Source organism: Roseibium sp. MMSF_3412 (assembly GCF_030733265.1).
GTDB lineage: Bacteria > Pseudomonadota > Alphaproteobacteria > Rhizobiales > Stappiaceae > Roseibium.
The window spans coordinates 1-57,171 of sequence record NZ_JASHJI010000003.1 but is presented as its reverse complement, the minus strand read 5'-3'; the positions used below and the strand labels follow the sequence as shown (position 1 = coordinate 57,171).

The 57,171-nt window shown below is 59.7% G+C and carries 51 protein-coding genes (1 of these 51 only partly in view); 22 read left to right on the top strand and 29 right to left on the bottom strand.

What is annotated here, in order from left to right:
* From RBB49_RS06470 to RBB49_RS06445, 6 genes are all read right to left on the bottom strand, one after another.
* On the bottom strand, positions 1–570 hold the start of the coding sequence (locus tag RBB49_RS06470) for a hypothetical protein (RefSeq protein ID WP_306141897.1). Its footprint begins 636 nt before the window's first position; only the first 570 of its 1,206 coding nucleotides appear in the window; it begins with the start codon at positions 568–570; its stop codon lies off the left edge, out of view.
* A gap of 375 nt (positions 571–945) precedes the next feature.
* Positions 946–1,578: a hypothetical protein gene (locus RBB49_RS06465; protein ID WP_306141896.1), complete on the bottom strand. Its 633-nt coding sequence runs from the start codon at positions 1,576–1,578 to the stop codon at positions 946–948.
* Between the two features lie 346 nt (positions 1,579–1,924).
* The gene (locus RBB49_RS06460) at positions 1,925–2,143 is read right to left on the bottom strand and encodes a tautomerase family protein (protein WP_306141895.1); all 219 of its coding nucleotides are present in this window, start codon (positions 2,141–2,143) and stop codon (positions 1,925–1,927) included.
* A gap of 79 nt (positions 2,144–2,222) precedes the next feature.
* Complete coding sequence (locus RBB49_RS06455; RefSeq protein WP_306141894.1) at positions 2,223–2,534, bottom strand: non-heme iron oxygenase ferredoxin subunit; 312 nt, start codon at positions 2,532–2,534, stop codon at positions 2,223–2,225.
* Between the two features lie 84 nt (positions 2,535–2,618).
* A complete protein-coding gene (locus RBB49_RS06450) occupies positions 2,619–3,647 on the bottom strand; it encodes a fatty acid desaturase (RefSeq protein ID WP_306141893.1) in 1,029 nt (342 codons plus the stop codon).
* Between the two features lie 3 nt (positions 3,648–3,650).
* The gene (locus RBB49_RS06445; protein WP_306141892.1) at positions 3,651–4,406 is read right to left on the bottom strand and encodes a class II aldolase and adducin N-terminal domain-containing protein; all 756 of its coding nucleotides are present in this window, start codon (positions 4,404–4,406) and stop codon (positions 3,651–3,653) included.
* A gap of 125 nt (positions 4,407–4,531) precedes the next feature.
* Between RBB49_RS06445 and RBB49_RS06440 the strand changes: the two genes are divergently transcribed.
* Complete coding sequence (locus RBB49_RS06440; RefSeq protein ID WP_306141891.1) at positions 4,532–5,398, top strand: LysR family transcriptional regulator; 867 nt, start codon at positions 4,532–4,534, stop codon at positions 5,396–5,398.
* 340 nt (positions 5,399–5,738) lie between these two features.
* Positions 5,739–6,476 (top strand): hypothetical protein, encoded by a 738-nt coding sequence (locus RBB49_RS06435; protein WP_306141890.1) that lies wholly within the window; start codon positions 5,739–5,741, stop codon positions 6,474–6,476.
* A gap of 34 nt (positions 6,477–6,510) precedes the next feature.
* On the opposite strand, the gene RBB49_RS06430 is transcribed toward RBB49_RS06435, so the two are convergent.
* The 7 genes from RBB49_RS06430 to RBB49_RS06400 all read right to left on the bottom strand — a co-directional run bounded on the left by RBB49_RS06430 (position 6,511) and on the right by RBB49_RS06400 (position 14,714).
* Complete coding sequence (locus tag RBB49_RS06430; RefSeq protein WP_306141889.1) at positions 6,511–7,299, bottom strand: crotonase/enoyl-CoA hydratase family protein; 789 nt, start codon at positions 7,297–7,299, stop codon at positions 6,511–6,513.
* Between the two features lie 2 nt (positions 7,300–7,301).
* Positions 7,302–8,156, bottom strand: a complete 855-nt coding sequence (locus tag RBB49_RS06425; RefSeq protein WP_306141888.1) for a hydroxymethylglutaryl-CoA lyase — start codon at positions 8,154–8,156, stop codon at positions 7,302–7,304.
* Positions 8,157–8,343: 187 nt separating this feature from the next.
* A complete protein-coding gene (locus RBB49_RS06420) occupies positions 8,344–9,975 on the bottom strand; it encodes an acyl-CoA synthetase (protein WP_306141887.1) in 1,632 nt (543 codons plus the stop codon).
* Positions 9,962–11,956 carry an acetyl/propionyl/methylcrotonyl-CoA carboxylase subunit alpha gene (locus RBB49_RS06415; RefSeq protein ID WP_306141886.1) on the bottom strand — a complete coding sequence of 665 codons (1,995 nt, stop codon included), beginning with the start codon at positions 11,954–11,956 and terminating at the stop codon, positions 9,962–9,964. The genes RBB49_RS06420 and RBB49_RS06415 overlap by 14 nt, the downstream gene beginning before the upstream one ends.
* Positions 11,956–12,471: an O-acetyl-ADP-ribose deacetylase gene (locus RBB49_RS06410; protein WP_306141885.1), complete on the bottom strand. Its 516-nt coding sequence runs from the start codon at positions 12,469–12,471 to the stop codon at positions 11,956–11,958. The genes RBB49_RS06415 and RBB49_RS06410 overlap by 1 nt, the downstream gene beginning before the upstream one ends.
* A gap of 4 nt (positions 12,472–12,475) precedes the next feature.
* Positions 12,476–14,083, bottom strand: a complete 1,608-nt coding sequence (locus tag RBB49_RS06405) for a carboxyl transferase domain-containing protein (protein ID WP_306141884.1) — start codon at positions 14,081–14,083, stop codon at positions 12,476–12,478.
* A gap of 1 nt (position 14,084) precedes the next feature.
* Positions 14,085–14,714 carry a TetR/AcrR family transcriptional regulator gene (locus RBB49_RS06400; protein WP_306141883.1) on the bottom strand — a complete coding sequence of 210 codons (630 nt, stop codon included), beginning with the start codon at positions 14,712–14,714 and terminating at the stop codon, positions 14,085–14,087.
* Positions 14,715–14,897: 183 nt separating this feature from the next.
* On the opposite strand from RBB49_RS06400, the gene ppk2 reads away from it, so the two are divergent.
* From ppk2 to RBB49_RS06385, 3 genes are all read left to right on the top strand, one after another.
* Complete coding sequence (ppk2, locus tag RBB49_RS06395; RefSeq protein ID WP_306141882.1) at positions 14,898–15,806, top strand: polyphosphate kinase 2; 909 nt, start codon at positions 14,898–14,900, stop codon at positions 15,804–15,806.
* Positions 15,807–15,911: 105 nt separating this feature from the next.
* A complete protein-coding gene (locus RBB49_RS06390; RefSeq protein WP_306141881.1) occupies positions 15,912–16,919 on the top strand; it encodes a Gfo/Idh/MocA family protein in 1,008 nt (335 codons plus the stop codon).
* A gap of 185 nt (positions 16,920–17,104) precedes the next feature.
* Positions 17,105–17,674, top strand: coding sequence for a VPLPA-CTERM sorting domain-containing protein (locus RBB49_RS06385; RefSeq protein WP_306141880.1), 570 nt, complete (start codon positions 17,105–17,107; stop codon positions 17,672–17,674).
* A gap of 109 nt (positions 17,675–17,783) precedes the next feature.
* On the opposite strand, the gene infC is transcribed toward RBB49_RS06385, so the two are convergent.
* A complete protein-coding gene (gene infC / locus RBB49_RS06380; protein ID WP_306142377.1) occupies positions 17,784–18,323 on the bottom strand; it encodes a translation initiation factor IF-3 in 540 nt (179 codons plus the stop codon).
* Between the two features lie 299 nt (positions 18,324–18,622).
* On the opposite strand from infC, the gene RBB49_RS06375 reads away from it, so the two are divergent.
* Positions 18,623–19,069, top strand: a complete 447-nt coding sequence (locus RBB49_RS06375) for a translation initiation factor IF-3 (RefSeq protein WP_306141879.1) — start codon at positions 18,623–18,625, stop codon at positions 19,067–19,069.
* On the opposite strand, the gene RBB49_RS06370 is transcribed toward RBB49_RS06375, so the two are convergent.
* Together RBB49_RS06370 and RBB49_RS06365 are read right to left on the bottom strand one after the other, a co-directional pair.
* Positions 19,066–19,446, bottom strand: a complete 381-nt coding sequence (locus tag RBB49_RS06370) for a YkvA family protein (RefSeq protein WP_306141878.1) — start codon at positions 19,444–19,446, stop codon at positions 19,066–19,068. The two genes, RBB49_RS06375 and RBB49_RS06370, sit on opposite strands and share 4 nt — an antisense overlap.
* Positions 19,447–19,599: 153 nt before the next feature.
* Entirely contained in the window at positions 19,600–21,288 is a 1,689-nt protein-coding gene (locus RBB49_RS06365) for an acyl-CoA dehydrogenase family protein (protein ID WP_306141877.1), read from the bottom strand.
* Between the two features lie 162 nt (positions 21,289–21,450).
* Here RBB49_RS06365 and RBB49_RS06360 point away from each other — a divergent pair, with 162 nt between their 5' ends.
* A complete protein-coding gene (locus tag RBB49_RS06360; RefSeq protein WP_306141876.1) occupies positions 21,451–22,341 on the top strand; it encodes a YihY/virulence factor BrkB family protein in 891 nt (296 codons plus the stop codon).
* Between the two features lie 20 nt (positions 22,342–22,361).
* On the opposite strand, the gene RBB49_RS06355 is transcribed toward RBB49_RS06360, so the two are convergent.
* Positions 22,362–23,237, bottom strand: coding sequence for a DMT family transporter (locus tag RBB49_RS06355; RefSeq protein WP_306141875.1), 876 nt, complete (start codon positions 23,235–23,237; stop codon positions 22,362–22,364).
* A gap of 411 nt (positions 23,238–23,648) precedes the next feature.
* On the opposite strand from RBB49_RS06355, the gene RBB49_RS06350 reads away from it, so the two are divergent.
* On the top strand, positions 23,649–24,833 hold the full coding sequence (locus RBB49_RS06350) for an NAD(P)/FAD-dependent oxidoreductase (protein WP_306141874.1): 1,185 nt from the start codon (positions 23,649–23,651) through the stop codon (positions 24,831–24,833).
* Positions 24,834–24,846: 13 nt separating this feature from the next.
* Here RBB49_RS06350 and RBB49_RS06345 read toward each other — a convergent pair whose 3' ends face one another.
* The 7 genes from RBB49_RS06345 to secA all read right to left on the bottom strand — a co-directional run bounded on the left by RBB49_RS06345 (position 24,847) and on the right by secA (position 34,903).
* Entirely contained in the window at positions 24,847–25,644 is a 798-nt protein-coding gene (locus tag RBB49_RS06345; protein ID WP_306141873.1) for an alpha/beta fold hydrolase, read from the bottom strand.
* Between the two features lie 76 nt (positions 25,645–25,720).
* Complete coding sequence (locus tag RBB49_RS06340; RefSeq protein WP_306141872.1) at positions 25,721–26,902, bottom strand: adenylate/guanylate cyclase domain-containing protein; 1,182 nt, start codon at positions 26,900–26,902, stop codon at positions 25,721–25,723.
* A gap of 68 nt (positions 26,903–26,970) precedes the next feature.
* Positions 26,971–28,476 (bottom strand): glycosyltransferase family 39 protein, encoded by a 1,506-nt coding sequence (locus RBB49_RS06335; RefSeq protein WP_306141871.1) that lies wholly within the window; start codon positions 28,474–28,476, stop codon positions 26,971–26,973.
* Between the two features lie 37 nt (positions 28,477–28,513).
* Positions 28,514–28,945 carry a GtrA family protein gene (locus RBB49_RS06330; protein WP_306141870.1) on the bottom strand — a complete coding sequence of 144 codons (432 nt, stop codon included), beginning with the start codon at positions 28,943–28,945 and terminating at the stop codon, positions 28,514–28,516.
* A complete protein-coding gene (locus RBB49_RS06325; protein ID WP_306141869.1) occupies positions 28,935–29,966 on the bottom strand; it encodes a glycosyltransferase family 2 protein in 1,032 nt (343 codons plus the stop codon). Before RBB49_RS06325 ends, RBB49_RS06330 begins: the two co-directional genes overlap by 11 nt.
* A gap of 145 nt (positions 29,967–30,111) precedes the next feature.
* Positions 30,112–31,881: a radical SAM protein gene (locus tag RBB49_RS06320; protein ID WP_306141868.1), complete on the bottom strand. Its 1,770-nt coding sequence runs from the start codon at positions 31,879–31,881 to the stop codon at positions 30,112–30,114.
* A gap of 247 nt (positions 31,882–32,128) precedes the next feature.
* Entirely contained in the window at positions 32,129–34,903 is a 2,775-nt protein-coding gene (gene secA / locus RBB49_RS06315; RefSeq protein WP_306141867.1) for a preprotein translocase subunit SecA, read from the bottom strand.
* 268 nt (positions 34,904–35,171) lie between these two features.
* Between secA and RBB49_RS06310 the strand changes: the two genes are divergently transcribed.
* The 4 genes from RBB49_RS06310 (at position 35,172) to RBB49_RS06295 (ending at position 38,146) form a co-directional block, all read left to right on the top strand.
* Entirely contained in the window at positions 35,172–36,035 is an 864-nt protein-coding gene (locus RBB49_RS06310; RefSeq protein ID WP_306141866.1) for a peptidylprolyl isomerase, read from the top strand.
* 137 nt (positions 36,036–36,172) lie between these two features.
* Positions 36,173–37,414 carry a bifunctional glutamate N-acetyltransferase/amino-acid acetyltransferase ArgJ gene (gene argJ / locus RBB49_RS06305; RefSeq protein ID WP_306141865.1) on the top strand — a complete coding sequence of 414 codons (1,242 nt, stop codon included), beginning with the start codon at positions 36,173–36,175 and terminating at the stop codon, positions 37,412–37,414.
* Positions 37,415–37,496: 82 nt separating this feature from the next.
* Positions 37,497–37,898 (top strand): 8-oxo-dGTP diphosphatase MutT, encoded by a 402-nt coding sequence (gene mutT, locus RBB49_RS06300; RefSeq protein ID WP_306141864.1) that lies wholly within the window; start codon positions 37,497–37,499, stop codon positions 37,896–37,898.
* 38 nt (positions 37,899–37,936) lie between these two features.
* Positions 37,937–38,146, top strand: coding sequence for a Flp family type IVb pilin (locus tag RBB49_RS06295; RefSeq protein ID WP_306141862.1), 210 nt, complete (start codon positions 37,937–37,939; stop codon positions 38,144–38,146).
* 41 nt (positions 38,147–38,187) lie between these two features.
* On the opposite strand, the gene RBB49_RS06290 is transcribed toward RBB49_RS06295, so the two are convergent.
* Positions 38,188–39,075 (bottom strand): class I SAM-dependent methyltransferase, encoded by an 888-nt coding sequence (locus RBB49_RS06290; protein WP_306141861.1) that lies wholly within the window; start codon positions 39,073–39,075, stop codon positions 38,188–38,190.
* A gap of 148 nt (positions 39,076–39,223) precedes the next feature.
* On the opposite strand from RBB49_RS06290, the gene RBB49_RS06285 reads away from it, so the two are divergent.
* From RBB49_RS06285 to RBB49_RS06270, 4 genes are all read left to right on the top strand, one after another.
* Entirely contained in the window at positions 39,224–40,009 is a 786-nt protein-coding gene (locus RBB49_RS06285) for a ComF family protein (RefSeq protein ID WP_306141859.1), read from the top strand.
* A gap of 107 nt (positions 40,010–40,116) precedes the next feature.
* Entirely contained in the window at positions 40,117–40,374 is a 258-nt protein-coding gene (gene grxC / locus RBB49_RS06280) for a glutaredoxin 3 (RefSeq protein WP_306141858.1), read from the top strand.
* Positions 40,375–40,421: 47 nt separating this feature from the next.
* Entirely contained in the window at positions 40,422–41,276 is an 855-nt protein-coding gene (locus RBB49_RS06275) for a carbon-nitrogen hydrolase family protein (protein ID WP_306141857.1), read from the top strand.
* Positions 41,273–41,791, top strand: coding sequence for a DUF1178 family protein (locus RBB49_RS06270; RefSeq protein ID WP_306141856.1), 519 nt, complete (start codon positions 41,273–41,275; stop codon positions 41,789–41,791). Before RBB49_RS06275 ends, RBB49_RS06270 begins: the two co-directional genes overlap by 4 nt.
* Positions 41,792–41,848: 57 nt before the next feature.
* On the opposite strand, the gene RBB49_RS06265 is transcribed toward RBB49_RS06270, so the two are convergent.
* From RBB49_RS06265 to ubiG, 3 genes are all read right to left on the bottom strand, one after another.
* Positions 41,849–42,361 carry a hypothetical protein gene (locus RBB49_RS06265; protein WP_306141855.1) on the bottom strand — a complete coding sequence of 171 codons (513 nt, stop codon included), beginning with the start codon at positions 42,359–42,361 and terminating at the stop codon, positions 41,849–41,851.
* Positions 42,362–42,763: 402 nt separating this feature from the next.
* Positions 42,764–43,456 carry an alpha/beta fold hydrolase gene (locus RBB49_RS06260; protein WP_306141854.1) on the bottom strand — a complete coding sequence of 231 codons (693 nt, stop codon included), beginning with the start codon at positions 43,454–43,456 and terminating at the stop codon, positions 42,764–42,766.
* Positions 43,456–44,214: a bifunctional 2-polyprenyl-6-hydroxyphenol methylase/3-demethylubiquinol 3-O-methyltransferase UbiG gene (gene ubiG, locus RBB49_RS06255; protein WP_306141853.1), complete on the bottom strand. Its 759-nt coding sequence runs from the start codon at positions 44,212–44,214 to the stop codon at positions 43,456–43,458. The genes RBB49_RS06260 and ubiG overlap by 1 nt, the downstream gene beginning before the upstream one ends.
* Positions 44,215–44,413: 199 nt before the next feature.
* On the opposite strand from ubiG, the gene RBB49_RS06250 reads away from it, so the two are divergent.
* From RBB49_RS06250 to clpB, 6 genes are all read left to right on the top strand, one after another.
* Positions 44,414–45,664, top strand: a complete 1,251-nt coding sequence (locus RBB49_RS06250) for an aspartate kinase (RefSeq protein ID WP_306141852.1) — start codon at positions 44,414–44,416, stop codon at positions 45,662–45,664.
* Positions 45,665–45,734: 70 nt separating this feature from the next.
* Positions 45,735–48,002 (top strand): phosphoenolpyruvate--protein phosphotransferase, encoded by a 2,268-nt coding sequence (gene ptsP / locus RBB49_RS06245; protein ID WP_306141851.1) that lies wholly within the window; start codon positions 45,735–45,737, stop codon positions 48,000–48,002.
* Positions 48,003–48,236: 234 nt separating this feature from the next.
* Entirely contained in the window at positions 48,237–49,310 is a 1,074-nt protein-coding gene (gene prfA / locus RBB49_RS06240; RefSeq protein WP_306141850.1) for a peptide chain release factor 1, read from the top strand.
* Positions 49,310–50,167 (top strand): peptide chain release factor N(5)-glutamine methyltransferase, encoded by an 858-nt coding sequence (gene prmC, locus RBB49_RS06235; protein WP_306141849.1) that lies wholly within the window; start codon positions 49,310–49,312, stop codon positions 50,165–50,167. The genes prfA and prmC overlap by 1 nt, the downstream gene beginning before the upstream one ends.
* A gap of 362 nt (positions 50,168–50,529) precedes the next feature.
* Entirely contained in the window at positions 50,530–51,252 is a 723-nt protein-coding gene (locus tag RBB49_RS06230) for a DUF4167 domain-containing protein (protein WP_306141848.1), read from the top strand.
* 478 nt (positions 51,253–51,730) lie between these two features.
* Entirely contained in the window at positions 51,731–54,328 is a 2,598-nt protein-coding gene (clpB, locus tag RBB49_RS06225) for an ATP-dependent chaperone ClpB (protein WP_306141847.1), read from the top strand.
* A 109-nt stretch (positions 54,329–54,437) separates the two neighbouring features.
* Here the strand turns inward: clpB and RBB49_RS06220 are convergent, their stop codons facing one another.
* Positions 54,438–56,414 (bottom strand): M23 family metallopeptidase, encoded by a 1,977-nt coding sequence (locus RBB49_RS06220; protein WP_306141846.1) that lies wholly within the window; start codon positions 56,412–56,414, stop codon positions 54,438–54,440.
* Between the last annotated feature and the right edge of the window lie 757 nt (positions 56,415–57,171).

The window sequence follows — 57,171 nt, the reverse complement described above, 5'->3', positions numbered from 1 at the left end:
GTTTGCCCAAAGCGAATAGAGGCGCAGCCCATTTCTGTCAGCGTGTTTGCGGGCGTGCTCTACGGCGGGTGGCAAGAGCATCTTGCTTTCGCCGGTCGGTCCCAATGCACCGACCTGAAAAACAGCAAGTGCGGTCAGCCGCAGGCTGGGAGGAACATTGCTGTCCGTGTAAAGCAGGAACGTAGCAAAACTGTCCACGCCGCCTGAAAAACCGGTCATTACATCCCGGTCCGTGGCCGGCAGCGCTGGCGTGGAGAACCCGGCTTCGATCCTGATCGGTTTCAGAAGCGGCTCGTAATTGCGCATCAGTGCCATCAGGTCGCCGCGCATCCTGTAGAGCAGCACCGGGGACAGGTCGGCCTCCACGACCAGATCCTGCCCCATCATCATTGCCTGCCAGTAGAGAGACATCGGCGCCCAGTTGGGCTCGTCAATGTCGATTGCACCGGCGTGCTCGCGGGGAACGAAGAAACTGAGCTTTGAGGGAAAGTCGTCAGATACGATTTCGCATGAAACCTCGACGTTCTCGCTTGCTTCCTGAAGCCGAAAATTTTTGAGTATGATCGTCATGAATGCGGTTGTTGCAGTATTGTGTAGATCTGTTGAACTAACAGGCGAACCCGGCCAAGGGACCCGTTGACGTTTCACTTACAGGTGCCATTTTGATGCACGCTGAGGCAGCAGTTCTTCCGTGTTCAATCAAGTTTATTTTCTACATGACAAGCTTTAAAAAAAGGTTTCGTGTGACTTGTTCCGCTGAGGTATGCGGGAATAACAAACCCGGTGGTATGCCCGGACAATACAATCACAACGACGGGCCATAACCCGCTGCCGGAGGTCAGTTTATGGCTGCCTTCAAATTGAATAGTAGCGGGAAGACCAACCGGGCAGCCGGAAAAGGCGGCCCCGAAGGACCGCCTTGAACGATGTCGTTTTCGAACAACCTTACGCGGACCGCTTTCTGCGCCAGCCGACAAAACCAAGAAGTCCAAGCCCGCCGGCGAGCAGTGGAAGGGCTGCCGGTATCGGCACGGCGGTCAACCGGATGTCGTAGGTGGCAGCGCCGCTCGGGTTGTTGCCCGGCCCATTTTGAACGGAGAACGTATAGGGTGTTCCGGCCATCGCCTTGAAGATCAGCGACGTGCCCATATTGTCCGCTTCAGACAGAATATTGGTCTGAAACACTTTGCTGTCGGACCCGTTCATCAGATCCAGCACGAATTCAGACTTGTTCCCGGTTTTGCCTTCCTGAACGAAACCGCCATCAACCGTCTTGGTGCCGTTCTTGACGGAAATCGGCCCAAAGATGAATTCGACAATAAAGTTCGACGTGGCACTGAAGGAAAAGAAATCGGTGGCGCCTACAATCCGTCCGTGAAGATCAATCTGCCTGTAATCCGAAGCGCCGAAACCCAATACGCCAAGACTGGTTCCCAAAGAGCTGGAAGACGCATCTCCCAGTTTTTGTGTGCCATCGACAAGGTCTCGCGACCCTTCCGTGTAACCTATGGTGAGGGCGTGAGCCGGTCCACCCAGGACGACCGCCACAAGTGCGGCACCGATCATTCTCCTGAACATCTAAAGTATTCCTTTCGGCACCATCCAAACGCTGTTGCGCGCACGCTCAGAGCCATGGTGCCCAATACCCCGACGCGCCGGTCCACTTGCAGACACAAGTGATTGACCTCGTTCAGGGGCAAGCGTGATGCCAATTCAATTCGGGTGTTTTTGAGGGAAAACCGGCGGCAAATGGTGCAAGTCGCGAAAGCTGCGTTTCACAATGCGAAACCGGATTGCTTTTTGAGAAACGCTTTGCCCAAACCAGCAGACGCGATGAACACCAGGTTACGACCTCTTTTACGGGTCCGTATCCAAGGGCAAGCGGCCGGGAAACAGGCTCCGCTGGCGCAATCGGGAGGCTGGTTCAGCCCTTTTGCTTCATTTCCAAGGCGATTTCGGTCGTGATCTGATTGCCGGCATACCCCCACGAGCCGCTTCGGATTTCCTGTATCCGAACGGAGGTGCCGGCCTTGATCGTCTGGCCGGCAACACTTGCAAAGGCGTCCGTCACGCGTTCGATGATCTGTCTTTTCTCGTCATCGGAAAAGACGCCCTCCATGATCTGAATTTCGATTGACGGCATGACAGCCTCCCGGTTTTGGTCGGAGACTGACAGTATGATGAGTTGACATCCAGTTCCGCAATCAAAAGAAGGAAAGGCTCTAGCCGAGGGCGACGAAGACGCGCCCGCCTTCCACCTTCACCGGATAAGTTTTCAGGTCGATGCTGACAGGGGCTGACAGCGCTTCGCCGGTGCGGATGTCAAACCGGCCGCCATGAAGCGGGCACTCGATGATGCAGTCCATCACGAGGCCTTCTTCCAGGCTCTCTTCCTCGTGGGTGCACATCAGGTCCGTCGCGAAGAAACCCTTGTCCGTTTTGTAGATCGCATAGCGGTGCCCGCCGTGATGCCAGGCAATGAGATCCTCGTCGTCGATATCATCCGTGGCGCAGGCGTCTACCCAGGTTGTCATGCGGTCTCCTTGTCATACGGGTTTTTTGCTGATTGGTGAAAGCCTGCGTCCGGCGGTTGCCTGGCCCACGCTGCACGGCTGCATCTACATCGTGCGCTCGGCGATGCGGCGCACCGGTCCGCCATCTGAAATCATATGCGGCGCCTGGCGTATGCTGGGGGCTCGGGTCGAGAGGCCCATTGAACGCCTGAGGCTCACCACGAGCACTTCCCAGTTGGTGCGGAAAAAGCCCGGATCCGGTTCCGGCAACTGGTCCCGAACCGCATCGGACAGCGCCGGCAGTCCGTGGAAGGGAACCTGCGGATAAAGGTGATGCTCCACGTGATTGTTCATGTTCATGTAGAGGAAATTCGTGATCGGGCTGCCGCGGAATGAGCGCGTGCTTTCCAGGATGGACGGCGCGTTTTCCTGAAGCTCGACATGCTGGATGAGGGTGAACAGAAGCATCACCGGTGCACCCAGAATGCGCGGAACGACCAAGAGCCAGACGGGCCACCAGATCCCGAAGAAGGGAGCCGCCAGGATCGCCGCGTAGATCGCCAGCATGAGCCGGGCGTTGCGGGTCATTTTGGGCAATTCGCTTTCCGGTGCGACGGCGCGCATCGTCGGCGTGTAGCGCTTGATGGCGAGGTTGAAAAAAACCGACAGGTGGAAACGCAACAAGGCGAACCCGGTGATTTCCGCGATCCAGCCGCCAAAACCCATGGGCGTGTCGAAGGGCATCTGGCTGTCCTTGCCGACATGCCATGTGTGGGTGTGGTGATTGGTGTGCGAGTAGCGCCGGTGCAGCGGCTCTTCCATATAGATCAGGGATGTAATCCAAAGCACCGCTTCGTTCAGCCGCCGGGTGCGAAACGCGGTGCCATGCGCGGTTTCGTGGCTCATGGCGTAGCTCGGAACGCTTAAAAGGATCCCGTGCACAAGCATGGCAGGCCACATCCAGAGTGTGCCGACTGACCACCAGACAGCGGCGCCGGTTACCAGCAAGCCGAGGGACCACTGAACCAGATAGACGAGACCCGGCCGGTCGGACCTGGCCGCAATGGCTTTCAGTGATTTCTTGTCGAGTTTCACCCCTGAAGAGGCGGCGTTGGTCGGGACGACGTCGGGCATTGCTCAACTCGCGTAGTCGGACTTTTCGTCGTCGAGGATCGCCTTCAACTCGTTGAGGTGCCGATCTGCCTGTCCGGGATACTCGTCCAGTTCCTGGGCGGTCTTTTCAGCGACATCATGCGGCAGAATGCGTAACGGCTGACCCGTCTGCAGCGCGCGGATATAGGTTTCTGCCGCGCGTTCGAAATAGTAGAGGCGGTTGAACGTGTCGGCGACCGTGTCGCCGATGACCAGCACGCCGTGATTGCCCATGATCATGGTCTTGACCTTGGGATCCGTCAGCAGCGCAGCACAGCGCGCGCCCTCATCGTCAAAGGCAAGACCGCCATAACCTTCGTCGACCACCTGACGGCCGTAAAATGTCGCCGCGTTCTGGTCGAGCGGGGGCAGGGTGCTGTCCTTAAGGCAGGCAAGAACCGTCGCGTGGATCGAGTGAACGTGCATCACACAGCGCGCATGCGGACAAAGCCTGTGAATGGAGCCGTGCAGGCCCCAGGCGGTCGGATCCGGCGCGTTGGGGGCATCCATCGTTGCCGGATCGTTTGCATCCAGCAGCAGGAGGTCGGATGCCTTGATGCGGCTGAAATGCTGCTGGTTGGCATTCATCAGGAATTGTGTGCCGTCGTCGTTGACAGCGAGGCTGAAGTGGTTCGCGACCGCTTCATGCATGTTCAGCCGTGCCGTCCAGCGAAACGCGGCGGCCATGTCCACCCGTTCCTGCCAGTGGCTCATGTTCGCGTTTTCGGCAAGCTTCAACATTCAACCTCTCCTTCATCATCGCCCCGATCCTCGCAGGATGGGCAGGTGCTGACAAACAACCAATTCGGCGCTATGACATTAATAAAATTAATGCATGGGTTATGCATCCAATGTCGCATTCGAACATGCCGCCGTTAACCTGGTTGCGCGCATTTGAGTCCTCAGCGCGTCATCTGAGCTTTACGCGGGCGGCGGCGGAACTCAACCTGACCCAGTCGGCGGTCAGCCAGCATGTGCGCAGCCTTGAAGCATTTTTGGGGCGGGACCTGTTCGTGCGCAAGACACGGGCGCTTGAACTCACGGAAGACGGCGCAAACTACCTGCCCAGTCTCCGCGAGGCTTTCGACCTGATCGCCACCAGCACACAGGCATTCGTTGGTGCCGACCGGGGTGCGAACCTGACCTTGCAATGCAACATGGCGTTCTCGGTTTTCTGGCTCGCACCGCGTCTGAAGCGGCTTTATGCAAAGCACCCTTGGCTGGTCCTGAATATCGTGACACCCATCTGGGACCCTGAACGGCATGCGGCTTCCGCCAGCGTTGAAATCCGTTTCGGCCGCCCCGAAGAAATGTCGGCGGCGGCCGTGTGCCTGGCGACCGATCAGTGTTTTCCGGTCTGTTCGCCGGATTATCAGGACGGGAGGCCTGATCTGGCCACGGCAACACTCTTCGATTGCGCCGGCACGACGGCGACCTGGAGCACGTGGTTCAAATCCCAAGGACTGGATTTTCTTCGGGACGGCGACGTCAACCTGTCTTCGACCTATGTTATTGCGATCTCAGCCGCGCTCCAGAGTGGCGGGCTTTCCATGGCGCATAACACCCTTGCCGGAGATCTGCTCGATGCCGGTGCCCTGGTGAAACCATTCGCACATTCGGCACCGCTGGCCGAAGCCTACTTCCTGTTTCCGCCTGCATCGCACGCAGTGACGCCTGCTTCCGACGCCTTCCTGAACTGGATCAACGACGAATTTCAGCGCGCGCAATCGTAAAGACGTGAACCGGGACTGCAGCGGGACGGAACGGCAGGTTTCCCGAAGTGTCTCAGGAAAAGGGGCATGACCGCAGCAAATTTGGGTCTAAATTTAATCTAGTTTGGCCCGGGATCTTCACCGATGCGGTTACATTGTTTCTGGATAGCTCGATCTCATTGTTGATTTCGGCCGGCACAGTTGATTCAATGGAAGAATCAGTAAGTCTCCCCAGTTTGTTACGGTTTCGCTGTTCGAAAGCATGGAGAGCGGTTTGGGCAAAACGGCCAAAATTGAATTATTACGACGTGTGTTACCTTTAAGCCTTGGCGTCCTGGCCATTGTTGGCGGCTTCTACTTCATGTCGCCGCTCAGTTGTCTGGTGTGCCTGCTTGCCTCTGGCGGCATCTACGCGGCCTTGCCGCGACCCAACGCGCCCTCAGGGGCAATCAAGCCTGTTTCAAAACCGTCGATATCTTCTCTCGATGCCATCGGTTTCGGCATCGGGATCGTGTTCTTGCCGATTGCAATTCTCGGGATGGCAAACACGTCGGGCGTCCTTGCGCTGTTATCCATGACAGCACTTCTGCCCGCCAGCATGGCGTTCCTGTTCTTTGCGGTTGCCGTTCGCCAGGAAACATCCTGGGTCCGCTTTTTCGGAAACGGTTTCGAGTTCACACAGTTCGGCCGGCGGGCGCGGGTGCCCTACGAGGAGCTGAAAAAGATCGAGGTCCGGCTTTGGCAGGCATCCGGCTGGGTCGCCTGGTTCCAGTCGACCATCGGCTCGATCGGGCACAAGAAAGCCGTTCTTCTGAACGGCGCGGAGAGCACCAAGACGCTGGTGTTCAAACATCCCGTGGCCGGCACCTTCACGATTTCATCCGAGCTCATTCCCGATCTGCAGAGAATCCTGATCGGCATGGACCGCGCGGGCATCGAGTTGCCGGAGGGAATCAGCGAGTGGCAGCGCAAGAAGATCCGCAGGCGGCGCGAGCGCATGTATGGCGGTCCGGAACGCGAGGCGCCCAAGAGCGAACAGGTGGAGGTCGCGCGCATTGCCGCCTTGATCGAACACGCACGGCGGCAAGCCACGCCCTGACCGGTCCATCTGGTGTTCTGAAACCGTTTGACTGTTAAGCGGAAACCCAGTCCGGCTTTCTTTTTTCAAAAAACGCGGAGATCCCCTCTCGGGCGGCCGGGGTTTCCCAGGTATCGGCAAGACGCCGGATCGTGTCCTCGATGACCTCATCGGTAATCGCCGGGCCGAGTGATCTTGCAAGTGCTTTCGAGGCGGCGACAGCGGCCGGGGCAGCTCCGAGATACGGCGTGATTTCCTTTTCCACGGCAGCATCGAGTCCGGCCTCATCGGTTACTTTCGCGACTAGATCGAGGTCGCGTGCTTCCTCAGCCGAGAAGATCCTTGCCGACATGAACACGCGCCGCGCCTTGCCTTCCCCCATGCGCGCGAGTACGTAGGGGCTGATGGTGGCAGGGATCAGGCCCAGACGCACCTCGGTCAGACCGAACCGTGCGCTGTCCACGGCAACCACCGTGTCGCAGACGCTCATCAACCCGAGCCCACCGCCGAATGCCTGCCCCTGGACGCGTCCGATCAACGGTTTGGGCAGTTCATTCAATGCTTTCAGCATCATGGCGAGCTTTCGAGCTTCCGCCATGCGCGTTGCCCGGTCCGCCTCGAATTGCTCCCGCATCCAGGACAGATCCCCGCCGGCGCAGAAGCTGTCGCCCGCACCGGTCAGTACAACGGCCCGAACATCATCGGCTTCAGCAAGCTGAGCCGCCGCCGCGGTGAGTTCGGCGATCATCTGCGCGGACATGGAATTGTGCTTGTCGGACCGGTTGAGTGTCAGGGTTGCGACGCCGCGCGCGTCCTGCGCAATCGAGATGGTTTCGAACGTCATGGCTATGCACTCCTCAGGCTGCGCGCATAGTCCGCGACAGCTTCCAACCGATCGGTTCTTATACCCGTTTCAAACCCCTTGCCCTCGACAAGTGCGATCACGGCTTCGGTTGCAACATTGCCTTTGGCGCCGGGCGCATAGGGGCAACCGCCGAGACCCGCAATGGCGCTGTCAAAGACCCGCAGGCCGCGCTCAAGGCTGACTTCGATATTGGCCAGTGCCAGGCCCTTCGTGTCGTGATAATGGCCCGCCAGCCTGTCGGCAGGCACAACGGCCAGGACGGCGTCCAGCATTTTTCCGATCTTTTCCGGCGTACCTGCACCGATCGTGTCGCCAAGGGAAATCTCGTAGCAGCCGAGGTCCAGAAGCTGGCCGGCAACGTCTGCGACTTTCTCCGGTGGCGTTGGTCCATCGTAAGGACAATCGGTCACGCAGGAGACATAGCCGCGCACCGGCATCTCGTCCTGTTCGGCCTTGTTGAGCAGCGGCTTGAACCGTTCGATGCTCTCGGCGACGGAGCAGTTGATGTTCTTTCTTGAAAAACCTTCCGATGCTGACCCAAAGATCGCAACCTCGTCGGCGGACGCCTTGCGCGCGGCCGTATAGCCTTTCACGTTGGGCGTCAGGACAGAATAGACCACGGCCGGATGCCGGTAGATCCCGTCCATGACGTCTTGCGCGTCAGCCATCTGCGGCACCCATTTGGGACTGACAAAACTTGTGACTTCGATCTTCCGGAAGCCGCAGTCCGACAGGCGGTCGACGAGACCGATCTTCTGTTCCGTCGGGACAAACTGCTTTTCATTCTGAAGGCCGTCGCGCGGACCCATCTCGAAGATTGTAACGAATTCGGGCATGTTAGCGCTCATTTCGGAGAAAAACTTTGGCAGATTGTCTTTCCAGGCTTGTCGTCCCGGCCGAGTGCAGCGAGAGCCGGGAACCAGTAAACCTGGGCTTTCTTGCAGGTTGCACGGTACAGCGAGTACTGGATCCCTGCCTGCGCAGGGATGACAATTGAAGGTTATCCGGGCGTTGGTTCACTTCCTACCCCTCCTGTTCGGCACGGGCTCTCAACGCACGCCGGATGACCTTTCCGGTGGTAGTCATGGGCAATGCATCCACAAATTCGACTTCGCGCGGGTATTCATGTGCGGCAAGGCGGGTCTTGACGAATTCGGCAATATCCGCAGCAAGCGCGTCGGCCGGTTCAACCCCATCCTTCAGCACGATGAAAGCCTTTACGATTTCCGTGCGCTGCGGGTCCGGCTTGCCGACAACACCCGCCATGGCAACGGCGGGGTGGCGGAGCAGGCAGTCCTCGATTTCACCGGGACCGATCCTGTAGCCGGACGAGGTTATGACATCATCGTCCCGGCCGACGAAATGCAGCCAACCGTCGTCGTCTTCCTGGCCCGTGTCGCCGGTCAGCATCCAGTCGCCTGCGAACTTTTCCGCCGTGGCCGTCTCGTTGTTCCAGTATTTCAGAAACATCACGGGGTCGGGGCGCTTGACGGCAATGTTGCCGAGCGTGTTTGCCGGGAGCGGGGTTCCGGTGTCGTCAACGACGGCAACCTGGTGTCCCGGGACCGCGCGGCCCATGATGCCCGGGCGTGCCGGCATGAGGCTGCTGCAGCTTGAGACGATCATGTTGCACTCGGTCTGGCCGTAAAACTCGTTGATGGTCAGTCCGAAGGTCTGCCGTCCCCAGTCGATCAGTTCGGCGCCAAGCGTTTCGCCGCCGGAGGCCACCGACCGCAGATCAAGCTGCCAGCGATTGTGCGCATCCAGCACCTGGCGCATCATCTTGAGCGCCGTGGGCGGGAGGAAGGTGTTGCGGATCTTTTGGTCCGCAAGAAGCTGGAAGGCGCTTTCCGCGGTGAACTTCCGGAACCTGCAGGCAACGACAGGCACACCCAGGTAGAGCGCAGGCATCAGAACATCGAGCAGGCCACCGATCCAGGCCCAGTCGGCCGGCGTCCAGATGCGGTCTCCGGGCTGACCCAGGAAGTCGTGGCTCATCTCGACGCCGGGCAGGTGGCCGAGCAGGACCTTGTGTCCGTGCAGAGCCCCTTTGGGTTGGCCGGTGGTTCCGGACGTGTAGATAATGATCGCCGGGTCATCAGGGCCTGTGTCAAAGGGGCTGAACTCGGTCATGTGCCCGGCCATATGGCTGGCAAGGTCGTCAGCACCACTGTCTTCACCGTCAACACAGAAGACGGCGCTTAAGTGCGGCAGGCGGTCTCTCAGCGGTTCCAGTTTCGCAGCGCCGCTCCTGTCCGTGATGACGACCTTCGCGCCGGAATCGCGCAATCTGTATTCAAGGGCCTCTTCGCCGAAGAGAGTGAAAAGCGGGATCGAAATCGTACCGGTTTTCAAGGCAGCGATGTGCGCATAAGCCGTTTCGGGGCGCTGCGGCAGCAAGACGCCGACCCGGTCTCCCGGCTGAGTGCCGCAGCTGACCAGAAGATTGGCAAGCTGGTTGGACAGCCGTTTCAGATCCGCATAGGTGTAGGTTGCGGTATCGCCGCCTTCTTCAACATAGACCAGGGCGTTGCGGGACGGTTCCCGGTCTGCCCAGGTGTCGCAGATCGCCGTACCGATGTTGAAGCGTTCCGGTAAGTCCCACGCAAAACGCGCGCAGAGATCCGCGTAGCTCGATGCGTCATGCGGCAGCATCGGCTTCCTCCTTCAAGGCAAGAAGAACGGTGCCGTCCGTCACCTGCTCACCTTCCGCAACAAGCAGGTCGCCGATCGTGCCATCGCGCGGTGCCTTCAGCGTGTGTTCCATCTTCATTGCTTCGAGAATGAGCAGCGGCTGATCCTTGGTGACATCCTCGCCCGCCTCTGCGAAGACGACTTTGACGAGACCCGGCATCGGTGCAATTACCTGATCCCCCGCGCCCGCCGCATCTTCGTCGCCGCTCAAGCGATCGGGCAGGCCAACTGTAAAGGCGTGACCGTTCTGGAAGACGGTCAGGTCCTGTCCGCCGGCAATGACCTTGGCACGTGCGCGATGGCCGTCACAGTCATAAGTGAGTGCAGGGCCATCAACCTGGACGATCTCATAAGTCTTGACCTTGGCATCGAGGTGGACGGCGAAGCGACGGTTCTCGAGCGCGCGGACTTCGATGTCGCGCCGGTCGCCAGCAATCTCCAGAAGGGCGAATTGCCGCGATGCGCTCCAGATCCGCCAACCGGCGAGGGTTTCGAACGGGTCGCTGCCCTCCGCCGGGCGGGTGAGACCGAGCGCGGCAAGCGCCGCAAGCGCGACGGCATCTTCCGGAACATCAGGCTCCTCTATGAGCTGTTCCAGATCCCGGTCGATCAGGCCCGTGTCGACATCGCCTTTCGAAAAGCCGTCATGGCGGCAAAGGGCTGACAGGAAAGCGGCGTTGGTGACGCATCCGGCTACTTCCGTTGCTTCAAGCGCTGCCAGCAACTTGCCGAGAGCCGCGTCCCGCGTCGGGCCGTGCACGATGACCTTGGCGATCATCGGGTCGTAATAGGGCGTGATCTCGTCGCCGGAGCGAACGCCGCTGTCGACGCGGGCAATCGCCTCAGGAAGGGCGAGATGTTCCAGCGTGCCGATGGCCGGCAGGAAGCCCTTGGGTGCATCTTCGGCATAAAGACGTGCTTCGAAGGCCCAGCCGGAAAAGGAAAGCTGTTCCTGCGTCTTTGGCAGCACCTCACCCGAGGCGACCCGAAGTTGCCACTCAACAAGGTCTTCCCCGGTGATCAGTTCGGTCACCGGATGCTCAACCTGAAGCCGGGTGTTCATTTCCATGAAGAAGAACCGGTCGGACCGCAATCCTTCCGAAACATCCGCAATGAACTCGATGGTCCCCGCGCCGGAATAGTCTATCGCCTTTGCGGCACGGACCGCGGCCTCACCCATGGCCGCGCGCATCTCTTCGGGCATGTCCGGGGCCGGGGCTTCCTCAATCACCTTCTGATGACGCCTTTGCAGGGAACAATCGCGCTCGAACAGATGAACCGCATTGCCGTGCGTGTCGCCGAAGACCTGGATTTCAATATGACGCGGTTTGGTCAGGTATTTCTCGATCAGGACACGCCCGTCGCCGAAACTTGCCTCTCCTTCGCGCCGGGCACCGGTGAGCGCAGCCTGGAAGTCCTTCGGATCATCGACGCGCCGCATGCCCTTGCCGCCGCCGCCCGCCCGCGCCTTGATCAGGACCGGGTAGCCGATTTCGTCCGCTTTGGCTTCCAGGAAGTCCGGGTCCTGATTGTCGCCGTGATAGCCGGGGACGACCGGCACACCCGCCTTTTCCATCAGGGCCTTGGCTGCATCCTTCAGACCCATGGCGCGAATGGAGCTGGCGCTCGGGCCGATGAAGGCAATGCCCGCGTGGTCAAGCGCCTCGACGAAGTCGGGGTTTTCGGAGAGAAAGCCGTATCCCGGGTGAACCGCTTCTGCGCCGCTTATCCGGCAGGCCTCGATGATTTTGCCGATCCTGAGGTAACTCTCGTTCACCGGCGCCGGACCAATGTGAAAGGCCTCGTCCGCCATGGCGACATGTTTGGCGTTTGCGTCTGCGTCCGAATAGACCGCGACAGTGCGGATGCCGAGCCGCTTAGCTGTTCCGATGACCCGGCAGGCGATCTCGCCCCGGTTGGCTATGAGGATTTTCTTGAACATCAGTCTTCGTTCCCCTTCAGCGCGTTCAGCAAGTGGGCGAGCGCTTCTTCATCGAATGCGACCAGCGTGACCGTTTCGATTTCCGGCAGGTCTGCAAGCGTGTCCTGAATGGTTTTGACAGCCGTTTCGGCAGCCAGCTCTGCCGGGTAACCGTAGATGCCGGTTGAGATAGCGGGAAAGGCAACGGACTTGCAGGCGTTGGCCGCGGCAAGCCGGAGGCTGGTTTCGTAGCAGCTGGCAAGCAGTCCGGCTTCGCCTTCGTTGCCACCGCGCCAGACCGGACCGACCGTGTGAATGACGTGCCTTGCCGGCAGATTGTATCCGGCGGTGATCCTGGCTTCTCCGGTGTCGCAGCCGTTCAAAAGGCGGCACTCCTGAAGGAGTTCCGGTCCGGCGGCCCGGTGAATCGCGCCATCCACGCCGCCGCCGCCGAGCAGCGAGGAATTGGCTGCATTGACGATGGCGTCGACCTTCAGCCGGGTGATGTCACCGACATGCGTTTCGATCCGGCTCATGGCATCACATCCTGAAGAGACCGAAGCGGGTGTCGTCGATCGGCGCGTTGAGCGCGGCCGACAGGGAAAGCCCCAGTATGTCCCGGGTCTTGCGCGGATCGACAATGCCGTCATCCCAGAGGCGGGCGGTTGCATAGAGCGGATGGCCCTGTTCCTCGAACTGGTCGATGATCGGCTGTTTGAAGGAGAGCTCTTCTTCCGCCGACCAGCTTCCGCCCTTGCGCTCGATGCCGTCGCGGCGGACAGTCGCCAGAACCCCCGCAGCCTGCTCGCCGCCCATGACCGAGATGCGGGAGTTCGGCCATGTCCACATGAAACGGGGCGAATAGGCCCGGCCGCACATGCCGTAGTTGCCCGCGCCGAACGAGCCGCCGACAAGCATCGTGATCTTGGGAACCGAGGTGGTTGCGACCGCCGTCACCAGCTTGGCGCCGTCCTTGGCAATGCCGCCGCTTTCATATTTCTGCCCGACCATGAAACCCGTGATGTTCTGCAGGAACACCAGCGGCACCTTGCGCTGGGAACAGAGTTCGACAAAATGCGCGCCCTTGACCGCACTTTCGGAAAAAAGCACGCCGTTGTTGGCGACGATGCCGACCGGCATGCCGTGGATATGCGCAAAGCCGCACACAAGCGTGGTGCCGTAACGGGCCTTGAATTCATCAAAGCGCGATCCGTCGACCACGCGCGCGATCACTTCGCGAATGTCGTAGGGCGTTTTCAGATCGGCGGGAACCACGCCCAGGATTTCTTCAGGGTCGTAGAGCGGGTCCTCGGGGGTCTGCAACGCCAGCTGATCGGACTTGGTCCGGTTCAGGCTGGCAACGGCACGGCGGGCGAGCGCGAGCGCGTGGGCATCATCGCGCGCCAGATGGTCGGCAACGCCTGACAGCCGCGTGTGCACATCGCCGCCGCCGAGATCTTCCGCCGTGACTTCCTCACCGGTTGCCGCCTTTACCAGCGGCGGGCCGGCAAGGAAGATGGTGCCCTGGTTCTTGACGATGATGGTCTCGTCGGACATGGCCGGCACATAAGCGCCACCGGCCGTGCAGCTTCCCATCACGACCGCGATCTGGGCGATGCCTTTGGCGGACATGTTGGCCTGATTGTAAAAGATGCGGCCGAAATGGTCCCGGTCCGGGAAGACCTCGTCCTGGTTGGGCAGGTTGGCCCCCCCTGAATCGACGAGATAGATACAGGGAAGATTGTTTTCGGCCGCGATCTCCTGGGCGCGGAGATGCTTCTTGACCGACATCGGGTAGTAGGTGCCGCCCTTCACGGTTGCATCATTGGCCAGAATCATCACTTCCTGGCCTTCGACCCGGCCAATGCCCGCGATCATTCCGGCAGACGGGGCCGCGCCATCATACATCTCGTGTGCCGCCAGCATGCCGACTTCCAGAAACGGCGAACCGGGGTCCAGCAAACGTGAAACGCGTTCCCGCGGCAGGATCTTGCCCCTGGACACGTGACGCTGACGTGCGTTCTCGCCGCCGCCGTCGAGGGCGGTCCTCGCCGCTGTCCTGACGGTTTCCATGGCCGCCTCGTGCGCGGACCTGTTGGCTTCGAAGTCACTGCTTTTCGGTGACAGGCTCGATTTCAGGATGCTCATGTCATCCGGCCTCCGTTTGGCGGTCTGTTCTTTCGGGAGAAACGGCTTTGCGCACCATGGTGAGATAAAGGTCTTCAAGCTCGCCCTTGCCGATCCGGCCACCTTCCCGGTACCAGGTCGGAATGCCGGTCAGCATCGCGATGATCGCCCGGGTGGCGACCCTTGCATCGTCCGCCTTGTAGCGGCGGGCGGCGGCCCCTTCCTCCAGGATGGATGTCAGGATCGCCTCGTAGCGGCGGCGCTCGGTTTCGATGGCCTTGAAATTGTCCGGCTCCAGATTGCGAAGCTCCATATAGGAGATGAAGACTTCGTCGGCGCGTTCCAGGTGATAGCCGATGTGAAAGCGGACGAATCGCTCCAGCGGATCCATGGTGTCCGGAAAGTCCGCCATCTCCCACGCGGCCAGCAGTTCGGACATGTGGCTCAGCATCAGGTCCTTCAGGATATCCTGCTTGGTCGGGAAATGGTTGTAGAGCGCGCCTGGCCTGACACCGACATCGGCCGCGATCTCCCGCATCGAGACGGCGGCATAGCCGGCGTTGGCGAAACGCTTCAGCGCCGCCTTGCGCACGCGCTTTGCGGTTTCCAGGCCTTTTGGGCGGCTTGCTGTCTTCGCGGCATGTGTTGCCATTGCATCCTCCGTGCCTATTCAATAAATGAACGTTCATTCATTTACAAGCGAAGAATGTGGCTGTTGACGCAGGTCAGAGACTTATCGCCGCCGAACTGGTCAGACTGTCAAAAAACTTACATGCTTAGGCTGTTCACACTCTTGGTGAGTTTCGAGGATCGGGAAGTTTCAAAGGACCGGTAGATGAGTGACGAAAGTGCAAAAAGCTGGGTTGAGGCCGAATGGGCGGATTCCCTCGATGAAGAACTGGAAATGGAGATCGACGACAACCTGATCGCCAGGGATCTTCAGTTCATTTCCGACAAGCGGCACAAATCGACAATCGACCGGAACACATATTTTCACGAACTTCTCAGGCTGCAGGCGGAACTGGTCAAGCTCCAGGACTGGGTACAGCACAGCGGCGAGAAAATTGTCGTCGTGTTCGAAGGCCGCGATGCAGCCGGCAAGGGTGGTGTCATCAAACGCATCACCCAGCGTCTCAATCCGCGCGTTGCAAGGGTGGTCGCCCTGCCGGCGCCGACCGAGCGCGAGAAGTCGCAGTGGTACTTCCAGCGCTACGTTCCGCATCTGCCGGCAGCCGGCGAAATCGTCATGTTCGACCGCTCCTGGTACAACAGGTCCGGTGTCGAGCGGGTGATGGGATTTGCCAGCGAAGACCAGGTCGAGCAGTTCTTCAACGACGTTCCCGAGTTCGAGCGCATGATCGTCCGGTCGGGCATCAGGCTGATCAAGTACTGGTTCTCCATCACGGACGAGGAACAGCAGCTGCGCTTCCTGATGCGCATTCACGATCCGCTCAAGCAGTGGAAGCTGTCGCCGATGGATCTGGAATCCCGCGTTCGCTGGGAAGACTATACCAAGGCGAAGGAAGAGACGTTCGAACGCACGAACATTCCGGAGGCCCCCTGGTTCATCGTTGAAGGCAACGACAAGAAACAGGCGCGGCTGAACTGCATCAGCCATCTCCTGTCGCAACTGCCTTACAAGGAGGTTCCGCACGACCCGGTCAGCCTGCCGGAGCGCAGGTCCAATCCGGACTATGAACGCAAGGTCCTGCCGGAGCATCTATACGTTCCGGAGAAATTCTAGCGCAGACCCAAACGCTGCGTTACTTTGGCAATGGTCCCGGCCTTGCAGGCCGGGATTTTTTCGTGCCAACTGGTGATTGCACCTCTTTTTTCGGAGAAAAACAAAATGGACGGCAACAGGGTCCGCTGGGGAATCATCTCGACAGCAAAGATCGGCAGGGAGAAGGTCATTCCCGGTATCAAGGCGTCCCAGACGGGCGTTGCCGCGGCGATTGCCTCGCGTGATCTGGAACGCGCGAAACAGGTCGCATCGGAGCTCGGTATCGAAAAGGCCTACGGCTGCTATGAAGAGCTGTTTGCCGATCCGGACATTGACGCGATCTACAATCCGCTGCCGAACCACATGCATGTTCCGGTCACAGCCCAGGCCGTTGAGGCCGGAAAGCACGTTCTTTGCGAAAAGCCGATGGCGCTGAGCGCGGACGAAGCGGCCACGCTTCTCGATCTGCCGAAAGACAGGCTGGTGGCCGAGGGTTTCATGGTCCGCGCGCACCCGCAGTGGATCCGGGCGCGTGAGATCGTCCGCTCCGGCGAACTGGGCGAGTTACATGCCATCCAGGGGTTTTTCAGTTTTTTCAATGCCGATCCCGGCAACATCCGCAACCGGGCGGACATGGGCGGCGGGGCGCTGATGGATATCGGCTGCTACACGATGCTGGCCGGGCGATATTTCTTCGAGGCGGAACCGGAGCGCGTTGTCTCCCTGATCGACCGCGACCCGGATTTCGGCACGGACCGGATCACCAGCGCGATGATGGATTTCGGGGCCGGCCGCCAGCTCACATTCACCGTGTCGACTCAGTTGACCCCGTTCCAGCGGCTGCAACTGGTCGGCTCGAAAAAACGTCTTGAGATCCTGATCCCCTTCAACGCGCCGCAGGGCGAGGCTGTCGAATTGCGGCTGGATGACGGGTCCAGACTGGGAGACGGTGCGCTCGCGCCCGAGACCATCGCACCCTGCGATCAGTATGCCGAGCTTGCCGATGTCTTCGGCCGTGCGATCCTGGGCGAAAAAATGCTCACTTACGGGGTCGAGGACGCCGTTCAGAACATGAAGATCATCGACGCCATCTTCGCCTCGGCGGAGCGCGGCGAGTGGGTTGATGTTGTTTAGTGCTGTTCATCTAACGCGGATCGTCGAATGTGACAATTTTACGAACTGCGAAAATTACACAATACAACCTTAAAGATGTTTTCGGTTGTATTTAACCGTAATGCGCTGAAAATTAATGTTATTTAATTTGACAGGCCCGCGATTTTCACATTTTGTAAACCCTACGTACTTTGGGAGTTACGAGTATGCGTATTTTCGAGCGTTCTTTAGCAGGCCTTTTCGCGCTTGCAGTTGCAACATTTGGACTGTCCACCTTGTCGGCCCAGGCGGCTCCGATGAACTGCGTCACTTCGGCGGGGGGTAGCGGGGCAACCCTGACCCTGGCGAATTCAACGCAGGCCTTTTGCACCACCGGAAACGATACGAATACGATCACGTCGACCTATTCTCTCTTCGGCATGACGGGCTGGGTCCTGTCCGAGAAGAACGACAGCGCCGATGGCGATGGAACAATCGAATTTACAGACGCTCCGGTCAACGGCACAAAAAGCGGCGACTGGACGATCGACACGCTCGCCGGATTGACGAACGTCGTGATCACGCTGAAGGCGGGCAACGGGTTCGGGGCATTCCTTCTGGATCTCAGCGTCGGAAACCCGCTGACCGGAACCTGGATGTCGACGAAAGATCTGTCCCACGCGTCGATCTACTACAATGGCAATCCGACGGCGGTTCCGCTGCCAGCTGGGGTACTGCTCCTTGTTACGGGGCTCGCCGGACTGGGATTTGCCGCACGTCGCCGGATGAAAGGCTAAGACAGCTCTCCCTCGATCTGGTTGCCAAACAGGGCAGGCGAAGAGACGAATGCCAATAAAAAACCCCGCAGTTTGCGGGGTTTTTTTTGATTCCAGAATGGTGGGTCCGCTACTTGATCGGCGCCAGCACCATGACCATCTGGCGGCCTTCCAGCTTGGGAGCCGACTCGACCTTCGCAATCTCGGAGGTTTCTTCGCGGACCTTGTTCAAGAGGTTCATGCCAAGATCCTGGTGCGCCATTTCACGGCCACGGAACCGGAGCGTTACCTTCACCTTGTCCCCGTCATTGAAGAAGCGCAGCATGTTCTTCATCTTCACGTCGTAATCGTGCGTGTCGATGTTCGGACGCATCTTGATCTCCTTGATCTCGACGGTCTTCTGCTTCTTGCGGGCTTCCGCAGCCTTCTTCTGGGCCTGGTACTTGTACCGGCCAAAATCAAGAATCTTGCAGACGGGGGGATTTGCGTTCGGCTGAATTTCAACGAGATCCAGACCTGCATCAAGAGCGATATCCATCGCTTCTTCGGTCGGTATCACGCCACGGTTGGCGCCTTCATGATCAATCAACTGGACTTCGCGAACGCGAATTTCTTGGTTTGTGCGCGGGCCTTCCTTCGTGGGAGGCGGGGCGCGGAACGGACGGCGAATGGTCGCTAACTCCTCTAACGTTTCTACTGAGCGCCTGGTCATGGCTCATTCTCATGCACAAAAAACCTCGGGACCCATGTACCAAGGTTTCTGCCGCAAATGTCCTAGCGCTGCTACATAAAATCCTGCGAAACAGGCTGGAAGTCAACCGAAATCGGCGCTTGCGCCTGCGTCGGTGCGACATCCGTGTCGCCTTGAAAACAGGAATGCCACGCTTTGGAGCGTGGATCGATTGTTGTAATTCCGAAGACAATGCCACACTTAAGTGTTTGCCGGAAGATTTAAAGGAGACAAGAGACTTGGACGGCGGAAAATTCCTGTTTCAACTCCTTAAAATCGTTATCGGGTTTGTGCTTGCGCTTGTCGCCAGCGGCCTGTTTCTGGCCTGGGGCTTCTTTCAGGCAGCCCATCCCGGTGAAAATCCGGTCGCCTTCGGCGCCATGGTCGGGACCGGACTCGTTGCGGCCAGCGTCGCAGGAGCGGCGGCGATGGTTCCGGCAGGCATCGTCATCGCACTTGCCGAATTCGCGCGTCTCAAGGGGATCGTGTTTCATCTTGCCGCCGGAGGAGCGATCGCGTTCGTGATCTGGACGCTCGGGCCGGAGACAGAGGCTGGCGGCGTCAGGCCGGGCAGTGTTGTTGCCCTGGCAGCCGGGTTTTTCGCAGGTCTTGTCTACTGGATAATCGCCGGGCGGACGTCGGGATGCTGGTGGTTGCCAAAAACCACCGATCCGAAAAACGTCTAAAGTTCCTCGTCCTTGAGGGCTTCCCTTGCTGCGTGGTAGTGGTCGTCGCGCATATGCCCGCGGATCATCGCGATCGCCGCCATCAGAACGGTGGCATCATCGCCAAAGCCGACACCGATCAGGAAATCCGGGATCGTGTCGAGCGGCAGGACAAAATAGGCAAGGGCCGCCAGAAGCGTCGCGCGCACCTTGGCCGGTGTCGCCGGATCCAGCGCACAATAATAGCCGGCGACCACGTCTTCCATGAACGGAACCTGGCGGGCAGCTTTTTTCGCCGTCGCGAGCAGTCTCTGCCGAACGTTGCTTTTCTGCTCTTCTTCCGGACCAAGATACTCGGGTTCGAACCCAAGATCCTCAAATGAAAAAGAGGATGTCATTGGTGAGGTCTCCCGTTTCTGCCAGCTATACATGTGGTGAATCCCGGCGGGAGTTCAACAGAAAAGCCGGTCTGGCGCAAATGCGACGGGCGATGCGATGGCAGCGCAAGGCAGTAGAAAAGGGCGTTCCAGCCGCCCTTTTCCGTTTCGGAACTACTGATTGCCGCGCGTTTCGAGCAGGCGGCGGGCGATCACCTGGGCCTGGATTTCCGCCGCGCCCTCGAAAATGTTGAGGATGCGCGCGTCGCACAGGACCCGTGAGACCGCGTATTCCAGCGCAAAGCCGTTGCCGCCATGGATCTGGAGCGCATTGTCGGCCGCTGCCCACGCGACCCGCGCGCCCAGCAATTTGGCCATGCCGGCCTCCAGGTCGCACCGTTTGCCGGAGTCTTTCTGCCAGGACGAGAAGTAGGTCAGCTGCCGCGCAATCATCAGTTCGGCGGTCATCAGCGCCAATTTGTCCGCGACACGCGGGAAATGGATCAGGGACTTGCCGAACTGGACACGCTCTTCGGCATAGCGCAGACCAAGATCGAGTGCGCTCTGGGCAACGCCGAGCGCCCTTGCGGCCGTCTGGATGCGCGCGCCTTCAAAGGTCTGCATGAGCTGTTTGAAGCCCTCGCCCTCGACCTGGCCGAGCAGATTTTCACCAGCAACTTCAAACCCGTCGAAGGCGATCTCATATTCCTTCATGCCGCGATAGCCGAGTACCTCGATCTCGCCACCGCTCATGCCCTCTGCCGGGAACGGGTCCTCGTCCGTGCCGCGCGGTTTTTCCGCGATGAACATGGACAGGCCCTTGTAGCCGGGCTCATCCGGATTGGTGCGGGCGAGCAGCGTCATGATGTCCGCGCGCACCGGATGGGTGATCCAGGTCTTGTTGCCGGAGACTTTCCAGGTGTCTCCGTCCTTGACCGCACGTGTCTTCAGAGATGCCAGATCCGATCCGGTATTGGGTTCGGTAAAGACCGCGGTCGGCAGGATTTCACCCGAGGCGATTTTCGGCAGCCAATGCTGTTTCTGCTCTTCCGTTCCACCGCACAGGATCAGTTCTGCCGCGATTTCGGAACGGGTGCCCAGGGAGCCGACACCGATATAGGCGCGTGAAAGCTCCTCGGAAACCACGCACATGGCTTCCTTGCCAAGGCCGAGACCGCCATATTCCTCCGGGATCGTGAGCCCGAAGACACCGAGTTCGGACATCTGCCCGACCACTTCGAGCGGAATGTACTCGTTCTTCATATGCCATTCATGGGCATGCGGTGTCACCGTGCCTTCGGCAAATTTCCGCATCTCGTTGCGGATCTGCTCCATTGTCTCGTCAAGGCCGGGGTCGCCGAATGTCGAGTGACCGGCCTGGTCGCGGATGAGAGCCGCGATTTCGGTTCGTATTGCAGGCGTGTTGCCTGTTTCGATCAACGCGTCGATGTCCGGCGTTCGGTGGTCGCGGGCTTCGCCGGAGCTGATACCGAGATCCGCAAGACGGACGAACTCGCCCTGGTTCATCGGAATGCCGCCGAATATCTGCGCCAGGTACTCGGCAAATCCAAGCTGGACAATCCGTTCTTCCAAGGTGCCGTATTTTCCCTGCGTGCTCAGGCGCTGGGCATAGGCGTCCAGCTGGCGCAGCGATTCGACGTAGGTTGCCAGCCATGCCAGGCCGTGCGTCGCGCGCTGTTCCTGCTCCATCAGGCGCGAGGACACACGCCCGTCGGCGGTCACGAGCGCGCGCACACGCTGCGCTGCAAGATCAAGCAGGCGGTCGAGGGTGTCGACCGCCGAGGCGGTCTGTTCGGCAAGGCTCTCCGGCGTTTCTGCCGCCGTCAGGGCTGCAGTGGACATGGGCGATCTCCGTTTTCATTTGTTGCGCTGAAGCGCTTTTTGTTGAAGCTATGTTGCGTCGCACACACTCATTTGTCGAGCCGGAATTTGTTCTTCTTTCGGAGGGGGTCAATTTCACAGTCTTCTCTTGACTGTCAGGCGCGACAAAGGCCAGATCGGGCCATGGGCGTGCAAAAGGGCTTTTTGGCTGTATTTTCGGTTCTCAAGGATGCGATCGGGCATTTCTCGCGCGATGACGGCTTTGCAATGGCAAGTCATGTCGCGTTGTCCGGACTGCTCGCCATTTTTCCGATGCTGATCTTCATAGCGTCCCTTTCGGCCTTTTTCGGCATGACAGGTGCGGCGGATACAGCCTCGGACCTGATTTTCGACGCCTGGCCGGAATCGGTTGCCGCGCCCGTGGTGCGAGAGATCCACAATGTCCTGACCGTGCCGCGCGGCGACCTTCTGACTTTTGGCGCCATCGCGGCGCTCTGGTTTGCCTCCAATGGCGTCGAGGCGCTCCGGACCGCACTCAATCGGGCTTACAGGCAGATGGAGCATCGTTCGATCTTCTTTCTGCGGCTGCAATCGCTCGGGCTCGTGCTGCTCGGTGCCGCGATCCTGCTGGCCTACACGTTTCTCGTTGTTCTGGCGCCGCTGGCGCTGGATACCCTGGAAACCTATGCTCCCCAGGTCGAGAATTTCCTGCTTTCCATCAACGTCGCGCGCTATTCGCTCGCCGGGTCGCTGCTTGTGATCGGCCTGTTCGTGACCCACTGGCTTCTGCCGGCGGGCAAACGGTCTTTCCGTGATCTGTGGCCGGGCGTGCTGGCAACATTGGTCATGTGGATCATCGCAGGCAGTGCCTTCGGGGCCTATCTGGCGAGCTTTGCAAATTACGTGTCCACCTATGGCGGTCTTGCCGGCATCATGACCGCCCTGATCTTTCTCTATATCTGTTCGCTGGTTTTCATTCTGGGCGGCGAACTCAACGCGGCGATCTCCCGCCAGCGCCGGTTCCGGGCGCGTGTCAAGGAACGCGCCGCGTCCGCTGTCACCAAAGAGGCCTGATCGCCGGTTCCGGAACTGTTTCAGACCTTTTTGGGCGTTTGCCGGATCACAAGGACGGCGCCGATAATGAGGGCCATCCCCGCGATCTGAACAAGCGTCAGCGTTTCGTTGAACAGAAAGTAGCTCTCGACCGCCGTTGCCACGGGCACAAGGTAGAAGAGACTTGCAACCTGGGAAACGGCCCCTTCGCGGATGAGCAGCATCAACAGCAGAACCGCACCCACGGACAGAACGAGCACCAGCCAGACAAGCGCGAAGACAAGTTCACCCGACCAGATGATATGCCAGCTTTCGAACATGGACAGAGGCGTCGTCACAAGAAGCGCGCCGACATATTGCCAGATCGTTGCCGCAAGCAGGTCCGTCTTTACGGCAAACCGTTTCTGGTAGACCGTGCCCAGGCTGATCGCAACGACGGCCACCAGGGCGACGGCGACCGTGATCGTGGTGATCCCGGTTCCGCTGATATCGAATTTCGGCCCGAGCACCAGGAGCAGGCCGACGCCTCCGATCACCATGCTGATCCAGTGTTTCCGGGAGATCGTTTCGCCGAGAAGCAGGACCGCGATCAGAGCGGTGAGAACAGGCTGCAGCCCGACGATGATCGAAGACGCGCCGGCGGGCATGCCCTGCTTGATGGCCCAGAAGATGCCGCCCAGGTAGATCCCGTGAACAAGCATGCCGGTAACGAGACAGTGCAAAATGGCAATCGGGGTGACCGGCCAGGCCTTGGTGAGGAAAAACGCCAGAAGCAGAAGGATCGGCAATACGGCGAAGAACCGCACCGTCAGAAACACCATCGGATCGATGTAGGGGGCGCCGAGTTTCGAACCGATGAAGCCGGTTGACCACAGCAGGACGAAGATCACCGGTGCGGCTTTTGTCAGATAACTCAAGTTGGCCTCAAAAGGAGATCGACGCCGATATGCGTCTGTTGGAACCGTCAGCGCACACCGATGGTCCTGCGTCCCGCAGGGTCGAAAACGTGCCGGGTGAATGAGTGACATATGACGCTCTCGCGCAGCGTGCAATCTCCATTTCAAATCCGGGTCTTCAAGAGACCGTGCCCAAGCGCGTGACATGTGCTGAATACGCGTGATTTTGCCTCTTTTCTGTGTCGAATTCGTCGCGTCATTTCGCCCTTCTGGCGGAGCGATAATGTTCGTGCTAGAGCATCGTGCGTTCAAACGAACGATCAAGAATGCTCGATCACTCTGGAAACGATCGGCTTTGGATGTTCAAGCGCTTGCAATTGAACACCGGTTGCTCCAGTGACGACGAAATTTGCATTGAGAAGGCGCAACGGAATGCAGGAAGAAATCGTCATCATCGGTGCCGGCCAGGCCGGTTCACAGCTTGCCCATTCACTTCGTCAGGGTGGTTTCGAAGGCCCCTTGCGCCTGATCGGCGATGAACCGCATCCACCCTACCAGCGCCCGCCGCTTTCCAAGAAATACCTGTCTGGAGACGTTGGCGCAGAAGGGCTTTGGCTTCGCCCGCCCGCGTTCTTCGAGACCAACAAGATCGACCACATCCCCGACACGAAAGTGGTCGCGATCGACCGCGCGGCCAAGCGGCTCAGCCTGGCAAACGGTGACACGCTTCCTTATGGGAAACTGGTTCTGGCGACCGGCACGAATGCGCGTTCGCTGCCACTTGCAGGCGCCGACAAGAAAGGTGTCGCGACGCTGCGCTCGATTGCAGATGTCGACGTAATCCGCGAGGGCATGAAGACGAGCAGCAACATCGCGATCATCGGCGCGGGCTATATCGGCCTTGAGGTTGCAGCGGTCGCAAAGGCAATGGGCAAATCGGTGAGCGTCATCGAAGCGCAGGACCGGCCAATGAAACGGGTGGTCAGCCAGGCCGTATCGGACTACTTCGCCAAGCTGCATCGCGACAATGGCATCGACCTGCGTCTTGAGACCGGTATCGAAGGGCTTGAAGGCGAGGCCGCGGTCAGCGGTGTGAGATTGAAAAGCGGTGAACTGGTTCCTGCCGAACTCGTGCTTATTGCCGTCGGTGCCGAACCGAACGATCATCTGGCCGCAGAGGCCGGCCTGGAAGTCGACAATGGCGTTCTGGTCGACGGGTCCGGTCAGACCAGCGACCCGGATATCTACGCCGTCGGGGACTGCACACGGTTCTACTCCAACCGCTATCAGCGCTCCGTGCGCATGGAGAGCGTACAAAATGCCATCGATCAGGCAAAGGCGGCGGCCCAGTCGCTGCTGGGCGAGGAGGTCGACTACGACCCGCTGCCGTGGTTCTGGTCGGACCAGTATGACATCAAGCTGCAGATCGCGGGCCTGTCCGAAGGCTATGACGACACGGTGCTTGTCGGATCTCCCGAAGATCACAAGTTCTATGTTGCCTATCTGAGCGACGGCAAGCTCATTGCAGTCGACAGCATCAATTTCCCGCGCTCGCACATGCTGGCACGCCGGGTCATCGGCGAAACCTGGCGCGAGGGGCTGCTGCCGGACGCGTGATACCTGGCGGGCGTCAGACAGCGCCCGCGTTTTGCAGGATGAGCCGGGTCACTTCCCGTGGGATTTCCAGATGCGGCATGTGCCCGACCCGCTCGAATATGTGGGTCGCCACGATCCCGGGGAGCTTGTGTGCCTGCCGGGTCGGCAGAACCCGGTCCTGCGTTCCCCAAATCACCTTCATCGGCATCGGCAGGGCGGCGAGTTCGTCTCTCGGGAGCGTTTTCTGGACCGTGCCGTCGAGGATTTCCTCCACTATGGCCTCAAGCGTCGCCGTCGCGCCTGGCTTGGACCGGCTCTCGGCAACGGTCTTTGCAAGATATTTGGGGAGCCGGTATTCCCAACCGAAAAACTGTTCCAGCAGCACTTCCATTCCCGCGGTGTCGGTGGTCGTGGCGTAGCGGCGCAACAGGCGGTGGTTGATTTCCGGGCCGAACCCGCCGGGCGCAAGCAGCGTCAGGCTGGCGATCCTGTCGGGATCCTTCAGCGCGACCAGTGCGGCGACGGCCCCTCCCATGGAATGCCCGACAAGGTGGACCCGGGGAAGTGCCAGCGCTTCCAGGGACTGCGCAACCGCCTTTGCCGCAACGCCGGCATTGCCGATACGTGGCCAGTCGAGAGCCCCGCCATGCCCGGGAAGATCAAAGGCAAGCGATCGTTTCTTTCCCGCAAGAGCCGTTTGTGTGTTCAGCCAGGTTTGCCGGTCACCGCCAAAGCCATGCAGGAGAACAATCGGTTCCTGGTCATTGCCGCCGTCGGCAGCCTGGTCGTTGAAAGGCAGATGTTTTTGCGGTGCCGGGCGTAGATCGGTCATGTCTGTCTGTTTGTCCTCGGTCCAGGCCTGAATTGGATTTTTCGGAAATAGCGGCGAAACGGATGGGCGGGCGTCCTCATGCCAGCGCGAACAGCGGTTGCGGGTCGGTGAAGCCGCTCAGCTCGAACGACCCGACGGGTTTTGCGCGCGCACCGCAAAGTCTTGCGACATCCTCGGTCATGAGCACGTCGGAGCCTGCGGTTTTGGTGAGGCTTTCAATGCGCGCGGCGGCATGCACCGTCTGCCCAATAACGGAAAAGGTCAAGCGGCTGGGCACGCCGATATTGCCGAACATGACCGATCCGACGGACAGGGCGATACCGGCCTGCATGTCCATGACGTTCGATTGGTCGTCATTGATGGCCTTGAGCCGTCTGCGCGTCTCGTCCGCTGCCTTGATCGCCCGGGCTCCGGCCTTGTCGAGGCCCAGCGTGCCGAGCGGAAAGACCCCCAGGACGGCATCGCCGATGAAATCGAGAACTTCTCCCTGATGGTCGAGAACCGCACCGGCCGTTGCCTCGAAATAGGTGTTGAGCCAGTTCAGATAGGCATCCGGACCAAGCGCTTCGGCGATTGCCGTGGAGCGGCGCATGTCGCTGTAGTAGATGACTGCGTCCAGCGTCTCGCCATCGCCGTGCCGGATCTGTCCGCTCAGGACCTTGTTGCCGGCGTTTTTGCCCAGATAGGTTTCGGCGATCGTCCGGCTTATCTGGCTTTCGATGGTTGCGCGTGCCGCAAGAGCAAGCCGTTTCTGGATGTATTCGATGGCCGACAGCGCTTCGTCGCTGAAGCCCGTTTCGTGCTGGGTCGACCAGCTGACAATGATGCCGGTGGTGGGATAGTCGTCATTGGTGACCGGAAGATCGAACCGTGTCGGCAAGACAAGATAGTCGGTGTAACCGGACTTGCTTAGCCGGGTCAGCAACGGAAATTCCTGTGGGGCGTTGGACTTGGCCAACCGGCGTCTGAAGCGGGGTTCCTGGTTGACGAGAACCGCGCGCACCGGGCTCTTGAGCCATTCCTCTGTCTCTTCCTCCGAATGCGCGATCAAGTCATGCTGCAACTCGCTGCCGCTTTCCCAGACAACGACTTCCGCCTCGATGAGCGGGTGAAGCGTTGACCAGGCCATCATCGCGCGATCGATCGGGACATCGCATTTGCGCATGCGTTCGCACATTTGCGCGAACATCTCCGCCAGGTTCGGTGACCCGAGAGCCTGACCGATGAGCCAGTCCTCGATGTCGTCGATTTTTGCCATGCTGATCATTGGGTGAACGTAGTGGTCTTTCCACGCGGTTTCCAGCTGGCGCGTGTCACTTGACGCTCTTAATTCACGGTAGCTTCTGCCACCTTGCCGGGAGGAATGATGAGCCAGTTTACCGTTACCTCAGGAATCTCCGCATCGGACAGATAGCCAAATGTCCTGCTGCCCTGACGGACCGCGCCGGGATAGTATCCCAGAAACTCCCGTAACGGCGTTTTCCGGTCGCCGCGCCAGACAATCATGAGGCCTTTTTTCTGAACGTCGTCAATGTCGATCCAGGGGCTGAGCGTCCGGCTGTGAAGATAGAACATCGACGGCCGGCTCGGGGCGTGCAGGGCGACATTGGCCGCGGACCACATGTCACCAGCAACATAGGCAAGGTCGGTGTTCCGGTCCTCTTGCCAGATGCGCGCCATTTCTTCCGCTACGGCACGTGCGGGATAGTGAATGCGCGTCTGCTTCTGTTTCCAGTAAGGTTCCAGGACCGCCTGGCCGAAGATAACCGACAGGAAAATCAGCTGGATGGCAAGGGCTGCCGCAAGGGCGCGGCGCGGGTGCGGCCACAGGGCGGGAATGCCGGTGAACCGCACAGCCACGATGCCGGACAGGACGAACATCGGTGTGCCCCACATATGTTCGAATTCACTCCCGGTCACGGCCGAGGCCAGCAACACGACAACAAGGGGAACGAAGGCAAACCAGAGAAGGAAACGGTCCTTGCGAGCGGGCGCATCCAAGACGCGCCTGTCTCGAGCGGATCGAAAATCCTTCAGGCCCTGCCAGCCGAGTCCGGCGATCATGACGAGAAAGATCCCGGCGTGATTGCCGATCTGGGCAAGCAGAAAATTCAGCGGGTTCCACAGATGGCCGATGATCGAGGATGCAGGCTTGCTGCGGCTGGCGGCGTATTGAAGCGTCAGGAAATCGGTGTCCAGAAGCCAGAGGGCATGCGGGACCAGCAAAATCAGACATGCAAGAGCGCACATCCAAGGTCCGGGTGTGAACAGCACCCTGCGCGCGTCGCTGAAGACGAGTACGTACAGCCCGATGGTGCCGACGATGAGAAAGACGAAATACTTGGTGTAGAGCCCGAAAGCGGTCAGAACGCCAAGCAGCAGCCAGTCGGCGAGGCGTCCGGTTTCAAGCACCCGCAGAAACAGGAGGATCATGCCCGACCAGACCGGGATCTGCAGGATGTTCGGGTTGAATTCGGGCAGGGGCAGCGTGAAATAGAACGTGACGCTGGTCAGCACGATCGACCAGAATCCCTGCCATGCGCTCATGCCCAGGTGGCGGCAGATTTTCCAGATAAAAAGATAACCGAGCGCGACCGAGAGCGCGCTCAGCCAGTAGCCGCCGAAATAATGGCCGCCAGTCAGGCGATAGGTTGCTTCCAGGAGCCAGGCCTGCATGGGCGGGTGCTTGGTGTAGCCGAACTGAAGTTCGCGGCCCCAGGCAAATCCCTCCACCACATCGAGCGGCGGGCCGGGAAACGTGACCGTTGGTATCAGCGCGTAGAGCAGCGGCAGGCCGACGGCGTAAAGGAGTGCGGCGCGCGATGCGGTCATTCCGTTTTCCCTTTCTGGGGAGCCTGAAGACGACTGGTCAGGATGCGGCCGGTTGATGCGTGAAGGCCCAAAGCCTGGCGCCGACGAAAGAGAATGCCGGAACCACGGCGATTGCAAGCCAGAGGCCATAGATTTCAGGCCAGGGTGCAAATGCAAGCCACAGGGCCAGAATCGTTGAATTGAGTGCGAATCCGCTGACCGAGATGATCAGGAACCTCGTCATGCTTTTGAGCATCGTTCCGGCCTGCCGCAGATGGCTGAAGCTCCAGAAATAGTGTCCGCTGAACGAAACGATGAAGGCGGCCAGAAAGCCGGAGACATTCGAGGGTACGACTGCCAGAAGCCCGGTTTCAAAGAGGACAGACGCAACCACTGCATGGGTCAGCGTGGCCAGAACGCCGACAATCGCGAATTTTCCGACGGCCGCGCCTTCCGTCTTGAGCGTGTCGCGGTTCACCTTAGCCGGCATTCTTGTCCTTGCCTGTCTCTTCGGCTTCCTGCTCCGTGCCTTCGATAACGTCCTGCAGGATATAGACCGGCCGTTGCTTGGCTTCGTTGAAGAGGCGCGCGATATACTCGCCGATCATTCCGATCGAGAGCAATTGCACGCCGGAAAAGAACAAGAGCGCGACCATCAACGATGCATAACCGGGAAGGTCAACACCGAACAGGGATGTGCGCACCGTGAGGAAGATGGCGTAGGCGAAGGCGCCGAAGGAAATCGCGGCACCGCCGTAAAACCAGACGCGCAGGGGCAGCGTGGTAAAGCTCGTCAGTCCGTCCAGGGCAAAATTCCAGAGCTTCCAGTAATTGAACTTTCCATCGCCTGCCTTGCGCGCGGGCCGTTCATACGGAATTGCCATCGCCGGAAACCCGACCCAGGCGAACAGGCCCTTCATGAACCGGTTGCGTTCGGGAAGGCGCAAAAGCGCATCTATGACGGCCCGGTCGATCAGCCGGTAATCCCCGGCATTGGCAGGCATGTCGATATTCGCAAGCTTGTTGAAAAGCTTGTAGAACATGTTCGCGGTTGACCGCTTCAGGACCGTGTCGGAAGACCTGTCGACCCTGAGGCCGTAAATGACATCATAGCCAGCGCGCCAGCCGTCCAGCATCTGCAGGATCAGTTCCGGCGGATCCTGAAGATCGGCATCCATGATAACGGCAATATCGCCGCGCACGGCTTCAAGGCCGGCGGACAGGGCCGCTTCCTTGCCGAAGTTCCGGGACAAGCCGAGCATCCGTCCGGGAAGACCGCTTTTCAGCTTTTCGGACAGGAAGTCGGCGGTTGAATCTCGGCTGCCGTCATCAATGAAAACATATTCATAGGCAAGCCCGGTCTTTTCCAGGATCGGGCGAGTCGCGTCGAGGAAATGACCGATGACGTCTTCTTCGTTGAAGACGGGCACAATCACGCTGAGCAGAGGATCGGCCGTTCTTGCGGTCTCCCGGCGCGAGACATAGATTTTCGAGGCAGCCGTCTGGTTCATCGAGGTGTCGGATCTGAATTTGGGCCAGGGTGTTCCGCGCAACCTGCCGCAATTCCATGAAAAAGACCAGCCCAAGCTTCGCCCCCGGCAAAGCGCTGCACAGTTCGTGGTCGGCCGATGTCCGGTTGCCGAAGCGTCACTTCAATCAGGCGGAGACGGTTTTCTCCCTGGGTTGCGTTTTGTCCAGGATTTCCTTCTGACGCTTGGCTTTTGCAACGGCCTGCTTGGCGGCATCGTTGAGGTTGAAAATCTCCAGGTCCTCGTTCTCGGCATCCGTTACGGGCTGAATGGCGAAATCGGTGTAGTCCGCTCCCCGTGGGTCTTTCTGGATCCTTTTGCGAAGCTTGTGGATCTTCCATCCGTAAAGACCGAAGCGTGCGTATTTCACGAGGCTGTCGAGCGCGAAGGAGGGATAATGCAACAGGGCGGGCAGCCGGCGGAACCCTGGCCTGCGCTGACGCCGGTCCTTGTAGCGGAAGTAGCCGCATTGCTGTGGATGCACCCCTTCAAAGCGCATCGCGCCGTAGATCTGCAGGCAGAGCCGCCACACCCTGACGGGTTTGATGCCGTAGGCAACGTTCCGGCGCATCAACGTTTCGACATGTTCGTCGGTGTAGTACCAGTCCCAGATATCCCGGTATGTCCGCTGCCAGACCTCAGCGCTCATGGTGGGGTGTTCGCAGGTCGTGTGTTCCAGGTCATACCTGTTGAGATCCGGGTCGAGCCAGGTGCCTTTCTCGTAGAGCTTCTGATGATCTTCCGAGCCGGGCAACGGCGTAAGCATTGTAAATTCGAGCATGTCGACCGGCAATTCGCGCTGGATGATCTCGATGTCGCGGCGAATGCTCTCCGGCGTGTCGTTCGGCAGTCCCATGATGAAGCCGGCATAGGTCATGATGCCGGCTTCTTTCCAGAGCTGGAACATTTTCCGGTACTCGGTGATCCGGTTCTGGCCCTTTTTCATGTGGGCGAGGTTTTCCGGATTGATGCTTTCCAGACCGATGAAAACGTGGGTGCACCCCGCACGCGCGGCCTTGTCGACGAAACCCGGCATCCGGTGCGCCAGCGTGTCGATCTGGATCAGGAAGTGGATCCGAATGCCGTCGCGCTCCTTGAGTTCGATCATTCGGTCGAAAATCGGCTCCCAGTTCTTGTTGCGCGCGAAATTGTCGTCCGTGATGAAAAACGAGGTGATGCCCTGGGCATGGTTGGCCCGAATCAGCTTTTCAATGTCGTCCGCGTCGCGCCAACGCGACTTGCGGCCCTGCACATTGATGATGGTGCAGAACGAACACTGAAACGGACAGCCGCGCCCCGCATCGAAGGAGGACAGGCTGCCGTCATATTTCCGGACAATGGATTCCGGCAAAAGCGGCGGCACCTGGTTTTGCAGTCCGGGGAGATCGTGCATCACGTTGTAGACGGGTTTCAGCGTGCCTGCCTTTGCTTCACAAAGCAGGCTTTCAAAGTGTTCTTCCGCTTCGCCCGCGAACAGGACCAGGCCCATATCCACCGCTTCCTGAAGATCCGCCGGCATGTCCTTGAGCATGGAGAGGCAGCCGGAGACGTGAAACCCGCCGAGTATGACCGTCACGTTTTCGGCGCGGAGTTGCCTCGCGATATCAAGCGCGCGTGGAAACTGGTTGGACTGGACACCGACAAGACACACGATACCGCCACCGTTCCGGGTGTTTTTCACGATCTCGGCGAGCGGCACCCGCATGGTCATTTCATCGTAGGCATTGACGGTAATCGCCGTGTCGTCGCCAAGGGTGTTCCGGTCGGCACAATCCTGCGCAATGGCGTAGAGACATGCCATGGAATTCGAAGGGATCCAGGCCTTCCACCATTGCAACACGTACCCGTCGTCGTCGTAGTGCGACGGCTTGATGATTTCGATGTGAAACGTTCCCATTCTGCGTGGCCTCGCTGTCGCAGGGCATTGCAGCTCTCGAAAGGCAGATGTTTCGCTCGTGTGATGCCTGAACCGAGAACCTCAGCCCGTCCACTCGATTGGTTCCGTAAGGTAAACCAAGTTCAGGTTTCGGACAACAACTTGTCATCGGACCAGATCACGGGATGTCGATATTGCGTAAATACAAAACAAAAACCGGCACTTGGAAAAAGTGCCGGTTTCAAAAACATGCTGCAATATCGAATTATTACGTCAATGCGCCGTGGCAATGCTTGTATTTCTTGCCGGAGCCGCACGGGCAGGGCTCGTTCCGCCCGACCTTGCCCCAGGTCGAGGGATCTTCCGGATCGCGTTCACCCGGAGGCACGGCCTGCAAATGGGCATCCGCGCGCGCCATCTCGTCCTCGCCCGTCAGCGGATCAATGTGATGCTCGTGCATCTCCGGCTGCGCGGGCATTTGAGGCGGCTGTTCGGTGACCAGTTCGACGCGCTGCAATTGGGCTGTCGTCATCTGACGCAGCTGGGCCAGCATGGACTCAAACAGCGTGAAGGCTTCGGTCTTGTACTCCTGCAGCGGGTCGCGCTGCGCGTATCCGCGGAACCCGACAACCGACCTCAGGTGGTCGAGGTTGGAAAGGTGTTCACGCCACAGGTTGTCCAGGGTCTGCAGAAGGATGGCCTTCTCGACCTGGCGCATGATGTCCGGGGTGTATTTGGCGACCTTTTGTGCCATGGCCTCATCGGCCGTCCGGCGCAGGCGCTCCTTCACCTCTTCCTCGGCAATGCCTTCTTCGGCGGCCCACTCCTTCACCGGCAGGTCCTGGTTCAGATACTTCTTCACCTCTTCCTGCAGACCTTCCGTGTCCCACTGTTCCGGATAGGCCTTTTCGGGAATGTGCGCGGCCACGAGATCGTCGATGACGTCGTGGCGCATGTCGGTCACGGCGTCCTGGATCGCCTCGCTGTCCATCAGTTCGATCCGTTGATCGAAGACCACCTTGCGCTGGTCGTTCATGACGTCGTCGAACTTGAGCAGGTTCTTACGAATGTCGAAGTTGCGGGCCTCGACCTTCTGCTGCGCCTTTTCCAACGCCTTGTTGATCCAGGGATGGATGATGGCTTCGCCTTCTTCCAGACCGAGTTTCTGCAGCATGGAATCCATGCGCTCGGAGCCGAAGATGCGCATCAGATCGTCCTGCAAAGACAGGAAGAACTTCGAATGTCCGGGGTCGCCCTGACGTCCCGAACGCCCGCGCAGCTGGTTGTCGATACGGCGGCTTTCGTGACGTTCCGTGCCGATCACGTAAAGACCACCCGCGGCGAGAGCCTTTTCCTTGAGCTTCTCGACCTCGGCCCTGATCGCGGCCTCCCTGGCAGCGCGCTCTTCGCCCTCGGGCATGTCGCCGAGCTCCATCTCGATCTGCATGTCGGCGTTGCCGCCGAGCTGGATGTCGGTTCCGCGGCCGGCCATGTTGGTCGCGATCGTGACGGCGCCCGGCAATCCGGCCTGTGCCACGATGAAGGCTTCCTGTTCGTGGTAGCGCGCGTTCAGGACAGCGAAGATCTTCGACTTGCCGTCGTCCTTCTTCTGTGCCGCGGCAAAGGCGGCCGGGTCGCTGAGATCGATCTGCTTGTAGCCGTGCTTCTTCAGCAGCTCGGCGAGGAATTCGGATTTTTCGATCGACGTCGTTCCGACCAGGATAGGCTGGCCGCGTTCCTTGCAGTCGTCGATCAGCTGCGCGATCGCCGTGAACTTTTCCTGGACCGTCCGGTAGACCTCGTCGTCGTCATCCAGCCGCTTGACGGTAACGTTGGTCGGGATTTCGACGACCTCGAGCTTGTAGATGTCGGCAAATTCGTCCGCTTCCGTCGCTGCCGTACCGGTCATGCCGGCCAGCTTGTCATACATGCGGAAGTAGTTCTGGAACGTGATCGACGCCAGGGTCTGGTTTTCCGGCTGGATGCGAACCTTTTCGCGTGCTTCAAGCGCCTGGTGCAGACCTTCGGAAAAGCGGCGGCCGGGCATCATGCGTCCGGTGAACTCGTCGATGATGACCACTTCACCGTTGCGAACGATGTAATCCTTGTCGCGCTGGAAGAGCTTGTGGGCCTTCAGGGCCTGCTGCAGATGGTGAACGATTGAAACGTTCTCAACGTCATACAGCGAGTCCCCCTTCAGTAGTTCCGCTTCGCTGAGCAGCGCCTCCAGCTTTTCGTTACCCGCTTCGGTAAACGTGGCCGAGCGCTGTTTCTCGTCGAGTTCGTAGTCTTCTTCCTCAAGGCTTGGGATGAAGGCGTCAACCGTGTTGTAGAATTCCGACCTGTCTTCGAGCGGACCGGAGATGATCAGCGGTGTCCGTGCCTCGTCGACAAGAATGGAATCGACCTCGTCGACGATGGCAAAGGAGTGGTCACGCTGAACCATCGACGCACGGTCGTGTTTCATGTTGTCGCGCAGGTAGTCGAACCCGAATTCGTTGTTGGTTCCGTAGGTCACGTCGGCTTCATAGGCAGCGCGGCGCTCGTCGTCCGACAGGCCGTGTGTGATGCAGCCGACCGTCAGGCCGAGGAACTTGTAGACCTGGCCCATCCATTCGCTGTCGCGCTGGGCAAGGTAGTCGTTCACGGTAACGACGTGGACGCCGTTGCCGGTCAGGGCGTTGAGGTAGACCGGCGCGGTTGCGACCAGCGTCTTGCCTTCACCGGTCCGCATTTCCGCGATCTGGCCGGAATTCAGAACCATGCCGCCGATGAGCTGCACATCGTAATGGCGCTGGCCGAGCGCGCGGCGGGCGGCTTCGCGGACGGTGGCGAATGCCGGGGCGAGGAGGTCGTCGAGGCTCGCACCGTTCTTCAGCTGGTTTCTGAAATCCTCGGTCCGGGCTCTGAGCGCCTCGTCGGACAGGGCTTGAACTTCCGGCTCGAGCGCGTTGATCTCTTCGACCCTTGCTCGAAATGTCTTGATCTTCCGGTCGTTTGCAGATCCGAAAAGCTTACGTGCTAGTGCGCCAAGGCCAGCCATGTGGCGGTCCTTCCCTACCCGGCGGCGCCCACAGTGGCAATATGGCGCCCGCCCTTGAAATCGTCTCAATTGCTGTCCACGTTGCCGCCAGGCGCAACGCGCCGGCCGGTGAACGCGGCCTTAAAGATGCCATCCCGCCCAAAAGCAGGGACGCCCGACAGATAAGAGGGGGCTCTATGCTTGTCAACGCCGCTGGAATAGGCAAAGTACCCACGCCCTCCAGATTGAGGGAATGAAAGTTACTGTTCCTATACGTAAAGGACTTCTCATGTTCCGAATTTCGATGCGCAGGCCCGTTCAGGCTGTTGCCGTTTCCTTGCTGGCCGTGACGCTCGGATCCGCCTCGCTCAGTGCCGCCGAACCCGGGGACGTGGTCGCCAAGGTCGGCGATGCGGATATCACGGAAGCCGATATTGCCTTTGCCGCACAAGACCTTGGCCAGCAATTGCAACAATTCCCGCCCGATCAGTGGCGTGCGCTCCTGCTTGACGTTGTCGTCGACATGGAACTGATCGCGCAGGCCGCCCGTGAAGATGGCCTGGATCAGGACCCGGACTTCAAGAAGCAGCTGGAATTCCTTGAACTGCAGGCGCTGCGCAATGCCTATATCTCCCAGAAAATCGACGGGGCGATCACAGATGACGTCCTTAATTCCGCCTACGAGGAGGAATTCAAAGATTACGAAGGTCCGGAGGAGGTCAATGCGCGTCACATTCTGGTGAACGAAAAGGCGGAAGCCGAGGACCTCATCAAAGAGCTTGACGGCGGTGCGGACTTCGTGGAACTCGCAAAGGAAAAATCCACGGGTCCTTCCGGTCCCAATGGCGGTGATCTCGGTTATTTCGGCAAGGGTCAAATGGTCAAGCCGTTCGAGGATGCCGTTTTCGAACTGGAACCCGGTGCCTATACCAAGGAACCGGTCCAGACGCAGTTCGGCTGGCACGTGATCAAACTGGAAGACAAACGCCGCCAGGAAAAGCCGGCATTCGAGTCTGTTGCCGGCGAACTGCGCCAGCGCCTTATCCGCGAGAAGTACGAGGCCAAGATGGCCGAACTGAAGGACGCGATCGCAGTCGAAATTCTCGACGACACGCTTCAGTTGCCGAGCGAGCAGGGCGAGACTTCGCAGTAAAACCGAGACAATCCTTTGAAGGCCCGGCGGGAACAACCGCCGGGTTTTCACGTTTCAGGGACAGGACGAAAAGACTTGCGCTTGCCATATGCGCTCTCTAAGGACAGCTGAAAGTTCAACCAACCGGGACAGCTGTCATGTCGACGACCGTTTCTCCGCTCGCTCCGAAATCCTACCCCGACATGCCGGAGATCCCGGGTGTCCGTTTTGCAACCGCAGCAGCAGGTTTGAAATATGCCGGCCGAACCGACGTGTTACTGGCAACCCTCGCCGAAGGCACGACGGTGGCGGGTGTCTTTACCCGGTCGAAATGCACGTCTGCTCCGGTCGACTGGTGCAAGGAGATGCTCAAGACGGGCACCGCGCGGGCGCTTCTCGTCAACTCCGGAAACGCCAATGCCTTCACAGGCAGGAAAGGCAAGGCTGCCGTTGAACTCTCCGGCCAGATCGTCGCCAGGTCGCTCGGTTGCCCTTTGAAAGAGATTTATCTGGCGTCCACGGGTGTGATCGGAGAGCCGCTTCCGGCCGAAAAACTCCAGGACGTCGTCGAAGATCTGAAATCCGGCCAGAACGGGAACGCGTGGCTCGAGGCAGCCAGGGCGATCATGACGACTGACACATATCCCAAGGTGTCGACAAGCGACGCGGACTTCGGGGATCAGAACATCACGATCAGCGGGATCGCGAAGGGCGCCGGAATGATCGCCCCCGACATGGCGACGATGCTGTCTTTCATTTTCACCGATGCGGAGGTTTCGCAGAATGTGCTGCAGGCGCTGTTGAGCGCCGAAACAGGCGGCAGCTTCAACGCCATCACGGTCGACAGCGATACCTCGACGTCCGACACGGTTCTGCTTTTCGCAACGGGACGGGCGTCCGAGCGCGGCGTGCCACCGATCCTTTCAATGGATGATCCGAGGGTCGAAAGCCTTCAGGGCTCCTTGCGCGAGGTTATGCAGGATCTCGCGCACCAGATCGTGCGCGATGGCGAGGGGGCACGCAAATTCGTGGAGATCCGCGTCGACAGCGCGGAGAGCGACGCTTCGGCCCGAAAGATCGCAATGGCCATCGCGAATTCACCGCTCGTGAAGACCGCCGTTGCCGGGGAGGACGCCAACTGGGGACGGATCGTCATGGCGGTCGGAAAGGCGGGTGAGCCGGCAGACCGGGACAGGCTTGCCATCTGGTTCGGCGATGTGCGTGTCGCGGTGGAAGGCGAACGTGATCCGGGCTACAGCGAAGAGGCTGCGTCCGCAGTGATGAAACAGGACAGCATCTCGATCAGGGTGGATCTGGGCATCGGTTCCGGCCGTTCCAGGGTCTGGACCTGCGACCTGACAAAGGAATATGTCGCGATCAACGGCGACTACCGAAGCTGACTAAAATTGGCAGATATCGCAAGGGAATGTCTGCCATGATTAACGGCCCCTTTTCCCCGGGTTGAAAACTGGAACGAAATTCATGACAAAAATTGTCCTAGTTGCCGCCTGCGCCCTTGTTGACGTGGACGGACGCATCCTCCTTGCACAGCGCCCGGAGGGCAAGTCCATGGCCGGATTGTGGGAATTTCCCGGAGGGAAGGTTGAAGCGGGAGAACGTCCGGAGGAAACCCTGATCCGTGAACTTGGTGAAGAGCTCGGAATCGAGGTTAACGAGGCGTGTCTCGCACCCCTGACTTTTGCCAGTCACGCTTATGAAGATTTTCATTTGCTGATGCCACTTTACATTTGCCGCAGGTGGACTGGAAACCCCATTGGACGGGAAGACCAGGCCCTGAAATGGGTGCGGGCAACAAGATTGAGAGACTATCCGATGCCGGCGGCAGACGAACCTCTCATCCCGCACCTGATCGACGCAGTATAATCAGGCAAGGCAAAGACCTGTCGTGCGGGAGTGTGAAAATGAAAACGAAGTCAGACCAGGACGCATCGGCCAAAGGGCTGCTCTCTCGCTTTTGGACCAACGAAAGTGGGGCGACGGCAATTGAATACGGACTGATCGTCGGGCTGTTGGGGTCGGTTATCATTCTGGCCATGGTGCCTTTGGGAACCACAATCAGCGACGATGTCTTCGGAACGATTTCGGGTGCCCTGGACGGCGCGTCAAAGTAAGGTCCCGTTTTCCGATATTGCTGTGTTTTATCAGACCCTGGTCAGATTTTTCTCTCTGAAACGCCAAGAGCGTCGGCCAGTCTTGTTTTTGCCGAACCCGGACGCAGGGGCTTTTGCTGGCTCTCGTGCGGCGCCCATCCCGACAACGTGATCAATGTGAATGTGGCCCTGATGCGTCCGTCCGCGTCCGCGTGGTCCTGCGCGTAGATTTCCGCCGCGCGCATCAGCGCTGCACGCGGCAGGGGACGTGCAGCATCCTGCTTCAGGACAGATGTCGCTCCCATGTCCTGCAGGTCGCGCAACAGCGCGAACATCGTGTCATAGCGCACGGTCACCGTATCCATGTCGGTGACCGGCAACGAAAACCCGGCACGCTGGAGCAGGCTCCCGAGATCGCGCGTGTCGGCAAAGGGCAAGACCCTGGCGGCCGCACCGCCGGTTGTTTCCAGCTCCGCGCGTGTCAGGCTGTCACGCAGTTCGGTGAGCGTTCCGGCACCGGGCAAAACGGCCATGAACAGCCCGTCGGGCGCAAGCGCGCGCCTGATCTGAACGAGGCTTCCGGGCAGATCGTTGACGACATGCAGGTTGAGCGCCGAGACAATCAGATCGACCGACTGGTCCTTCAGCGGAAGAAGCGCGTCATCACAGATGAAATCCGGAGCCGGAAGGTGAGGGTCGGCAAAAAACAGGTCCGCCCGAAGAATGTCTTCGGCTTTTCCCGCGGCTTCGATCGCCTCTGAAACGCGGCCGGTATGGCCGCCGAGATCGACCGCCATCCGAAACGTCCGATTGATCAGCAGCAGACGATCCCGCAGATCGTCGGCGACATTTGCCAACAGGAAGTCAGCTCCGGTTTTTGCGCGTTTCAGCGCGCGCTGGCGCCTTGTTTTGAACAGGGCGCGGTCAAACAGATCGGTTTGCGCGTTCACGTCGGGTCCGGTCGATGGTGGTTTAGATCCGTCACTTAGGACATCTGCGTTTGGAGGTCAAAGTTCCGACTTTTGAAAAAACAGTTCAAATCGAGTCTCATCAATTATAAGTTGCCTTTCGTGCTTGTTGCACTTGGGGGCTGATCACGTGATTTCCATTCGAGAACAATTGTCGAGCGTTTCGTCGGGCGCTCTCAAGGGAGCGTTGAATGCCTTGCTGCCGCTCCGGTGTCTTTGTTGCGATCGACGGGTGGGTTCAGACGACGGTCTGTGTCCTGTCTGCTGGCATGGCATGGCTTTTATCGAAAAGCCGGTTTGCCACAGGTTGGGGACACCCTTTGCCTATGATGTCGGCGAAGAGACCTGGAGCCCGCGGGCGATTGCCTCTCCGCCGGTCTTTGACCGGTTGCGGTCCGTCGCTTTTTACGAAGGTTCGGCGCAGCGGCTCGTGCTTGCATTCAAGTTCGGCGGCCGGCGGGAGCTTGCACGTCCCATGGGAAAATGGATGAGCAATGCCGGACGCGAATTCCTGGGGCCCGACTGCCTGATCGTTCCGGTCCCGCTGCACTGGGGTCGAATGATCTCCCGCCGGTTCAATCAGGCGGGCGCGCTGGCGCAGGTCATTGCGAAGGAATGCGGCGGCTCCTACGAGCCGGACATCCTGAAACGGCAGAAACGGACCCGGCGGCAGGTTGGCCTGTCGGCCAAGGAGCGGCAGAAGAATGTCCGGTCGGCGTTCAGCGTCGACAAAACCAGGCTGGATCGCCTGGAGGGTCGTCACGTTGTTTTGATTGATGATGTGATCACCACCGGCTCGACGATCGCCGCGTGCACGAAAACCCTTCTTGGGGGTGGTGCGGCGTCGGTCGATATTCTTACATTCGCGTTGGCCGATCCGTCCCAAAGCGATGCGGCCGGTGAAATCCATCCCTGAGACAGCGCTTTGCGTCTTGTGTTTCTTCAAACTGCACGCATATATCGCCCGACTTCGATTGGCGCTGCCGGTTTCGGCGGCGATGCCACAGATTATGGGACAACGATATGGCCAAGGTGGAAATTTATACGCGCCAGCTTTGCGGATTCTGTACTGCTGCAAAGCGTCTGCTCGACAAGAAGGGCGTCGATTATACCGAGTATGACGCGACCTTTGACGGCGGCCTGCGCAAGCAGATGATTCAGAAGGCGAACGGCCGTTCGACCTTTCCGCAGATTTTCGTCGGTCAGACCCATGTCGGCGGTTGCGACGATCTGCACGACCTGGAACATTCCGGCAAACTGGACGCTTTGCTCGCTTCCTGATTAAGTACCCCGGCAAGGAATTCTGTACTTCCGGATGAAGCGAACGCATGACCGTTTTTGTTGCAGCCTGTATCCAGCTTCGAAGTGGCAAGGACATTTCGGAAAACACGGCGCGCGCGGAAGAACTGATCAGGGCGGCTGCCGCTGATGGAGCCACATTCGTTCAGACGCCCGAGATGTCGAATGTTCTGGTGCGAAGCCGTGAAGAACTGGCCGCACGCATCGATGTTCTGGAACGGGATCCATTCGTTGCGATGGCCCGCAGAATATGCGCCGAACTCGGCATCTTCCTCCATGTCGGATCGGTTGCGGTGCTTCTGGACGGAGGCAAGGCCGCGAACCGGGCGGTCCTGATCGCGCCTGGCGGTGCGATCGTTGAAACCTATGACAAGATCCACATGTTCGATGTCGACCTGCCCGGTGGAGAGAGCTGGCGGGAATCTTCCACATACCGGCCCGGCGAAAAGGTTCCGGTCGTTGATCTGCCCTTCGGCAAGCTCGGAATGGCCATCTGTTACGATGTTCGCTTCCCCGCGCTTTTCCGGGCTCAGGCGCGTCTGGGTGCGGAGATCCTGACGGCGCCGGCAGCGTTTACCCGGCAAACTGGTCAAGCTCACTGGCATGTGCTACAGCGCGCCCGGGCAATCGAAAACGGCGCCTACGTCATTTCGGCCGCCCAGGGCGGCCGGCACGAGGACGAGAGGGAAACGTTCGGTCACAGTCTGATTGTCGATCCTTGGGGCGGTGTCGTCGCCGAGCTGGACAATGACACACCGGGCCATGTGGTCGCCGAAATAGATCTGGGAAAAGTTGCCAGGGCGCGCGCGCGCATTCCGGCGATCGCCAACGAACGCGAATTCGATTGCCGCATGACCGAGGCTGTGAGGGGGGAGCCGGCTTGATCAAATATACGCTCGTTTGCGATGCCAAGCACGGCTTTGAAGGCTGGTTCCGGAACTCCGATGATTTCGATTCCCAGCGTGCACGGCACCTCGTGACTTGCCCTGTTTGCGGATCAGCCAAGGTTGAAAAGGGGCTCATGGCCCCCGCCGTGTCGACGGCACGCAGCAAGGAAGCGCGCGGACTTGCTCCGCCTGTTCAACCGCAGGACCTTCCGGAACCCGCCACTCCGCCCACACCGAAATCGGTAGACACACCGCTTCAACCGTCCGCTCTGCTCCCCGGGGATGTCCGGCAAAAGGAACTTGTCGAGGCTTTCAGACAGGCGCGTGCCCGGATCATCGAGAATTCGGAAAATGTCGGAACCGGGTTTGCCGATGAGGCAAGAAAGATCCACTACGGCGAAGCCGAGGAACGGAGCATCTACGGCGAGACGACGCCAAAAGATGCCGTCGACCTTATCGAGGAAGGCATCTCCGTGATGCCTTTGCCCGAGCTTCCCGAAGACAAGAACTGATTGTGCGCCCCTTCGGCGGCAGTTGGGATTTGCCGCCGAACGGGTCTTTGTCCGGTTTTACTTTTTGGGTTTTGCCGCCGCCGCGGCGCGCGGCTGCGTGCTGGCCCGGGCCGGTTTCAGGTCTGCAAGCGTTTCTTCGGCCGCTTTGCCGAGTTCTCCGACATTTTCCATGGCCGCTTCATTGAGTTCCTCGACCGCAGCCGCACCTTGCGAGAAGCTGTCCCGGAACAGTGCGGCCTGCTGCTCGAAATGCTCCTGATACTCGGTTGCCATCTTCGAGTAAAAGTTCTGCAGGGTCGCGAGCGTCTGTTCCGGGGCGACACATTGCGTCAGGGATTTTGCGCACTCGAAATCCTCGTGGAGCCGATGGCTGACGAATTCCATGTGCTCGTCGAACGCCTTTTCGGCGTGAGACCACATCGCGGTTCCCATTTTCTGGAAACCGGCAACGGTCTTTGCCTCGATCCTGTCCTCCCGCTCGGCAAGCGACCAGTTGGTGAATGAGGGCATGGGCCATTCGAACTTGAGCGCTGTGAAGTCGAATACGTCCGGATTGCGTTTGCCTGCCATTGGAGATCCTCCGCTTGTCTGTCTTTCGGGCCGGTGGCTCGAAACAGTGCTGCGATCCAGTCTGTCCGGCGTCGCCGGCGGTTTGCCGCGCGCCAGGTCAGCCGGAGATACCGGACCAGCGTGAGGCAACTCTACCTGGCCCGCAATTCGGATCTTTGACAGGGATCAATAATCCCTGCGCCATCCGGTCGCAGATTTTTGCGCAAAGCGCTCCGGTTTGCCTTTGGTGATGGACCCGTAAATGAGACTGAAATGCCATTTCCATGTCCTTCGGATTTGACCGGCTTGCGCCTCCTCCGCGTTGCGAAAGGCTTGAAAATGAACCACATTTCCAGCGCTTCCGCTCCTTGAGGAGAAGCAATCCGCCTCAAGCCATTTCCGCCTCATTTATGGGTCCATCACCTAGGCAAGAAACGCACGCAACTTCGCGGTGACATGTTCCGGTTGCTCGAGGGTCGAGAGATGCCCGCATTCTTCGAGAATGGCAAGTTCGCTGCCTGCAACAAGTTGATGGATCTCAACCGAAAGATCCGGTGCGATCAGACGGTCACCATCCCCGGAGAGCACGAAGGTGGGGCAACTGATGTGAGACAGAGAGGGACGCGAGTCCATGCGTGCCGCGTTGGCGTTCTGCTGACGGATAAAGGCATCGCGGCCGGTCTCGGCCGCCATCCCGTGAACGATCGACCTGAGGTGTTCGCTGGTTTCGTTGTTCTCGTGCACGAAACCGGGAAAGAAGAGATCTGGAATCTTGTGGAAGTGGTTTTTTTGGGCAAGCCCGGTCAGGACCTGTCTTTGTTCCCGGCGTTCTTCTGAGACCGCCTGCGCCGACGTGTTCAAGAGCGCGAGCCTGTCGACGCGTTCTGGCGCGCGCCGCATGACCTCGAAAGCGATGTAGCCGCCCATGGAAAGCCCGATGAGCGAAAAGCGCTCTGGAGCGTCTTTCAGGAGACGGGCTGCAATTGCACCGATCGTGTCATCCGAACGATTGTCTGCCACAAGGATCGGGCGATCCGAAAACGCGGTGATCTGAGGTGCATAGAGTGTTTCCGTGCACAGCAGACCGGGTATGAAGACCAGGGGAAGTGCGCTCATCAGTCATCCGGTCTTTCGGCGAGCAGCATGTAGTTGACATCCATGTCACGGGACTTGACCCAGGCATCGGTCAGAGGGTTGTAGCTCACGCCCGACCGGTCCGTGATCGTGAGCCCTTCGGAGCCCAAGGGGCCCTCGATCTCTGACGGTTTCACCAGTTTTTCATAGGAATGGGTTCCCTTGGGCAGCCAGCGCAGCACGTATTCCGCGCCGACAATCGCAAGGGCATAGGCTTTCAGCGTGCGGTTGATGGTCGCAACGAACATCATGCCGCCCGGCCGGACCATGCTTCCGGTTGCCTGGAGAAACAGCGGGACATCGGCGACGTGTTCGACCACTTCCATATTGAGGATGACATCGAATGTCTCTCCTGCCGCAGCGAGTTCTTCAGCGGTTTGTGCCCGGTAGTCGATCTTGAGGCCGGAGCTTTCCATGTGCAGCTTGGCAATCTTGATGTTGGTCTCGGAGGGGTCCGCCCCAACCACGTCGGCGCCGAGCCGCGCCATCGGTTCGCTCAAAAGGCCGCCGCCGCAACCGATATCCAGAAATCTCAGCCCCTTGAAAGCGTCGGCGGCCCTGGGATCGCGGCCGAATTTGCGGCACACCTCCTGCTTGATATAGGCAAGGCGGACGGGGTTGAACTTGTGCAGCGGTTTGAACTTCCCGGTCGGATCCCACCATTGATCGGCCATTGCGGAAAACCTGGCGACTTCACTTTCGTCGATGGTACCCGCGGTCTGTTGAGCCTTGACTGACATTGGACAAATCCTTTTTCCCGGCGAAGTCACACCGTCTTCAACATCGTACATAGTTTAGCTGTCGTTCAGCGTCCTTGACCATTTGTCAAGTGAGCGCAGGTGGCACGGAGTTGCAGCGCGGCGGCACAGACTGTATGCATGCGCCGATCCATCCGGAGCGTTTCGCGCTTCATGACAGACTAGATTGAATACGAGTGGTATGGCCCGACTGGTTTTAAAATTTGGGGGGACTTCGGTTGCCGATCTCGATCGCATCCGAAATGTGGCCCGCCATGTGAAAAGGGAAGTGGAAGCCGGACACGAGGTCGCGGTGGTTGTTTCAGCCATGGCCGGACAGACCAACAAGCTGGTTGAGTACTGCCGCGATGCCGCCCCGCTTCACGACGCGCGCGAATACGACGCCGTTGTTGCTTCAGGCGAACAGGTGACATCCGGTCTGCTTGCGATCGTGCTTCAGGACATGGGCGTGAACGCCCGTTCCTGGCAGGGCTGGCAGGTTCCGATCAAGACGGACGAAAATCACGGTGCGGCGCGCATCCGCGAGATTGATGCCGGGTTCCTGGTCGAAAGGCTGGAGCAGGGTCAGGTTGCCGTCATGGCCGGATTCCAGGGGATCTCGCCTGACAACCGTATCGCCACGCTCGGCCGGGGCGGATCGGACACGAGCGCGGTCGCGATCGCTGCGGCCGTCAAGGCCGACCGGTGCGATATCTACACGGATGTGGACGGTGTCTATACGACCGATCCCCGGATCGTGCCCAAGGCACAGCGTCTTGAACGCGTCTCGTTTGAAGAGATGCTGGAAATGGCCTCGCTCGGTGCAAAGGTTCTTCAGGTTCGCTCCGTCGAAATGGCGATGGTGCATAATGTCAGGACATTTGTGCGTTCCAGTTTCGATGATCCGGATGCACCGCAGGCCGACAAGGACGGTCTTCCAATTGGTACTCTCATTTGCGACGAGGATGAACTCGTGGAACAGCAAGTTGTCACCGGCATTGCCTATGCCAAGGACGAAGCTCAGATCTCACTGCGTGACGTGGCCGACAAGCCGGGTGTCGCGGAATCGGTGTTCGGGCCGCTCGCCGACGCCCATATCAATGTCGACATGATCGTTCAGAACATTTCCCCTGACGGCAAGACCACCGACATAACCTTTACCGTGCCGGAAGGTGATTTCGAACGCGCCAAGAAGGTACTGGACGACAATCGCGGTGAGATCGGTTTCCAGAACCTGGAAGGTGCGATCGATGTTGTGAAAGTCTCGGTGATCGGGATCGGCATGCGCTCTCATGCCGGTGTTGCCGCCCAGTGTTTCCGTGGCCTTGCGTCCAAGGGGATCAATATCAGGGCGATCACCACATCGGAAATCAAGATATCGGTGCTGATCGATTCCGCCTATGCGGAACTTGCGGTCCGGACTCTCCATTCGCTATACGGGTTAGACGGATAGTATAACCGGCGGGCGGAACCGGACGAGCGGGGCCGCCGGCCGCCTGAGGCGGAAATCAGACGGGGGCGCAATGCGCAGCAACCTAGCCGGACCGCGCCTTTTGCTCCGCAGGCTCCGCGAAGTCATGGCGGAACCGATCACGGCGCAAGAGCGACTGGACAAGATCGTCGTCCTGATTGCGTCGAACGTCGTTGCCGAAGTGTGTTCGGTTTACATCCTCCGTGCGGATGGCGTGCTTGAGCTCTATGCGACCGAAGGTCTGAACCGGGAGGCGGTTCACAATGCGTCTCTTCGCGTCGGCCAGGGCCTTGTCGGTCTGATTGCCGCCGAGGCGCGCCCGCTCAACCTGCCGAACGCCAGCGCCCATCCCGGATTTACCTATCTGCCGGAAACCGGCGAAGAAGCCTACAACTCCTTTCTCGGCGTGCCCATCCTGCGCGCCGGCCGGACACTCGGTGTTCTTGTCGTCCAGAACCAGTCTCACCGGACCTATCTTGAGGACGAGGTCGAGGCACTTCAGACGACGGCGATGGTCATTGCCGAAATGGTGGCTGCCGGCGAGCTGGAAGCGATCGCGCAGGAAGCAACCGGGCTGGATCTGTCGCGGCCGATCACCGCGACCGGAGCCGGGCTGTCGGAAGGTGTCGGTCTCGGACATGTGGTGCTTCATGAACCCCGCGTTGTCGTCACCAACCTGATCGCCGAGGACACCGATCAGGAAACCGCGCGCCTGGAAGGCGCCATCAACCGGCTCAGGCTCTCCATCGACGACCTCCTGGCGAGCGGTGAGATCGCCGCGATGGGTGAGCACCGCGAGGTGCTGGAAGCCTATCGGATGTTTGCCTATGACCGCGGCTGGATCCGCAAGATCGAAGACGCGATCAAGAACGGGCTGACGGCGGAAGCCGCTGTAGAAAAAGTTCAAAGCGACACGCGTGCGCGCATGCTGCGCCAGACGGATCCCTATCTGCGGGAACGTCTCCACGATCTGGACGATCTCGCGCACAGACTGATCCGGGAACTCATGGGCCGCGAGCATGGTCCGGGTATCGGTGAACTGCCGCAGGACGCCATAATCGTCGGCCGAAACATGGGGGCGGCCGAATTGCTCGACTATGGCCGCGACCGGATCCGGGGACTGGTTCTCGAGGAAGGCGGGCCGACAAGCCACGTGACCATCGTCGCGCGCGCGCTTGGAATACCCACGGTCGGCCTGGTCGACGACATCGTCAGTCTTGCAGACGCCGGAGACGCGATTATCGTTGACGGAGACACGGGCGAAATTCACCTGCGCCCGGCGGCCGATCTGGAAAATGCCTATGCGGAGAAGGTCCGGTTCAGGGCCCGGCGCCAGGCGCAGTACCGCAGGCTGCGCAGCAAACCCTCCGTCACGAAGGACGGGGTCGAGTTTTCCCTGCAGATGAATGCCGGTCTTCTGATCGACCTGCCGCATCTGGAAGAGTCGGGGGCAGCGGGTGTCGGCCTGTTCCGAACAGAGCTCCAGTTTATGGTTGCCTCGTCCTTTCCGCGCATGCACGAGCAGCAGGCGCAATACAGCCAGATCCTCGATGCGGCGGACGGCAAGCCGGTGACCTTCCGCTCGCTCGATATCGGCGGGGACAAGGTGCTGCCCTACCTGAGATCCATTCAGGAAGAAAACCCTGCCATGGGCTGGAGAGCGCTCCGTCTCGGCCTTGATCGGCCGGGTCTCTTGCGGACGCAAATCAGGGCGCTGCTGCACGCAGCAGCCGGTCGTGATCTGAAGCTCATGTTTCCCATGGTCGCGGAAGTCGACGAGTTTCTGCAGGCACGCGCCCTTGTCGATCGCGAGGTCAAGCACCTGCGCCGACACAACCACCCGGTTCCGGAGAACATTCGTCTGGGTGTCATGGTCGAGGTTCCATCGCTCCTGTTCCAGCTTGACGAGCTGATGACCTATGTCGACTTCGTGTCGGTCGGGTCCAATGACCTCTTCCAGTTCTTCTGTGCGGTCGATCGCGGCAACACACGGGTTGCGGAACGCTTCGACACGCTGAACGTTGCTTTTCTCAGGGCCTTGAAAACAATCGCGGACAGCGCAAACAAACACCACGTGCCGGTCACGCTTTGCGGAGAGCTTGCGGGCAGGCCGCTTGAGGCGATGGCACTGATCGGTCTCGGATATCGTGACCTTTCCATGTCTCCGGCGGCTCTCGGACCGGTCAAGGCCATGCTGAGGACGCTCGATACCAGCCGCCTTTCCGCGCGTCTTTTGCCAAGGCTCGAGCCGGGACACGACGACAACAACATCCGGGATGTCTTGAAGCGGTTTGCCGCCGAAACGGATGTGGCTCTCTGACCGGCCGCGATCGCCCGACGGAGCGGATCGGCGGATTGGCGGTATGACCTAGCTATCCTTTGGCTGCGCTGATATGTGGGAAAATCACAACGACACACGGATTCGGGTCCGTGCGTCAAACCGGGTCAACGGAACCGGAACGCGGGCTGCCTTGACCGGTACCGTCCGTTTTGGAATTGATTTGTCTCGTGCGGCTTTGCTTGCCGCCGACGCGACCAAGGAGATCCTGCGCTTATGCTGGCGCGTCAGAAACTCGATGTCCTGCTGGACCGTTTTGCCGAGATCGAACACCTGATGTCGAGCGGACCGGAGCCGGCTGTCTATGTGAAACTGTCACGGGAATATGCCGGGCTTGAGCCGCTCGTTCAGAAAATCCGCGCGCTCATCAAGGCTGAAGACGATCTCGCCGGTGCCCGCGCACTTATTGACGATCCGGAGACGGATGCCGAAATGCGCGAACTTGCCGAGCTTGAGCGCGACGAACTGAACGAAAGCGTCGAGCAACTGTCGCAGGATGTGCGTATCGGCCTTCTGCCCAAGGACGAAGCGGACGCGAACGATGCCATTCTCGAGGTCCGTGCCGGAACGGGCGGGGACGAAGCGGCCCTTTTTGCCGGAGATCTGTTCCGCATGTATCAGCGCTATGCCGAACTGCAAGGCTGGAAAGTGGAAATCCTGTCGGCGAGCGAAGGCGAAGTCGGCGGGTTCAAGGAAATCATTGCCTCCGTGTCGGGTGAGAACGTGTTTGCCCGGCTGAAATTCGAGTCCGGTGTGCACCGCGTGCAAAGGGTCCCGGCAACGGAATCGGGAGGACGCATCCACACGTCGGCGGCGACCGTAGCGGTTCTGCCGCAGGCCGAGGATGTCGATATCGATGTTCAGGACAGCGACTTGCGCATTGACACCTTCCGTGCTTCCGGGGCCGGCGGCCAACACGTCAACACGACCGATTCCGCCGTGCGCATCACGCATATCCCGACCGGGATCGTGGTCGCGGTGCAGGATGAGCGGTCGCAGCACAAGAACAAGGCCCGGGCCATGCAGCTTCTGCGCGCCCGCATCTATGACGAGGAGCGCGAACGCGCCGCCAACGAACGCACCGAGGCGCGCCGGCTTCAGGTTGGTTCCGGCGACCGTTCGGAACGTATCCGGACCTACAATTTCCCACAGGGCCGCGTGACCGATCACCGCATAGGGCTGACGTTGTACAAGCTCGAGCAGATTGTTGCCGGAGAAGGCCTCGGTGAGGTCATCGAAGCCCTGATTGTCGATTATCAGGCCAATCTGCTGGCATCCGAAGACGCCTGATGATGCAGGCGGGCCGACTTTACCGGCAGATCAGGGACCGGTTCCGCGGCGCGGAGATTTCCGATCCCGAACTCGATGCAAAACTTCTGGTGAGCACGCTGCTCGGGATTGGCCTGTCCGATCTTCTTCTCAACGATGCCCAGGAGGTCGATGCGGCGCAGGTTCGCGAGATCGAGGAAAAGGCGGTACTGCGCATGGGCGGCATGCCGCTTGGCCGCATCCTCGGCGAGCGCGAGTTTTACGGCCGCCGGTTTTTGCTGAACAGTGCGACCCTGGAACCGCGCCCGGATACGGAAACACTCATCGACGCGGTTCTGAGCAGGACCGCCGGCGACGCGCCGGTCACGATTTGGGACATCGGTACCGGATCGGGCGCAATTGCGGTGACCTTGCTTGCCGAACGTCCCAGAGGCAGGGCGATCGCGATCGACCTGTCGGAAGACGCCCTTGCATGTGCCGTCAACAATGCGCGCCTTCACAGTGTCGAAGACCGTTTTCATCCTATTTGTGCCGACTATCTCGCCGCCATGGACCTGGATCGGACAGAGGGGCCGGACTGGATCGTCAGCAATCCGCCCTACATCTGCAGCCGTGTCCTGGAAGAGTTGAGCCCGGAAGTCATCGATCATGATCCCCGGCTCGCTCTTGATGGCGGCGAAAACGGTCTCAACGCATATGCCGCACTTGTACCGCAGGCGGCGGGTTTGTTGCGTTCCGGTGCCCGAATCGCGCTCGAGATCGGATACGATCAGGCTGCCTCTGTTGAAAAACTGCTGCGTCAACATGACCTTGGAGAGATTGAAATCATTAAGGATCTTGCCGGGAACGACCGCGTTGCGCTTGCGCGCGGGACATAATTTTACTGTTTTGATCCAAACGCGAAAAAGCACTTGGAAATTGCGGCGGAAACGGTTAGGTTCGACTCGCCGAAACCGGAAATGTGAACAGCGTTTAGCGGGGCATACGCATCCGGCAGTGTGAAGACGAGACACGCTTATCGCGCGAAGTATTCAGCTGCAAATCGGGCCTTCCGGTGTTTTGGACTGTCGACGAGGAAGACGTGAGCGCTGGCCATCGGCCTGGAATGCGTTGCGCGTGTTTTGAAAGGCAGCCGCGAACCAGCATTGTTGGTTTCGGTGTGTATTTCGTATCGGTTTAAGCAATTCCGATGTTGGGTCAGCGTTTCGCTGACCGCCGTTCCGCAAGAGAAAACGGCAGGATGAGACCAGGAAATCAAAGCAATAAGCGTATGCGCGGTCGGGGCCGCAAAGGTCCCAATCCGTTAACCCGGACTTACGAATCAAACGGTCCTGATGTGAAAATCCGCGGCACAGCGATGCATATCGCGGAGAAGTATCAGCAGCTTGCCAGAGATGCCCAGGCATCCGGCGACCGCGTGATGTTCGAAAACTACAACCAGCATGCGGAGCACTATCTGCGGATCGTTGCCGCAGCACAGCCGCAGCAGCAACCTTCGGCACAGCCGGCCGTGCGCGCGGACAGCGAAGACACGTCAGGTGAAGCCGCCAGCGGAACAAATGGCGCCACGCCACCGGTCAACGGTTCGGAGCGGCCTGCGCAGGAACGTGCCGCAGCAGACGGCGACGTTGTCGATGCGAACAGCCCGCAGCCGTTTATCGAAGACATGCCGGTGATCGACCAGGAAGGCCAGGTCAACGGTGCAGGTCAGAAAGCGGATGCCGAGGACGGCGATTCCGACGAGAAGCCGCGCCGCCGAACCCGGACACCAAGATCGCGGACGCCGCGCCGTGCGTCTGGAGATCAGGCGGCAGGCACGACAGAGGCATCGTCCGAGGGTGACGAGAGCCCGGTCGAGGCCTCCGAAGACGAGCAGGCCAAGCCGCGACGCCGGACCACACGGACCCGTCGTCCCAAGGCGAGTGAGGACGCTTCTGCTGAAACTGCGGCCGCGTCCGACTGACGGCAATCCGGCAAATCGAAACATCCAGAACGGCGTCCGACGGGCGCCGTTTTTTGTTGCGCGAATTTTGGCCTGGAGGGGCTTTTGTGATGAAAATGCAACACTATATTAGGAGGGCAGTGCTCAATGAGACTGCATGGATGCCCGTTTAGGGTGCGAACCCATAAATGAGACTGAAATGGCATGCGACATGGCTAAATCCCGCTAGGAAGGGTGTGTGGAGCGGGCTTCCTGCCCGGTCAAGCACGCTGACGCCGCGGGGTGAAGCCATTTCCATGTCCTTCGGATTTGACCGCTTGCTCCTCCTCGGCGTTGCGAAAGGCTTGAAAATGAACCACATTTCCTGCGCTTTGGCTCCTTGACGAGACGCAAGCCGCCTCAAACCATTTCGGCCTCATTTATGGGTCCGTACCCTCGGGGTCCATATCCAACGACGTTCCCCATGCTTCGGGTGGTGCGGACGGGTAGGAGGTAGAGAATGAACTTTGAAAAATACACTGAGCGCGCACGAGGCTTTGTGCAGTCCGCTCAGACATTTGCCCTTGGGCGCGGACACCAGCAGTTCGCGCCGGAACACATCTTGAAGGTGCTTCTGGACGATCCGGAAGGCATGGCCACCGGGTTGATCGAACGCGCCGGCGGAAAGGCAAAGGCCCTGAAAGGGGATCTCGAAGGCATCCTGGACAAGATGCCCAAGGTCTCCGGCGGCTCGGGGCAGCTTTACATGGCGCAGCCAACGGCGCGCCTTTTCGAGCAGGCTGAAAAGATTGCGGAGAAGGCAGGCGACAGCTTCGTCACCGTTGAACGCCTGTTGCTTGCCCTTGCCATGGACGGCGAAAGTGAGGCGGGCAAGCTGATGAAGCGCCACGGCGTGACGCCGAATGGCCTCAATGATGCAATCAACCAGCTTCGCCAGGGCCGCACCGCAGACAGCGCGACCGCTGAAAACCAGTATGAAGCGTTGAAGAAATATGCCCGGGATCTGACGGAAGTCGCCCGCGACGGCAAACTCGATCCGGTGATTGGCCGCGATGAGGAAATCCGGCGAACCATTCAGGTTCTGTCCCGTAGAACCAAGAACAACCCGGTTCTGATCGGTGAACCCGGCGTCGGCAAAACGGCCATCGCGGAAGGCCTCGCACTCAGGATCGTCAATGGAGATGTTCCTGAATCCCTGAAGGACAAGCAGTTGCTTGCGCTGGACATGGGCGCGCTGATCGCGGGTGCGAAGTATCGTGGTGAATTCGAGGAGCGTCTGAAGGCGGTGCTGTCGGAAGTCGAAGCGGCGGCCGGCGGCATCATCCTGTTCATCGACGAGATGCACACGCTTGTCGGCGCTGGCAAGGCGGATGGCGCGATGGATGCGTCCAACCTGCTGAAACCGGCGCTTGCGCGCGGCGAACTGCACTGCGTGGGGGCGACGACCCTGGACGAATACCGCAAGCATGTCGAAAAGGATGCAGCGCTTGCCCGGCGTTTTCAGCCGGTCTTCGTGACGGAACCGACGGTCGAGGATACGGTCTCGATCCTGCGCGGTATCAAGGAAAAATATGAACTGCACCATGGCGTGCGCATTACCGACAGCGCGATCGTCTCGGCAGCCAACCTGTCCAACCGTTACATCACAGACCGGTTTCTGCCCGACAAGGCGATCGATCTGGTCGATGAGGCGGCGAGCCGGCTGCGCATGCAGGTCGATTCCAAGCCGGAAGAGCTGGATGAGCTGGATCGCCGGATCATACAGCTGAAGATCGAGCGCGAAGCGCTGAAGGTGGAAAGCGACGAGGCGTCCCGTGACCGGCTGAGCAAGCTCGAACAGGAGCTGACAAACCTGGAAGAGCAGTCTCAGGCGCTCACCAATCGCTGGCTTGGCGAGAAGGAAAAGCTGAACCTTGAACAGAAGATCAAGGAACAGCTTGAGCAGGCACGGACCGATCTGGAAATCGCGCAGCGGCAGGGCGACCTGGCGAAAGCCGGTGAACTGGCCTATGGCGTTGTTCCGGATCTGGAGCGGCAATTGTCGGAGGCCGAGGCGTCGGAAGACAAGGACGCGATGGTCGATGAAGCCGTTTCACCTGCGCATATCGCCCAGGTTGTTTCGAAGTGGACCGGTATCCCGGTGGACAAGATGCTGGAAGGCGAACGGGAAAAGCTGCTGCGGATGGAAGACATGCTGGCAAAGCGCGTCGTCGGTCAGGCAGAGGCCATTCATGCCGTGTCCACCGCGGTCAGGCGCGCGCGTGCCGGCCTGCAGGACCCGCACAGGCCCATCGGTTCGTTCATGTTCCTGGGGCCGACCGGTGTCGGCAAGACGGAGCTGACCAAGGCCCTTGCCAGCTTCCTGTTTGACGACGACAGCGCGATGGTGCGTATCGACATGTCGGAATTCATGGAGAAACACTCCGTGGCCCGGCTGATCGGAGCGCCTCCGGGCTATGTCGGCTACGAGGAAGGCGGCGCGCTCACCGAAGCCGTGCGCAGGCGGCCCTACCAGGTCGTGCTTTTCGATGAAATCGAAAAGGCGCATAGCGATGTGTTCAACGTGCTGCTTCAGGTGCTCGACGATGGCCGTCTGACCGACGGTCAGGGCCGCACCGTCGACTTCCGCAACACGCTGATCATCATGACGTCCAACCTGGGTGCGGAGTACCTGGTCAACCAGCCGGAAGGCCAGGACAGCGATGCGGTCCGGGACGAGGTGATGACATCGGTGCGCGGGCATTTCCGGCCCGAGTTCCTGAACCGGCTGGATGAGATTGTTCTGTTCCATCGGCTGCAGCGGGCGCAGATGGGCGATATCGTCAAGATCCAGCTGGAGCGGCTTCACACGCTTCTGGAGGATCGCAAGATCACCCTCAACGTGGACGACAGCGCACTCGGCTGGCTGGCCCAGAAAGGCTACGATCCTGCCTATGGCGCCCGTCCGCTGAAACGGGTCATCCAGAAGGATGTCCAGGATCCGCTGGCGGAGAAACTCCTGGCCGGAGATATTCTCGACGGGCAGACGGTCGATGTGTCCGCGGGGGCCGACAGGCTGGTTTTCCAGGTTGCCGGCTCTGAGAGTGCAGCGGCGTAACCCGTCCGTTCCCGAACACGATACGAAAAGCCCCGCGGAGCAAGATGTTCCGCGGGGCCTTGTCTTTCTGACCAGATGTGTGTTGGCGCGTACCGTAGCCTCTGGCAGCTCAGTTGACCGCTGCGATGCGCGATGGCTTGCGGGCCCGCTCCAGAAGCGTGTCGACGCGGTATCGCTCTTCCTCGAAGCTTGTCCGCACTTCCCCGTCCAGCGTCCGTCCCTTCGGCAGCTTGATGCGCATGGGATCAACATATCTTCCATTGACGAGGACTTCATAGTGGAGGTGCGGTCCGGTCGACAGGCCCGTGGAGCCGACATAGCCGATCACCTGGCCCTGGGTGACGCGCGCGCCTTCGCGGATGCCTTTGCCGAAGCCGGTCATGTGGCTGTAGGTCGTGACATAGCCGTTGGTGTGCCGCAGTTCGACGCGCCGGCCATAGCCGGAGGCCCAGCCGGACTTGACGACGGTGCCGTTGCCTGCGGCAATGATCGGCGTGCCGCGCGGCGCCGACCAGTCCACACCGCGGTGCATGCGCGTGTATTTGAGAATCGGATGGCGCCGCATGCCGAAACCGGAGCGGAACTTGCCGCCGTTGAGCGGCTTTCGAACCAGGAACTTCTTGGCGCTCTGGCCGGAGCCGTCATAAAAGTCGGTCGCGCCGTCATCGGGCGTGCGGTAGCGGTAGAATTCGCGTTTGGTGTTGCCGGTATTGAGGGCCGCGTAGAGAATCTTCGGTGCCGCGTTTTCGTCACCGGGCGTGAAGAACAGTTCCAGCGCGTCTCCCGGCTGGACGCGGGAATTGAAATCGACATCGAAAGAGAACATGCGCACCAGATCATCGATGATCTCTTCGGGCATGTCCTGCTCCAGGGCCGTCTGATAAAGGCTGTCGTAAATTGCCGGTGTCGGGCCGCCGTAGGACACCCGGTCGGCTTCGGCGAAGGCGTCGGCAAGGAACGTGCTTGGCTCTTCCGCCTTGATGTATCTGCCGCTGTCCGACCGGGCGACAGTCGCCTGATGTTCTGTGGCTGTATAGAGAGAAACGCGCTCCGGGCGCATCTTTTCCAGGTCATCGGGAGACGGCGCATAGGCGATGCGCAGGCGCTGGCCGTCCTCAAGCTCGGAGATGCCGAAAAGGCTGGCGAAGGAGGAGGCGATGTTGCGGGCTTCCTGCGCATTCGCATCGTAGTCCAGAAGCAGGTCGGTCAGGTTCTGGCCTTCCGTGATCGGGACAATGCTTTCCTCCATGCCGGCGAAGCGGATCTCTTCGTCGCGCTTGGAGACAAAGGAGACGTTTTCCGGCGTGATGCGGACGGCGTAGCGTTCAAGGTCGGGCTGGAGCGCCAGGTTGAAGTCGAAGCGGCCAGGGTCGACAAGCGTTTTCGCGGCGGTCTGCGGGGAACTTGCAAGAAGCAGCCGTGCCGCATCGCGCACGACAATCTCAACCTCGGTTTCCGACGGGGTCTTGTCTTCCTTGATCAGGGGACTTGACGTCGGAAAGGGGGCCAGAGAAATGCTGACTTCGCTTTCCAGCTTGGCGCCGTAGATGGAGTCTGCAATCAGCGCCGTCGTGGTCTCGGCAAACTCCGTGCCACTCGGTTCATCCGACTTGTCGGAAAACATGTTCAGAGGATTGAAGGCCGGAATGAGATCAGCCAGCTCCGGGTCCTTGCGCGTTGCAAGGGAGGCGCTGACGAAAACATGCGGCTGCACGCGGATGTGGTCCTTGTCGCCGACGCGCGCGATGACATTCACGTCGATCACGTTCTTGCTGGAGTATTCAGCTGCGGTCTTGAGAACCCGGTCTCCCTTGGTGCTGCCGCCGTCCGCGGAGGCAACACCGGCGTAAAGCGCATCGGCGGAGGGCGCGGCTTCCACACTGTATTGTCCATCAAGCGCGGCCATCAGGGCCCCGCCCATGAGCACCAGTGAGGTCAATCCAGTCAGAACCGTGCCGGCAAGCCAGCGCAAGGAGACCTGGCGCTTGTCCGAAAGACCGCTACGCCCCTCGTATCCGCGGAGCGGCGGTTCATCGCCCAGTTCAATCCGGGTTCCCTGTGCACTATGGAAAGGGCCAAAATGCATTAATTCCAGTCCGGTCCTTTTACAAATCCTGCATCAGATCCGTCGATCGGTCGTCCCATCAAGGCCCGTAAAGGCGGGAACGCACCGCGGCTGACCCTGCTAAATGCAGTGTTTGGTCTAAAACGTCAATTGTTTATGCACCGGGAGTACCAGATCCCATTGCCCTGCAGATTGTTGCGTAAGGCCTGATTTTGACGGTTCTGTGATGCCTGTGTGAATTAACCCCCCTGTTGCCGACATGCGCGGCGGGGCGCGCATGCACGGGCAAGGACCGGAGGCTGCCGGTCCCGGTATGCAATGTCTCTCAATCCGCCGGGTCCGGCTGCTGTTGCACGCCCGGATTGATGCTGCAACGCGGTATCCGGCAGCGCGGATTTTCCCTCTTGAAAAGACGCCGCAATGCCATGTGCCGCCGGGTAATCAGTTGCCGGGGACGTGTCGCTAAGCTTATGAAAAAACGATATAAAACTTGGAGTGTCCGCTTCTGTGAATCTTTTTTGACAAAGTCTGTTGACTCGCATTCAGGCCCTGCGTATAACCGCCTCCATCGACGGCGGCGCTGCCGCATGGCGCTCCTTGCTGTTGATCTTACCGGACATCACGATTGTTGAGCCCTGGAAGCAGGTGCGAGATGAGGTGCCTCCGGTCGTGCCTTTAAGGCCGCATTCGCTCGTGCGAATGGTTCTTTGACAATTTGTTTTATGAAGGAAGGGAAGCGTAGGCGGCGTTGGTCTTGCGATACCTGGCAGATATGTTG

What these genes read in the sequence shown, in the direction of transcription:
- RBB49_RS06320 (WP_306141868.1), bottom strand. Translation starts at nt 31,881, where the DNA reads ATGGGAACGTTTCACATCGAAATCATCAAGCCGTCGCACTACGACGAC.
- argJ (WP_306141865.1), top strand. Translation starts at nt 36,173, where the DNA reads ATGTCGACGACCGTTTCTCCGCTCGCTCCGAAATCCTACCCCGACATG.
- RBB49_RS06230 (WP_306141848.1), top strand. Translation starts at nt 50,530, where the DNA reads ATGAGACCAGGAAATCAAAGCAATAAGCGTATGCGCGGTCGGGGCCGC.
- RBB49_RS06440 (WP_306141891.1), top strand. Translation starts at nt 4,532, where the DNA reads ATGCCGCCGTTAACCTGGTTGCGCGCATTTGAGTCCTCAGCGCGTCAT.
- RBB49_RS06405 (WP_306141884.1), bottom strand. Translation starts at nt 14,083, where the DNA reads ATGAGCATCCTGAAATCGAGCCTGTCACCGAAAAGCAGTGACTTCGAA.
- RBB49_RS06420 (WP_306141887.1), bottom strand. Translation starts at nt 9,975, where the DNA reads ATGCTGCCGCATGACGCATCGAGCTACGCGGATCTCTGCGCGCGTTTT.
- RBB49_RS06330 (WP_306141870.1), bottom strand. Translation starts at nt 28,945, where the DNA reads ATGCCGGCTAAGGTGAACCGCGACACGCTCAAGACGGAAGGCGCGGCC.
- RBB49_RS06445 (WP_306141892.1), bottom strand. Translation starts at nt 4,406, where the DNA reads ATGTTGAAGCTTGCCGAAAACGCGAACATGAGCCACTGGCAGGAACGG.
- RBB49_RS06370 (WP_306141878.1), bottom strand. Translation starts at nt 19,446, where the DNA reads ATGACATCCTCTTTTTCATTTGAGGATCTTGGGTTCGAACCCGAGTAT.
- RBB49_RS06430 (WP_306141889.1), bottom strand. Translation starts at nt 7,299, where the DNA reads ATGACGTTCGAAACCATCTCGATTGCGCAGGACGCGCGCGGCGTCGCA.
- RBB49_RS06410 (WP_306141885.1), bottom strand. Translation starts at nt 12,471, where the DNA reads ATGAGCCGGATCGAAACGCATGTCGGTGACATCACCCGGCTGAAGGTC.
- RBB49_RS06455 (WP_306141894.1), bottom strand. Translation starts at nt 2,534, where the DNA reads ATGACAACCTGGGTAGACGCCTGCGCCACGGATGATATCGACGACGAG.
- RBB49_RS06465 (WP_306141896.1), bottom strand. Translation starts at nt 1,578, where the DNA reads ATGTTCAGGAGAATGATCGGTGCCGCACTTGTGGCGGTCGTCCTGGGT.
- secA (WP_306141867.1), bottom strand. Translation starts at nt 34,903, where the DNA reads ATGGCTGGCCTTGGCGCACTAGCACGTAAGCTTTTCGGATCTGCAAAC.
- clpB (WP_306141847.1), top strand. Translation starts at nt 51,731, where the DNA reads ATGAACTTTGAAAAATACACTGAGCGCGCACGAGGCTTTGTGCAGTCC.
- RBB49_RS06435 (WP_306141890.1), top strand. Translation starts at nt 5,739, where the DNA reads ATGTCGCCGCTCAGTTGTCTGGTGTGCCTGCTTGCCTCTGGCGGCATC.
- ptsP (WP_306141851.1), top strand. Translation starts at nt 45,735, where the DNA reads ATGCGCAGCAACCTAGCCGGACCGCGCCTTTTGCTCCGCAGGCTCCGC.
- prfA (WP_306141850.1), top strand. Translation starts at nt 48,237, where the DNA reads ATGCTGGCGCGTCAGAAACTCGATGTCCTGCTGGACCGTTTTGCCGAG.
- mutT (WP_306141864.1), top strand. Translation starts at nt 37,497, where the DNA reads ATGACAAAAATTGTCCTAGTTGCCGCCTGCGCCCTTGTTGACGTGGAC.
- RBB49_RS06265 (WP_306141855.1), bottom strand. Translation starts at nt 42,361, where the DNA reads ATGGCAGGCAAACGCAATCCGGACGTATTCGACTTCACAGCGCTCAAG.
- ubiG (WP_306141853.1), bottom strand. Translation starts at nt 44,214, where the DNA reads ATGTCAGTCAAGGCTCAACAGACCGCGGGTACCATCGACGAAAGTGAA.
- prmC (WP_306141849.1), top strand. Translation starts at nt 49,310, where the DNA reads ATGATGCAGGCGGGCCGACTTTACCGGCAGATCAGGGACCGGTTCCGC.
- RBB49_RS06385 (WP_306141880.1), top strand. Translation starts at nt 17,105, where the DNA reads ATGCGTATTTTCGAGCGTTCTTTAGCAGGCCTTTTCGCGCTTGCAGTT.
- RBB49_RS06360 (WP_306141876.1), top strand. Translation starts at nt 21,451, where the DNA reads ATGGGCGTGCAAAAGGGCTTTTTGGCTGTATTTTCGGTTCTCAAGGAT.
- RBB49_RS06310 (WP_306141866.1), top strand. Translation starts at nt 35,172, where the DNA reads ATGTTCCGAATTTCGATGCGCAGGCCCGTTCAGGCTGTTGCCGTTTCC.
- RBB49_RS06345 (WP_306141873.1), bottom strand. Translation starts at nt 25,644, where the DNA reads ATGACCGATCTACGCCCGGCACCGCAAAAACATCTGCCTTTCAACGAC.
- RBB49_RS06220 (WP_306141846.1), bottom strand. Translation starts at nt 56,414, where the DNA reads ATGCATTTTGGCCCTTTCCATAGTGCACAGGGAACCCGGATTGAACTG.
- ppk2 (WP_306141882.1), top strand. Translation starts at nt 14,898, where the DNA reads ATGAGTGACGAAAGTGCAAAAAGCTGGGTTGAGGCCGAATGGGCGGAT.
- RBB49_RS06415 (WP_306141886.1), bottom strand. Translation starts at nt 11,956, where the DNA reads ATGTTCAAGAAAATCCTCATAGCCAACCGGGGCGAGATCGCCTGCCGG.
- RBB49_RS06460 (WP_306141895.1), bottom strand. Translation starts at nt 2,143, where the DNA reads ATGCCGTCAATCGAAATTCAGATCATGGAGGGCGTCTTTTCCGATGAC.
- RBB49_RS06260 (WP_306141854.1), bottom strand. Translation starts at nt 43,456, where the DNA reads ATGAGCGCACTTCCCCTGGTCTTCATACCCGGTCTGCTGTGCACGGAA.
- RBB49_RS06390 (WP_306141881.1), top strand. Translation starts at nt 15,912, where the DNA reads ATGGACGGCAACAGGGTCCGCTGGGGAATCATCTCGACAGCAAAGATC.
- RBB49_RS06365 (WP_306141877.1), bottom strand. Translation starts at nt 21,288, where the DNA reads ATGTCCACTGCAGCCCTGACGGCGGCAGAAACGCCGGAGAGCCTTGCC.
- RBB49_RS06340 (WP_306141872.1), bottom strand. Translation starts at nt 26,902, where the DNA reads ATGGCAAAAATCGACGACATCGAGGACTGGCTCATCGGTCAGGCTCTC.
- RBB49_RS06275 (WP_306141857.1), top strand. Translation starts at nt 40,422, where the DNA reads ATGACCGTTTTTGTTGCAGCCTGTATCCAGCTTCGAAGTGGCAAGGAC.
- RBB49_RS06325 (WP_306141869.1), bottom strand. Translation starts at nt 29,966, where the DNA reads ATGAACCAGACGGCTGCCTCGAAAATCTATGTCTCGCGCCGGGAGACC.
- RBB49_RS06250 (WP_306141852.1), top strand. Translation starts at nt 44,414, where the DNA reads ATGGCCCGACTGGTTTTAAAATTTGGGGGGACTTCGGTTGCCGATCTC.
- RBB49_RS06295 (WP_306141862.1), top strand. Translation starts at nt 37,937, where the DNA reads ATGAAAACGAAGTCAGACCAGGACGCATCGGCCAAAGGGCTGCTCTCT.
- RBB49_RS06450 (WP_306141893.1), bottom strand. Translation starts at nt 3,647, where the DNA reads ATGCCCGACGTCGTCCCGACCAACGCCGCCTCTTCAGGGGTGAAACTC.
- RBB49_RS06400 (WP_306141883.1), bottom strand. Translation starts at nt 14,714, where the DNA reads ATGGCAACACATGCCGCGAAGACAGCAAGCCGCCCAAAAGGCCTGGAA.
- RBB49_RS06350 (WP_306141874.1), top strand. Translation starts at nt 23,649, where the DNA reads ATGCAGGAAGAAATCGTCATCATCGGTGCCGGCCAGGCCGGTTCACAG.
- grxC (WP_306141858.1), top strand. Translation starts at nt 40,117, where the DNA reads ATGGCCAAGGTGGAAATTTATACGCGCCAGCTTTGCGGATTCTGTACT.
- RBB49_RS06335 (WP_306141871.1), bottom strand. Translation starts at nt 28,476, where the DNA reads ATGACCGCATCGCGCGCCGCACTCCTTTACGCCGTCGGCCTGCCGCTG.
- RBB49_RS06425 (WP_306141888.1), bottom strand. Translation starts at nt 8,156, where the DNA reads ATGCCCGAATTCGTTACAATCTTCGAGATGGGTCCGCGCGACGGCCTT.